At 45.1% G+C, this 57,671-nt stretch carries 51 protein-coding genes and 1 riboswitch (1 of these 52 only partly in view); of the genes, 20 read left to right on the forward strand and 31 right to left on the reverse strand.

Annotation, left to right across the window (positions count from 1 at the left end):
• From ACHUFM_RS06545 to ACHUFM_RS06555, 3 genes are all read right to left on the reverse strand, one after another.
• Nucleotides 1-756: the 5' portion of an amino acid ABC transporter permease gene (locus tag ACHUFM_RS06545; RefSeq protein ID WP_394180718.1), read on the reverse strand. 345 nt of this gene lie to the left of the window's left edge; the window shows 756 of its 1,101 coding nt (coding positions 1-756); the start codon lies at nucleotides 754-756; its stop codon lies off the left edge, out of view.
• Between the two features lie 10 nt (nucleotides 757-766).
• Nucleotides 767-1,942, reverse strand: coding sequence for an amino acid ABC transporter permease (locus ACHUFM_RS06550; protein ID WP_394180719.1), 1,176 nt, complete (start codon nucleotides 1,940-1,942; stop codon nucleotides 767-769).
• Nucleotides 1,943-2,050: 108 nt separating this feature from the next.
• Nucleotides 2,051-3,073, reverse strand: coding sequence for an amino acid ABC transporter substrate-binding protein (locus ACHUFM_RS06555; RefSeq protein ID WP_394180721.1), 1,023 nt, complete (start codon nucleotides 3,071-3,073; stop codon nucleotides 2,051-2,053).
• A 539-nt stretch (nucleotides 3,074-3,612) separates the two neighbouring features.
• On the opposite strand from ACHUFM_RS06555, the gene lrp reads away from it, so the two are divergent.
• On the forward strand, nucleotides 3,613-4,089 hold the full coding sequence (lrp, locus tag ACHUFM_RS06560; RefSeq protein ID WP_013797955.1) for a leucine-responsive transcriptional regulator Lrp: 477 nt from the start codon (nucleotides 3,613-3,615) through the stop codon (nucleotides 4,087-4,089).
• Nucleotides 4,090-4,092: 3 nt separating this feature from the next.
• Here lrp and recG read toward each other — a convergent pair whose 3' ends face one another.
• Nucleotides 4,093-6,174 (reverse strand): ATP-dependent DNA helicase RecG, encoded by a 2,082-nt coding sequence (gene recG, locus ACHUFM_RS06565; RefSeq protein WP_394180723.1) that lies wholly within the window; start codon nucleotides 6,172-6,174, stop codon nucleotides 4,093-4,095.
• Between the two features lie 13 nt (nucleotides 6,175-6,187).
• Complete coding sequence (locus tag ACHUFM_RS06570; RefSeq protein WP_113873172.1) at nucleotides 6,188-7,093, reverse strand: hydrogen peroxide-inducible genes activator; 906 nt, start codon at nucleotides 7,091-7,093, stop codon at nucleotides 6,188-6,190.
• Between the two features lie 187 nt (nucleotides 7,094-7,280).
• On the opposite strand from ACHUFM_RS06570, the gene ACHUFM_RS06575 reads away from it, so the two are divergent.
• Nucleotides 7,281-8,129: an NAD-dependent epimerase/dehydratase family protein gene (locus tag ACHUFM_RS06575; protein ID WP_394180725.1), complete on the forward strand. Its 849-nt coding sequence runs from the start codon at nucleotides 7,281-7,283 to the stop codon at nucleotides 8,127-8,129.
• A gap of 63 nt (nucleotides 8,130-8,192) precedes the next feature.
• Here ACHUFM_RS06575 and ACHUFM_RS06580 read toward each other — a convergent pair whose 3' ends face one another.
• From ACHUFM_RS06580 to gmk, 4 genes are all read right to left on the reverse strand, one after another.
• Nucleotides 8,193-8,579, reverse strand: a complete 387-nt coding sequence (locus tag ACHUFM_RS06580) for a RidA family protein (RefSeq protein WP_394180727.1) — start codon at nucleotides 8,577-8,579, stop codon at nucleotides 8,193-8,195.
• 40 nt (nucleotides 8,580-8,619) lie between these two features.
• A complete protein-coding gene (locus ACHUFM_RS06585; protein WP_394180729.1) occupies nucleotides 8,620-10,737 on the reverse strand; it encodes a RelA/SpoT family protein in 2,118 nt (705 codons plus the stop codon).
• Between the two features lie 66 nt (nucleotides 10,738-10,803).
• On the reverse strand, nucleotides 10,804-11,028 hold the full coding sequence (rpoZ, locus tag ACHUFM_RS06590) for a DNA-directed RNA polymerase subunit omega (RefSeq protein WP_013797949.1): 225 nt from the start codon (nucleotides 11,026-11,028) through the stop codon (nucleotides 10,804-10,806).
• Nucleotides 11,029-11,086: 58 nt separating this feature from the next.
• On the reverse strand, nucleotides 11,087-11,710 hold the full coding sequence (gmk, locus tag ACHUFM_RS06595) for a guanylate kinase (protein WP_394180731.1): 624 nt from the start codon (nucleotides 11,708-11,710) through the stop codon (nucleotides 11,087-11,089).
• Between the two features lie 251 nt (nucleotides 11,711-11,961).
• Between gmk and ACHUFM_RS06600 the strand changes: the two genes are divergently transcribed.
• On the forward strand, nucleotides 11,962-14,157 hold the full coding sequence (locus tag ACHUFM_RS06600; protein ID WP_394180733.1) for a GGDEF/EAL domain-containing response regulator: 2,196 nt from the start codon (nucleotides 11,962-11,964) through the stop codon (nucleotides 14,155-14,157).
• Complete coding sequence (locus ACHUFM_RS06605; RefSeq protein ID WP_394180735.1) at nucleotides 14,154-16,034, forward strand: sensor histidine kinase; 1,881 nt, start codon at nucleotides 14,154-14,156, stop codon at nucleotides 16,032-16,034. Before ACHUFM_RS06600 ends, ACHUFM_RS06605 begins: the two co-directional genes overlap by 4 nt.
• Before the next feature lie 25 nt (nucleotides 16,035-16,059).
• On the opposite strand, the gene ACHUFM_RS06610 is transcribed toward ACHUFM_RS06605, so the two are convergent.
• On the reverse strand, nucleotides 16,060-17,271 hold the full coding sequence (locus ACHUFM_RS06610) for an MFS transporter (RefSeq protein WP_394180737.1): 1,212 nt from the start codon (nucleotides 17,269-17,271) through the stop codon (nucleotides 16,060-16,062).
• 49 nt (nucleotides 17,272-17,320) lie between these two features.
• Nucleotides 17,321-17,638 carry a DMT family transporter gene (locus tag ACHUFM_RS06615; protein WP_394180739.1) on the reverse strand — a complete coding sequence of 106 codons (318 nt, stop codon included), beginning with the start codon at nucleotides 17,636-17,638 and terminating at the stop codon, nucleotides 17,321-17,323.
• Nucleotides 17,639-17,728: 90 nt separating this feature from the next.
• On the opposite strand from ACHUFM_RS06615, the gene ACHUFM_RS06620 reads away from it, so the two are divergent.
• Both ACHUFM_RS06620 and ACHUFM_RS06625 read left to right on the forward strand, forming a co-directional pair.
• Nucleotides 17,729-18,610 carry a LysR family transcriptional regulator gene (locus ACHUFM_RS06620; RefSeq protein ID WP_394180741.1) on the forward strand — a complete coding sequence of 294 codons (882 nt, stop codon included), beginning with the start codon at nucleotides 17,729-17,731 and terminating at the stop codon, nucleotides 18,608-18,610.
• An 80-nt stretch (nucleotides 18,611-18,690) separates the two neighbouring features.
• On the forward strand, nucleotides 18,691-19,092 hold the full coding sequence (locus ACHUFM_RS06625) for a winged helix-turn-helix transcriptional regulator (RefSeq protein WP_394180743.1): 402 nt from the start codon (nucleotides 18,691-18,693) through the stop codon (nucleotides 19,090-19,092).
• A gap of 96 nt (nucleotides 19,093-19,188) precedes the next feature.
• On the opposite strand, the gene ACHUFM_RS06630 is transcribed toward ACHUFM_RS06625, so the two are convergent.
• Both ACHUFM_RS06630 and ACHUFM_RS06635 read right to left on the reverse strand, forming a co-directional pair.
• Nucleotides 19,189-19,491, reverse strand: coding sequence for a hypothetical protein (locus tag ACHUFM_RS06630; protein ID WP_394180745.1), 303 nt, complete (start codon nucleotides 19,489-19,491; stop codon nucleotides 19,189-19,191).
• A gap of 107 nt (nucleotides 19,492-19,598) precedes the next feature.
• On the reverse strand, nucleotides 19,599-20,174 hold the full coding sequence (locus ACHUFM_RS06635; protein WP_394180747.1) for a histidine phosphatase family protein: 576 nt from the start codon (nucleotides 20,172-20,174) through the stop codon (nucleotides 19,599-19,601).
• Between the two features lie 604 nt (nucleotides 20,175-20,778).
• Between ACHUFM_RS06635 and ACHUFM_RS06640 the strand changes: the two genes are divergently transcribed.
• From ACHUFM_RS06640 to ACHUFM_RS06660, 5 genes are all read left to right on the forward strand, one after another.
• Nucleotides 20,779-21,066 (forward strand): hypothetical protein, encoded by a 288-nt coding sequence (locus tag ACHUFM_RS06640; protein ID WP_394180749.1) that lies wholly within the window; start codon nucleotides 20,779-20,781, stop codon nucleotides 21,064-21,066.
• Between the two features lie 633 nt (nucleotides 21,067-21,699).
• Entirely contained in the window at nucleotides 21,700-22,521 is an 822-nt protein-coding gene (locus ACHUFM_RS06645) for a GNAT family N-acetyltransferase (RefSeq protein ID WP_394180750.1), read from the forward strand.
• 105 nt (nucleotides 22,522-22,626) lie between these two features.
• On the forward strand, nucleotides 22,627-23,466 hold the full coding sequence (locus ACHUFM_RS06650; protein ID WP_394180752.1) for a helix-turn-helix domain-containing protein: 840 nt from the start codon (nucleotides 22,627-22,629) through the stop codon (nucleotides 23,464-23,466).
• Nucleotides 23,467-23,539: 73 nt separating this feature from the next.
• The gene (gene rsgA / locus ACHUFM_RS06655; RefSeq protein ID WP_033905377.1) at nucleotides 23,540-24,586 is read left to right on the forward strand and encodes a ribosome small subunit-dependent GTPase A; all 1,047 of its coding nucleotides are present in this window, start codon (nucleotides 23,540-23,542) and stop codon (nucleotides 24,584-24,586) included.
• 126 nt (nucleotides 24,587-24,712) lie between these two features.
• Nucleotides 24,713-25,150 carry an N-acetyltransferase gene (locus ACHUFM_RS06660; protein ID WP_170894077.1) on the forward strand — a complete coding sequence of 146 codons (438 nt, stop codon included), beginning with the start codon at nucleotides 24,713-24,715 and terminating at the stop codon, nucleotides 25,148-25,150.
• 550 nt (nucleotides 25,151-25,700) lie between these two features.
• Here the strand turns inward: ACHUFM_RS06660 and hepT are convergent.
• Nucleotides 25,701-26,108 carry a type VII toxin-antitoxin system HepT family RNase toxin gene (gene hepT / locus ACHUFM_RS06665; protein WP_394180755.1) on the reverse strand — a complete coding sequence of 136 codons (408 nt, stop codon included), beginning with the start codon at nucleotides 26,106-26,108 and terminating at the stop codon, nucleotides 25,701-25,703.
• Between the two features lie 48 nt (nucleotides 26,109-26,156).
• Nucleotides 26,157-27,023: a YicC/YloC family endoribonuclease gene (locus ACHUFM_RS06670; RefSeq protein WP_394180757.1), complete on the reverse strand. Its 867-nt coding sequence runs from the start codon at nucleotides 27,021-27,023 to the stop codon at nucleotides 26,157-26,159.
• Nucleotides 27,024-27,170: 147 nt separating this feature from the next.
• Between ACHUFM_RS06670 and rph the strand changes: the two genes are divergently transcribed.
• Together rph and ACHUFM_RS06680 are read left to right on the forward strand one after the other, a co-directional pair.
• Complete coding sequence (gene rph / locus ACHUFM_RS06675) at nucleotides 27,171-27,890, forward strand: ribonuclease PH (protein WP_394180759.1); 720 nt, start codon at nucleotides 27,171-27,173, stop codon at nucleotides 27,888-27,890.
• 247 nt (nucleotides 27,891-28,137) lie between these two features.
• Entirely contained in the window at nucleotides 28,138-28,635 is a 498-nt protein-coding gene (locus ACHUFM_RS06680; protein ID WP_394180810.1) for a hypothetical protein, read from the forward strand.
• Nucleotides 28,636-28,729: 94 nt separating this feature from the next.
• Here the strand turns inward: ACHUFM_RS06680 and ushA are convergent, their stop codons facing one another.
• The 7 genes from ushA to ACHUFM_RS06715 all read right to left on the reverse strand — a co-directional run bounded on the left by ushA (nucleotide 28,730) and on the right by ACHUFM_RS06715 (nucleotide 37,317).
• Nucleotides 28,730-30,337: a bifunctional UDP-sugar hydrolase/5'-nucleotidase UshA gene (gene ushA, locus ACHUFM_RS06685; protein ID WP_394180761.1), complete on the reverse strand. Its 1,608-nt coding sequence runs from the start codon at nucleotides 30,335-30,337 to the stop codon at nucleotides 28,730-28,732.
• 247 nt (nucleotides 30,338-30,584) lie between these two features.
• Nucleotides 30,585-31,694 (reverse strand): ABC transporter ATP-binding protein, encoded by a 1,110-nt coding sequence (locus tag ACHUFM_RS06690; protein ID WP_394180763.1) that lies wholly within the window; start codon nucleotides 31,692-31,694, stop codon nucleotides 30,585-30,587.
• A 69-nt stretch (nucleotides 31,695-31,763) separates the two neighbouring features.
• Nucleotides 31,764-32,648: a carbohydrate ABC transporter permease gene (locus tag ACHUFM_RS06695; protein ID WP_113873197.1), complete on the reverse strand. Its 885-nt coding sequence runs from the start codon at nucleotides 32,646-32,648 to the stop codon at nucleotides 31,764-31,766.
• The gene (locus ACHUFM_RS06700; RefSeq protein WP_113873198.1) at nucleotides 32,641-33,570 is read right to left on the reverse strand and encodes a carbohydrate ABC transporter permease; all 930 of its coding nucleotides are present in this window, start codon (nucleotides 33,568-33,570) and stop codon (nucleotides 32,641-32,643) included. Before ACHUFM_RS06700 ends, ACHUFM_RS06695 begins: the two co-directional genes overlap by 8 nt.
• A gap of 91 nt (nucleotides 33,571-33,661) precedes the next feature.
• Nucleotides 33,662-34,909, reverse strand: coding sequence for an ABC transporter substrate-binding protein (locus ACHUFM_RS06705; protein WP_113873199.1), 1,248 nt, complete (start codon nucleotides 34,907-34,909; stop codon nucleotides 33,662-33,664).
• Between the two features lie 211 nt (nucleotides 34,910-35,120).
• Nucleotides 35,121-36,587 carry an ATP-binding protein gene (locus ACHUFM_RS06710; RefSeq protein WP_394180766.1) on the reverse strand — a complete coding sequence of 489 codons (1,467 nt, stop codon included), beginning with the start codon at nucleotides 36,585-36,587 and terminating at the stop codon, nucleotides 35,121-35,123.
• The gene (locus ACHUFM_RS06715; protein ID WP_394180768.1) at nucleotides 36,577-37,317 is read right to left on the reverse strand and encodes a response regulator; all 741 of its coding nucleotides are present in this window, start codon (nucleotides 37,315-37,317) and stop codon (nucleotides 36,577-36,579) included. Before ACHUFM_RS06715 ends, ACHUFM_RS06710 begins: the two co-directional genes overlap by 11 nt.
• A 201-nt stretch (nucleotides 37,318-37,518) precedes the next feature.
• On the opposite strand from ACHUFM_RS06715, the gene ACHUFM_RS06720 reads away from it, so the two are divergent.
• The 7 genes from ACHUFM_RS06720 to ACHUFM_RS06750 all read left to right on the forward strand — a co-directional run bounded on the left by ACHUFM_RS06720 (nucleotide 37,519) and on the right by ACHUFM_RS06750 (nucleotide 46,633).
• The gene (locus tag ACHUFM_RS06720) at nucleotides 37,519-38,490 is read left to right on the forward strand and encodes a carbohydrate kinase family protein (RefSeq protein WP_394180770.1); all 972 of its coding nucleotides are present in this window, start codon (nucleotides 37,519-37,521) and stop codon (nucleotides 38,488-38,490) included.
• 453 nt (nucleotides 38,491-38,943) lie between these two features.
• Complete coding sequence (locus ACHUFM_RS06725; protein WP_394180812.1) at nucleotides 38,944-40,296, forward strand: ABC transporter substrate-binding protein; 1,353 nt, start codon at nucleotides 38,944-38,946, stop codon at nucleotides 40,294-40,296.
• 118 nt (nucleotides 40,297-40,414) lie between these two features.
• Nucleotides 40,415-41,425 carry a carbohydrate ABC transporter permease gene (locus ACHUFM_RS06730; protein WP_113873204.1) on the forward strand — a complete coding sequence of 337 codons (1,011 nt, stop codon included), beginning with the start codon at nucleotides 40,415-40,417 and terminating at the stop codon, nucleotides 41,423-41,425.
• A 1-nt stretch (nucleotide 41,426) separates the two neighbouring features.
• Entirely contained in the window at nucleotides 41,427-42,569 is a 1,143-nt protein-coding gene (locus ACHUFM_RS06735; RefSeq protein WP_394180772.1) for a carbohydrate ABC transporter permease, read from the forward strand.
• Nucleotides 42,570-42,640: 71 nt separating this feature from the next.
• Complete coding sequence (locus ACHUFM_RS06740) at nucleotides 42,641-43,735, forward strand: ABC transporter ATP-binding protein (RefSeq protein ID WP_394180774.1); 1,095 nt, start codon at nucleotides 42,641-42,643, stop codon at nucleotides 43,733-43,735.
• 72 nt (nucleotides 43,736-43,807) lie between these two features.
• Nucleotides 43,808-45,427 carry an alpha-glucosidase family protein gene (locus ACHUFM_RS06745; RefSeq protein ID WP_394180776.1) on the forward strand — a complete coding sequence of 540 codons (1,620 nt, stop codon included), beginning with the start codon at nucleotides 43,808-43,810 and terminating at the stop codon, nucleotides 45,425-45,427.
• A gap of 147 nt (nucleotides 45,428-45,574) precedes the next feature.
• The gene (locus tag ACHUFM_RS06750; RefSeq protein ID WP_113873208.1) at nucleotides 45,575-46,633 is read left to right on the forward strand and encodes a LacI family DNA-binding transcriptional regulator; all 1,059 of its coding nucleotides are present in this window, start codon (nucleotides 45,575-45,577) and stop codon (nucleotides 46,631-46,633) included.
• Nucleotides 46,634-46,639: 6 nt separating this feature from the next.
• Here the strand turns inward: ACHUFM_RS06750 and ACHUFM_RS06755 are convergent, their stop codons facing one another.
• The 9 genes from ACHUFM_RS06755 to ACHUFM_RS06795 form a co-directional block, all read right to left on the reverse strand.
• Nucleotides 46,640-47,350, reverse strand: coding sequence for a 3'-5' exonuclease (locus ACHUFM_RS06755; RefSeq protein WP_394180779.1), 711 nt, complete (start codon nucleotides 47,348-47,350; stop codon nucleotides 46,640-46,642).
• A 3-nt stretch (nucleotides 47,351-47,353) separates the two neighbouring features.
• On the reverse strand, nucleotides 47,354-49,210 hold the full coding sequence (locus ACHUFM_RS06760; protein WP_394180781.1) for a DUF294 nucleotidyltransferase-like domain-containing protein: 1,857 nt from the start codon (nucleotides 49,208-49,210) through the stop codon (nucleotides 47,354-47,356).
• An 11-nt stretch (nucleotides 49,211-49,221) separates the two neighbouring features.
• Nucleotides 49,222-49,788, reverse strand: coding sequence for a TMEM165/GDT1 family protein (locus ACHUFM_RS06765; protein WP_394180783.1), 567 nt, complete (start codon nucleotides 49,786-49,788; stop codon nucleotides 49,222-49,224).
• Nucleotides 49,789-49,872: 84 nt separating this feature from the next.
• Nucleotides 49,873-49,980, reverse strand: a riboswitch (yybP-ykoY riboswitch).
• A 69-nt stretch (nucleotides 49,981-50,049) separates the two neighbouring features.
• Entirely contained in the window at nucleotides 50,050-51,633 is a 1,584-nt protein-coding gene (locus ACHUFM_RS06770; RefSeq protein ID WP_063334183.1) for a BCCT family transporter, read from the reverse strand.
• 374 nt (nucleotides 51,634-52,007) lie between these two features.
• Nucleotides 52,008-53,177 (reverse strand): radical SAM family heme chaperone HemW, encoded by a 1,170-nt coding sequence (hemW, locus tag ACHUFM_RS06775; RefSeq protein WP_394180785.1) that lies wholly within the window; start codon nucleotides 53,175-53,177, stop codon nucleotides 52,008-52,010.
• A complete protein-coding gene (gene rdgB / locus ACHUFM_RS06780) occupies nucleotides 53,174-53,779 on the reverse strand; it encodes an RdgB/HAM1 family non-canonical purine NTP pyrophosphatase (protein WP_394180787.1) in 606 nt (201 codons plus the stop codon). The genes hemW and rdgB overlap by 4 nt, the downstream gene beginning before the upstream one ends.
• Nucleotides 53,780-53,830: 51 nt before the next feature.
• Entirely contained in the window at nucleotides 53,831-54,427 is a 597-nt protein-coding gene (metW, locus tag ACHUFM_RS06785) for a methionine biosynthesis protein MetW (RefSeq protein WP_394180789.1), read from the reverse strand.
• A complete protein-coding gene (gene metX, locus ACHUFM_RS06790; protein WP_394180791.1) occupies nucleotides 54,417-55,598 on the reverse strand; it encodes a homoserine O-succinyltransferase MetX in 1,182 nt (393 codons plus the stop codon). Before metX ends, metW begins: the two co-directional genes overlap by 11 nt.
• A 159-nt stretch (nucleotides 55,599-55,757) precedes the next feature.
• A complete protein-coding gene (locus tag ACHUFM_RS06795) occupies nucleotides 55,758-57,644 on the reverse strand; it encodes a methyl-accepting chemotaxis protein (protein ID WP_394180793.1) in 1,887 nt (628 codons plus the stop codon).
• Between the last annotated feature and the right edge of the window lie 27 nt (nucleotides 57,645-57,671).

Genomic DNA, 57,671 nt, shown 5'->3' on the forward strand with positions numbered 1-57,671 from the left:
GCCACCACGAATGACCTCGGCCATATAGGCAGCAGAGAACAAAGTAATACCGATCAGAACTCGTAATAACTTGTTGAAGTTCATACCTTCAGGTAAGAACAAAGGAATCATTACGGATGCCATGAACAAGATGGTGATCAGTGGTACCGCTCGAATCGTTTCAATGAAGACGATACAAACGGACTTTGCTATTGGCATGTTAGATTGACGACCAAGCGCCAACAAAACCCCAAGAGGGAAGGACGCCACAATACCGACAACCCCTAACAGAGTGGTCAAGAATAAGCCGCCCCACAAAGACGTCTCAACGACTTCTAGACCGAATACACCACCTGCAAATAGGAAGTAAGCAATAACAGGATAAACCACCAAAATCACTAGGGATAAGTAAAGCTTATTCACTGTTTTAACAGCGTATGTACCTAATAAAAGCACCAATAGAATCAAGGCCAGATTAATGCGCCATGTTTCTTCTGATGGATACAGTCCATACATAAACTGTTCAAAATAGACCCCTATGAATGCCCAGCAGGCGCCATCACCAGTACAGTCAGCTTTTGACGCACCAGTAAAAGTTGCTCCGACAAAGCCCCATTCAATCACGGGTGGGACCAGCAAATATAAAATATAAAAGCTAAATAGGGTTAAAAATACGTTTAATGGGGACGACAATAAATTTTGACGAATCCAGGCCACCGCACCAACAGAATTCACTGGTGGTGGAAGGCTTGGTGATGGTTTGAATTCAATAGCCATGTTCTTCCTCCTAGCGCTCTATTAGTGACATTTTTTTGTTATACCAGTTCATAAACATTGAGATAGATAAGCTCAATGTACCGTAAACCAACATACACAGACCGATGTTCTCAATGGCCTGACCGGTTTGGTTCAGCGTTGTACCCATAACAACAGCAACCAATTCTGGGTAAGCGATAGCCGCACCCAATGACGAGTTTTTCGCTAAGTTTAGGAATTGACTAGTAAGGGGCGGAATAATGACTCGTAACGCTTGCGGTAAGACAATTAAACGCTGCGTTAGACTGTCTTTCAGGCCCAAAGAGCGCGCGGCCTCTGTTTGCCCCCAGTTGACGGACAAGATACCTGCACGAACGATCTCCGCAATGAATGCGCCAGTATAAGTAGACAATGCCACTAATACCGCCACAAATTCTGGAGGCAGAACCATACCACCAGTGACGTTAAAACGACTTTTTTGTGGAAGGTCAAACTCGATAGGGAACCCAGAAACCACCAAAGCTAAAAAGGTAATGACGATGATAGTACCGAAAGACGCCCAGTAGGCTGGAAACCAAAGACCTGTTCTCGTTTGGCGTTTTTTGGCCCAAACAATCAGAGCAATGGATGCGATGATGGACAGGATAAAACCTGCAATCACAATACCAAAACCATCTTGGGCAATTGGGTTAGGGGAATAGACGCCACGTTTGTTTAAGAAAAAATCACCAAAAATGATGCTGTTCTTAGGGATAGGTAAGGTTGCTAGAACCGCAAAATACCAGAAAAACATTTGTAGCAATAACGGGATATTACGCAATGTCTCGACATAAACCGTGGCTAATCGTGCAACCAACCAGTTATTAGAAAGACGAGCTAAGCCCATCACAACGCCAATAACAGTGGCTAACGCGATCCCCAATAAAGAGATAACAATGGTATTAATTAGAGCAACAACAAACGCTCTTCCGTAGGTGTTGGCCTCAGTATACTCAATAAGGTGAATAAGGACGGGAAATCCAGCTGGTTGGTTTAAAAATTCAAAGCCAGTGGAAATACCTTGGTCTGCCAGGTTGGCTTGTAAGTTACTAAACAAGTAATAACCTACGAAAACTACCACGGCCAGAAGTAAAGCTTGAAAAATGAGGGCTCGGTTGCCTGCATCATTCAAAAAATTTTTTATACTTGAACTATTTTGATCGCTCATCTTGTTTCAGGCAGTTGAAATGCTCGTCAGATGTGTAAGGAAGGGGGGAGAAATCCAGCGACTCAGTGGAGTCGCTGGATAAATACCCGAAGCAGGTCGCTTTAGGTATTAACGTACTGGCGGCGCGTACATAACACCACCTTCTGTCCATAGATTGTTAATACCGCGTGGCAGACCAACTGGTGTGTTTGGTCCAACGTTACGCTCAAACACTTCACCGTAGTTACCTACTTCAGCGATGATGTTGTAAGCCCAATCAGCACCAAGTCCTAGAGACTCACCCATGTTACCTTCAGCGCCTAGTAGACGACGGATGCCTGGATCGTTTGACTCAGATTTGATTTTAGCAACGTTTTTAGAGCTGATGCCCATTTCTTCAGCGTTAACCTGAACGAACATAGCCCAAGTTACGATGTCTTTCCACTGGTTGTCGCCGTGACGAACGACAGGGCCTAGAGGCTCTTTAGAGATCGTTTCTGGAAGAATTACGTGAGCGTTTGGATCAGACAATTTTGAACGGTGAGCAGCAAGACCTGATTTATCGGTTGTGAAAACGTCACAACGACCAGAAGCGTAAGCGGCTAGTGCTTCGTCTGCTTTCTGTACGATAACAGGTACATAGTTCATTTTATGCTTACGGAAGAAATCCGCCATGTTTAATTCTGTTGTTGTACCTTGCTCAGTACAAACAGTGGCACCATCAAGATCTAGAGCAGATTCAACACCTAGGTCTTTACGAGCCATGAAGCCTTGACCGTCATAGAAGTTAACCGCCGTAAAATCTAGACCTAGAGACGTATCACGAGTGTAAGTCCAAGTCGTATTACGAGACAACATGTCGATCTCGCCAGACTGAAGGGCTGTGAAACGTTCTTTTGCAGAAAGAGGAGTGAATTTAACGGCTTGTGCATCACCAAAGATAGCCGCAGCCGTTGCACGACAAGCGTCAACGTCGATACCTGACCAGTTGCCGTTTACATCCGCATTAGAGAAACCAGGAACGCCTTGGCTAACACCACATTGGATGAAGCCTTTTGCTTTTACGTCATCTAGGGTAGCAGCGGCTGCACCCGTGCTGATTGTTGCAGCAATGGCAGCAGTAGACAGTAATTTACCTACATTGGATTTCATTATATTGAGCCTCCCAGGCGATTTTATATGTATGTTGTAATTTTGCAGAATTTCAATAGATTTAATTTGAAACCTATGTTTTGAAAGCAAAGTTGATGCCAACATTTAATTATTCTTGTTGTCTTACATATGCAGACGATTCCTCTAGAGGATCATCACATACCCCTATAGAATTACTCTTTTGCGTCATAGTCAAGAATAAAATATTAAAAACACGCCTCAAAGTACTTATTTTTTGCACTTTATTTGACGATAAGTGGTCTACCAGAAGAATGAGGTTTAACGCAGCTGGGTAATATTTAACTTAGATAAAACAATGGGTTAGATTTAAATTATTTTACGTCTCTGCTCCTTTTTGGGGCGTTTGTTTGTTTTGTTAGTCCATATTTGTGCGCGCACATTCTGCACGCTTTATTTTGGTGCTTTTTTGTAAAGGTAAAGTCCATACAAAATATAATGAATAAAGCACTTTCCCAAAATTACCCTCTACATGGTAAACTTAGTCATTCTTAGATGTTTAGTAAGGAGATCCATATCAAATGGATAACTCAACAAAACCACTTGATCGATTGGACAAAAAAATTCTACGAGAGTTGCAAATAAACGGTCGTTTATCCAATGTGGAGTTGGCGAGTCGTGTTGGTTTGAGTGCAACTCCTTGCTTGGAACGTGTGCGTCGACTAGAGCGGAACGGCTACATTACGGGCTATTGTGCTCTGGTGAATCCCAAAAAAGTGGATGCCGGCCTGTTAGTGTTTGTTGAGATTAGGTTAAAAACCACTTCACCTGAAGGTTTTAATGAATTCAAAACCGCGGTGTCTGAAATTCCGGAAATTTTAGAGTGTCATTTGATCGCAGGGGATTTTGAATACCTACTAAAAGCACGTGTATCGAATATGGACTCTTATCGGCTGTTATTAGGTGAAACCTTGCTGACCCTACCTCATGTACGTGAGTCTCGTACTTATGTGGCTATGGAAGAAGTGAAGAGCACCACGGTCGTCAATATTCCTTAAACGTCAGACATTCAAATACTGATCATGATTCGGCAGCCAGCGGCTTAGTAATGGAGGAATGTGATCAGGAAAGTTCAGGTGTAGTAGTCCTGCGGCACGTTGTACATCGTCTAGCAAGGCTTTATCTCTCTGTAAGTCCGCTACTTTAAATTCCCACAAGCCAGTTTGTCGCGTACCTAAAAGCTCTCCAGGCCCTCTTAGCTCTAAATCCTTCTCGGCGATTTTGAAACCATCACTGGTTTCTCTCATGGTCGACAACCGTGCTTTACCTTGTTGCCCAAGAGGGGCTTTGTAGAGTAGGACACAATGACTGGCTGCTTGTCCTCGCCCAACACGGCCTCGCAACTGGTGCAGTTGAGCCAAACCGAGGCGTTCAGGGTTTTCAATGACCATCAAACTGGCATTCGGTACATCCACGCCGACCTCAATCACGGTGGTAGCAACAAGCAGCTGAATTTCTCCTGCTTTAAATTGCGCCATAATGTCAGCTTTTTCTTGTGCTTTTAAACGTCCGTGAACCAAACCAATGCGCAGACCAAGTAACTGTTCTTGCAAGAGCAGCGCAGTATCTTCTGCGGCTTGGCATTGCAGGGCTTCGGACTCTTCAATGAGAGTGCACACCCAGTAAGCCTGCTTACCTTCTTGGCAGGCGCTTTTGACTCGCTCAATGACTTCTTGGCGACGTTGATCTGACACGACGATGGTGTTGACGGGCGTGCGACCTGGTGGAAGCTCATCGATAATGGAACAATCCAAATCCGCATAAGCAGACATGGCCAACGTTCGAGGAATGGGGGTCGCTGTCATGATGAGCTGGTGTGGCTGAAGACCCTGTTTCATACCTTTTTCTCGTAAGGCCATCCGTTGATGCACACCGAATCTATGTTGTTCATCTATGATGGCCAGCGCCAAACGATCAAATTCGACGCTTTCTTGAAATAACGCATGGGTGCCGACCACAATCTGTGCTTGCCCTGAGGCAATGAGTTTGAGTTCTTGTTCTCGGGTTTTGCCTTTGAGTTTGCCTGTCATCCAAGCGACCTGTAAACCGAGTGGCTGGAACCACTGGGTGAAGTTCGCATAGTGTTGCTCGGCAAGAATTTCAGTAGGTGCCATCACAGCAACCTGATAACCAGCTTGCACAACGGCTGCAGCGGACAAGGCGGCGACCAGCGTTTTGCCCGAGCCAACATCGCCTTGTACAAGGCGTAGCATAGGATGCCCCGTCGCTAAATCTTTGAGAATTTCTCCGAAGACGCGTTGTTGGGCTTGAGTTGGCGAGAACGGCAATTGGGCTAACAGTTGTTCACTAAGCGCCCCAGCTTCAGCCACCTTGATGCTTTTATCTTGTTTGGCCTTGATTCGCTTACCAATTAAAGATAACTGATGCGCCATTAATTCCTCAAACGACAATCGATATTGTGCAGGGTGACATCCTTGTTTGAGGGATTCTAGATCGGCATCTCGAGATGGATGGTGAAGAAACTGAATAGCGTCATTCAGTGAAGATAAACTGAACTGGTGGCGCAATTCATCGGGCAACCACTCTTGTAAATTGTAAGGCGTGAGTCGCTCCAATGCTTGTTCGCATAATTGTCGAATTTTGGTTTGGGTTAAGCCTTCGGTCAGTGGGTAAATCGGCGTCAGTTGAGACGACTCTAAAGGCGCTTCATCGTCTTCAATCAGTTTGTATTCTGGGTGGTACATTTCAAATCCGGCACTACCACGACGAATTTCACCAAAGCAACGCACGCGTTTGCCGGATTCCAGCTGCTTCTTTTGGGCTGCTGAGAAGTGAAAGAAGCGCAGGCACAGACTGCCAGAATGATCTTTAAGGCGACACAATAAGCTGCGGCGTTTGCCCATTTTGACTTCGCAGCTCATGACTTGACCTTCTATTACGGCTTCGTCACCAAAGCCAAGCAGCCCAATGGGCACGACGCGAGTTCTATCTTGGTAGCGAATAGGAAGATGGAAAAGCAAATCCTGTACGGTATGGAGGTGCATCTTGGCGAGTTTCTCTGCCATGGCTTCTCCCACACCTTTTAATTCTCGGACATCCTGTGTGTCTAATCCATCTATCATCTTAATACACTACTTATAATTCGAGTTGTTTACAGGCGTCGCGAATAGACTGGCTGACAGACTCAATGGCTTTAGGGCGAGGGAAGCTGGCGCGCCAAGCCAAGGCAACGGTACGTTTTGGAACTGGGTCGGCAAAGGGACGTACTGCCAGCATTGAGTGATCAATGTTGGTTACGGCGGATTTTGGTAGTACGGTTACCCCAAGTCCAGAAGACACCATATAACGAATGGTTTCCAATGAACTGCCATTCACGACAGTGCGACCATTATTGACTTCATTGTCAGTTAACAGAGGACAGGCTTCTAATACTTGCTCGCTGAAGCAATGACCTTTACCCAATAGGAGTAGATTGTCGGTCGATAGTTGGTCGGTATTAATGTTGTCTAACTGAGTCCAAGGGTGATTTTTCGGCATAAGGACAACGAACTCTTCCTCATAAATCGGTTGCGTCACCACATCAGGCTCTTGGAAAGGCAGGGCAACAATAATCGCATCCAAATCACCATTGCGAAGTTTAGGGCGCAGATTCTCGGTCAGGTCCTCTTCTATGATAAGCGGCATGCCAGACGTTATTTGACTCAAGGAAGGGATCATCACTGGAAATAAATAGGGGGCGATGGTGTAAATGGCGCCCACTTTAAGAGGTCCGGTCAGCTGGTTTTTACCGGCATTGGCGAGCTCTTTGATCATGTTTGCTTGATCCAGTACCCGCTTGGCTTGAGTAATGATCTGCTCGCCCACGGGCGTGATGTATACTGAGCTTTTACTGCGTTCAAAGATGGCCGTTCCAAGCTCTTCTTCCAGTTTCTTGACGGCGACGCTTAGAGTGGGTTGTGAGACATAACAACGATCAGCCGCTCGACCGAAGTGCTTTTCTTCCGCCAGCATTACAATGTACTTTAGTTCGGTTAATGTCATGGTGCACCTTGCCTGATAGGCTATTATTACTAATAACTATGATAATACATAATTTAATAAAGTATACTCGTTGATTTTTGTTACAGACATTTTGTGGTGACCAATTCCTTACTATCACCACCTTTGTAAAGTAGGGCCGTTTGTTGTTAGATCCATACATTCATCGAGTACATTGTTAGGGGGTTCAATGGCAAACATACTGATTGCTGGTTGCGGAGATCTAGGATCAAGCTTAGCCAAGGATTTAGTGGCAAAAGGCCATCAAGTTACGGGCATTCGTCGCAGCGGTATTCTTTTTCCTGAAGGTGTTGAAGGCATCACTGGAGATTTAAGAGAACTACCGAATGAACTTCTACCAGACGTGTCGTTGATCTTTTTAATTATGACGCCAAATGAGCGAAGTGAAGCGGGTTATAAGCAAGCCTACTATGACACTGCGCAAGTATTAGTACGTCGTTATCAACATTCTATCAACCCAGTAAAAATGGTGTTTGTCTCCAGTACCAGTGTTTATGGTCAAAACCAAGGTGAATGGGTCGATGAACAAAGCCCTGCTCAGCCAAATTCAGTGACCGCCAAGGTTTTAATAGAAACAGAAGCCTTGTTACAGCAGGCATTTACCTGTGTATCTGCAAGGTGTTCTGGTATTTATGGGCCTGGTCGTTTTGCGCTCATGAAAAAGGTGGTGGCAGAGCAAGCATGGGGAGCCAATAGTTGGACGAACCGTGTGCATCGTGATGATGTGGTCGCGGCCTTATTGTTGCTGGCAGAGCTGATGTTAAAAGATCAAGAGGTGCCTGCTCATGTAATTGTGACGGATCAAACGCCCGTCTCTATGTGGGAAGTAAAGCTCTGGCTGGCGACCAGTTTAAAGGCTGCGATCAAAGCGAACTTAGAAGAAGGTTTAGCACCGCAGTCGGGTAAACGTATTTTGGCCGACTATTTACGCCAGCGTGGTTGGCAATTGAGGTATCCAAGTTATGTGGCAGGATATAGAAATTTACTGGTTGATTATAAACAAAGTCTTGCAGTATAAGGCGTTATGTATTGATCAAAAAAAGAGGCAAAGCGCCTCTTTTTTTAGGTTCTAAAGAAGCGTTTAGTCTTCCAATACCATGATGCCTTCAATTTCCACTTGTACGCCTTTTGGTAGAGCGCGAACTCCCATCGCTGCGCGAGCTGGGTAAGGTTCTTTAACAAATTGCATCATCACTTCATTGACGGTGGCGAAGTTATTCAAATCGGTCATGAATATATTGAATTTCACTACGTTTTCCAAAGAGCCGCCAGCGGCTTCACATACAGCGGTTAGATTTTTAAAAACCTGAGTCGTTTGCTCAACGATGTCTTCGCTGATCACTTCCATCGTCTCAGGAACCAAAGGAATCTGGCCAGACAGATACACTGTGTTGCCAGCGCGAACAGCCTGTGAGTATGGGCCAATTGCAGCAGGCGCGTTTTCAGTGTGAATAACGTGTTTTGACATAGTAGTAATCCTTGTATAACTAAAGAAAGATTAGACGTACTTAACGTCCAACAATGGTCTCTCGTGACACTTTTTCAACACAACGAACGGCTTTGATTCGACGCATCACATCGGCCAATCCAACACGACTTGAAATGGTAATGTTAAGGCGTAATCGGCTAACTCGACCTCTTTCTATGATGTCTAAGTTTGATACTTGGAAGTCGGTATCACTAATGGAGCTGGCAATCTTAGCAACGGCGCCCCGTTCATTGATGTAAGTGACAATTAAACTGATGTGCAGTTCTTCTTCGATCTCTTTACCCCAAGACATATGAATAAAGCGTTCAGGACTGGACAAATGATCTTGTACATTGGGGCAATTGAGATGGTGAATGACAATGCCTTTATCTACTTGCACATAGCCCACAATCGGGTCTCCCGGTATGGGGGCGCAACATTTTGCGTAGGAAATCAGCATGCCTTCTGAGCCGTTGACCTTAAAGGATTTTGGCGTAATTAGAGACTCTTCATCAATGTTGGGAAAGAGCTCTCGTGCGACAAGGTAACCGACATGTCGACCTTTACCAATGGATTCTAATAGGTCATCCATGCTGTCGAGTTGATGATTTTGAAGTACTAGCCCAATTTGCTCTGGTGTTAATTCTTCAATATTGGTTTGGAAAGCGTTCAAGGAACGAGTCAATAAACGGTGTCCAATTGAGATGGCGTTTTCTCTTTGCTTGTCTTTCAAGTAATGGCGGATATTGGTGCGTGCTTTACCTGTGATCGCAAAACTTAACCAAGCCACGTTTGGTTGGGCGTTTTTCGCGGTGATGATTTCTACGGTTTGGCCGCTTTCTAGCTGAGTGCTGAGTGGCGCCAAACGACGATTAATGCGACATGATATACAAGAGTTACCAATCTCTGTGTGTACACCATAAGCAAAATCAACAGGTGTCGCACCAGAAGGCAGCTCAATGATCTGGCCATTTGGTGTGAATACGTACACTTCGTCTGGGAACAGGTCGCTTTTAACATTGTCAACGAACTCGACAGGGTTACGCGCTTTCTGTTGAATTTCCAACAGACTTTTTACCCATTTGGTTGCTCTATCATGATTGCTTGGTGCTGAAGAAGCGCCATTGACTTTATAAGCCCAATGGGCCGCGATACCATTATTTGCTACCAAATCCATTTCTTCAGTACGAATTTGGATTTCCATAGGAATGCCATTGGTGCCCAATACGGTGGTATGCAAAGACTGATAGCCATTGGACTTAGGGACCGCAATGTAGTCTTTAAAACGACCTTCGATTGGCTTAAATAACGCGTGAATGACCCCTAAAATGCGATAGCAGCTGTCATGACGATCAGTAACAATACGCACCCCCATGACGTCCATAATCTCATCGAGAGAGCGACGCTTTTTATCCATTTTCTGATAAATGCTGTAAATGTGCTTCTCACGCACGCTGATCTTGGCTTCAATGTAATCTGCCGCCAGTTCAGAGCGAATGGTGTCTTCCAGTTTTTGCGTATCTTTAATGCGCTGTTGACCGTACTTTTTGTGGATAGCACGTTGCAGCATTTGCGCCCGCATGGGGTAATACGCCTGAAACGCCAAAGACTCAAGGTCGACTCGGACATTATACATACCCAGTCGATTTGCGATAGGCGCATAAATGTCTAGGGTTTCTTTGGCTATGCGGCGTTTCTTATGAGCTGGCATGGCATCAAGAGTGCGCATGTTATGCAGGCGATCGGCAAGCTTGACGAGAATGACGCGAATGTCATCTGCCATAGCCATGGCCATCTTCTGAAAATTATGAGCTTGTTTTTCGATCTGATTGTTGAACTCAAGGTGAGTTAATTTACTCACTCCGTCCACCAAACTAGCGACTTCTTCACCAAATTGCGCGGCCAGCGCTTCTCGGCTAATGCCTGTGTCTTCAATCACATCATGCAAAAGTGCCGCAGATAAACCATCACAGTCCATCCGCAATTCAGACAATATTTTGGCTACCGCGAGCGGATGGGTGACATAAGGCTCGCCACTTTTTCGCTTTTGGCCATCGTGGGCTTGCTCTGCGTAATAGTAGGCGCGTTTAACTTTAGCAACTTGTTCGTAGGGTAAGTATTGGCTTAACCCTTGCGCTAATTCTTCAATGGTATACATCGCTCACCTCACAAAGGCAAACACGAGGTGCGACGGTTGTGTTATGAGCGATACCATTCATAGAGCTTAAAACTCGTGAACTGGACGTTGTTGCAAGTCTACATTTTTGGCGTTGATTAGGTCTTCAGCGATTTCACGTAACGCCACAACCGTAAACTTGTCGCCTTCTAGCGCAACTTGAGCGTCTTCGCCGCCTGTTGCTAGCTGACGGGCACGTTTTGACGCCACCATCACTAGTTCAAAGCGGTTATCAACATTTTCTAAGCAATCTTCTACGGTAACTCGAGCCATTTTGACCTCTGTGTTTAATTTATCTGTTTATCCAAGGGTGATTTTACTTAACGGCTTCTCATAAAGACAAGAGATCATTGATGAGATTGCCATATTTTTCTTGTATTTTCGGGGTTTTAGCACGCATGGCGGTAAAAATAGCCGCCATTTCAGTTAAGGCGTTGTCAAAATCATCATTGATGATGACAAAATCATATTCATGGTAGTGAGACATTTCATTGGCGGCCTTTGCCATACGGCGCTGGATGACCTCTTCTGAGTCGGTTGCACGACCTTTTAATCGCTCTTCCAAAGATGCCAGCGACGGCGGCAAAATAAAGATGCCGATGGCATTTGGGTACAAGTGGCGAACTTGTCGAGCGCCTTGCCAGTCGATCTCTAGAATAACGTCAAGACCTTGTTCTAGCATGCTAAAAATCGATGCTTTCGACGTGCCATAATAGTTATCGAAGACTTGGGCGTGCTCAAAAAAGGCGTCTTCAGCAATCATGTCTAAAAAATTTTCAACATCGGTGAAATAGTATTCACGCCCATGTTCTTCGCCTTCTCGAGCGGCACGCGTGGTATGAGAGATTGAAATCCGCACCTTATCATCTTGTTTTAACAAGGCTTTGTATAAGGATGATTTGCCCGCTCCCGACGGCGCCGATAAGATAAATAAATTGCCTTTGTGTTCGCCCATGAGATCTCTTTAAATCCGCCAACAATAATCAAATGTAAGCCGTTTAGTGTACCACAGTTTTGCAAAAGGATAGCTAGCCGATTTGTTCGCAAAGAGACGGTAATAAGCTGTCAGATGTGATCGCTAGTCTTGCCGATATTCTGTGTACGATGGCGAGAAACGAAGGAATTATAAGGAAAAAAATAAAAAGACGACTAAGCTTCAGAAAAGTATTGTTGCGAAGTTTAATCAAGTTGTAAGGAAGCAAGTCAATGGATTCAACCTCCCATTTCGATTCGTCAATGTTAATGTCTGCTCCAAAAAAAGTTTGCAAAGTGTTATCTGTTGAAGACGATGCGGGCTATCAAATGGCGCTAATGAACAGTCTAAGTGCCCTCCAATACGATGGTAAAAAGGTCGAATTTTTGAAGGCATCTTCCGCCAGTGAGGCGGCCGTCGTCATTGCAGAAAATCCTGACATTGCTGTCATTTTCTTAGATGTTGTGATGGAAACTGATCGTGCTGGTTTGGGGTTAATTGGCACCATCCGAGAAGTGATCGGTAATGATCTAGTGCGCATAGTGCTATTAACAGGGCAACCCGGCATGATGCCAACGGATAATCTGGTTGGCCAATACGACATAGATGATTATTGGTGTAAATCTGACCTGACTCAGGCGCATTTACAAACCATAGTACTCAGTAATATTCGTACCTGGGAACACTTGCTAGCCATGCAAGAAGCGCGTCATAGCATGCAGTTGTTGCTGTTTTCCAGCCAACGTTTGTCTTCAAAAAAAGACATGTTGGAATATACCCATTCGATATTAGAAGAAATTAGCCATCTATTAAAAATTGAGCAGGGTGGCATTGTGTGTTTTTTTAATTCAGAGCAAGAAAAGCTTGAAGATGCGCTTATAGTGGCCGCCAGTGGCGAGTACTTACCTTATGTTCATCAATTTGCGTCGATGGTCATTAAAGATGAGGTTCTAAATGAAGCTGCACGACAGACCAGTTTAAGTAAGAGGCATACGTTCCTAGAAGGCTTTTCGGTATTGTATTTTTCGAACAAAGAGTTGGAGGGGCGAGATTACATCGTTGTCGTTAAACTCAATCGAAATTTAACCAGTAACGAAGTGAATCTGCTACAAGTTTTTTGTGAAAATATCAGCGCTGGTTTTCGCAATGTGGCCTTAAACAACAAGTTGTCTGAGCTCGCTTATATTGAGCCTACTTCGGGTATACACAATAAAAATTGGCTGGTTCGTGAGATTCGTCACATGTTTTCTTGGGAGCGAGAAAAAGCCAAATTGCTTATGTTACATGTAGAGGATTTAGCTTACACCGAATCGGTATTGGGGACAAAATATTGCGACCAACTGACCTTGTCGTTGTACGAATATTTATGTGATTTCTTTGATAACACAGTGGATGTGGCGTTGTTTGAACGAGACACTATTGTGATGGTCATTTATGACAATAAAGAGTATCACGAGGCCAATCTAGAGAGAGTGATCCACCCTAATGTGACGGTGGAAGATGCCATTCACTCCTTGGATTTAACCATCAGCTTGGTGAACTTTGCCGATTTCCCGAATTACGAAGCAGAACAGTTGGTCAGTGTCGGCAAAAGTACATTGGAACGTGCCAAGTATGAAGGGGTGTCTTTTTTAGCCTTTTCAGAAGAATTAGCCTCTGCCATGTTCAGTCGATATGAGCTCTTGAAAGAGCTTCGAGACGTGATTTTACAGGATGAAATGGAGGTCTATTTTCAGCCTAAAGTGTCATTGATTGATGATACGTTAATTGGCTTTGAAGCCTTGGCTCGTTGGAAAAACCGAAGTGGTAATTTTGTTTCACCAGAACAGTTTATCGCATTGGCGGAAAGCAGTGGTTTAGTCGACAAATTGGATCGACAAATTTTGCGTAAAACCTGTAAAGCGATTAATGACCTAAAGGCCATTGGTGTGAGTGTGCCTATCTCCGTGAACGTGGCGGGTAATGAAATTGCTCGTCCGAGTTATTTTGAACAATTTACCACTATCTTAAGAGAGGAAAATATTGATAATAATTTGATCGAGTTGGAAATTACCGAATCGCAATTTATTGAAGAAAAAACCACGATCAATCGCCACCTTGATACCTTGAAAGAGATTGGAGTCCGAGTGAATATCGATGATTTTGGCACCGGCTATTCATCATTGACTTATTTGTCGACCTTATCTGTTTCCACCATCAAAATTGATCAAAGTTTTGTTTGGCGAATGGAAAACTCGGCAAAAGATTGGAAAATATTAAAAATGATTATCGAGCTAGGTCGCTCTCTAGGGTTAGATGTGATTGCAGAAGGCATTGAGACAGAACAGCAAAAAGCGCATTTACGATCATTGGGGTGTGAACAAGGTCAAGGGTACTTGTTTGCTAAGCCTATGCCGCTGACTGAGGTAATGGCTTGGGTGAAATCATGACAGACTCTCCCTCGTCATTTTGGCAAAAACGGTTGCCGGATAAGCGACAATTGATCTTGGCTTTAGCTTTGCTACTGCTCGTAGTGGTTTCTATCAGTGTGGCCAGTTATCGATTTTTTTGGCAACAGAAAGAAAGCCAGTTAGCCTGGAGCGAAACAGAGCTGTTGACTAGAAGCAGTAGCGCTTTCAGTCGCCAAGTGGGGTACATCAAAAAGAACACATTGTTGCTGCGTAACAGTGTTAAGGATCGTTTGAAGTTATACGCTGAACTGTCAGATGATTACGATTGGAAGAGCGCGATTGCTGATGAGTTTCGATTATTTGCGGCCACATCGGAGTTAATCTCACAAGTTCGTTGGATGTCTGCAGATGGTATGGAATTGGTGCGGGTAAACTCACAAGGTGGCGTCGTCTATCGTGTGCCCGAAGCGCAATTGCAGAATAAACAAAATCGACCTTACATTAAGCAAGCTTCGATTAGACCGGATGATGTCTACGTTTCCCCTCTGGATCTCAATGTTGACAATGGTGAAGTCGTTTGGCCTTTCCAGCCGACCGTGCGTGGTGTATTGCGTATTTCTGGTCGTGATTCAGGGTTTTTAGTGGTGAATTACAATTTAGCGGACATGTTTGATCAGCTTAAACAGCTGAATAATGACCTTGTTCACCTAGAAGTACTCGACAAACAAGGTGGCTGGATCATGTCAGATGACCAATCATTGGAGTGGGGTCATGTGTTACGCCCTACCGAAGAGGGGGTGCGGATGTCCAGCCGATTTCCGGATGTATGGCAAAGTATTCTATCGGATGGAATGGATCTGAAGCGGCATTGGGGGCAAGGACGCTTATGGAGCTTCATGCGTTTTTATTTAGACGAAGAAGACAGTTTACAGCCGAGAGAAGTCCCTTTTATTTACCTTGTGGCCCATTCCGAACCGACCGCATTTGCTCGCTGGCATCTTACGCTAATACTCAGTATTGCTCTGTCAGCAGGCATTGTTTATCTGTTATTGGCTTGGTGGTGTTGGCGCCATTTGCAAGCTCAATTTACCAGTAAGCGATTGTTAAAGCACCTCAAACGTGAAAAACGTCAAACCGATCAGGCCAATCAAAAATTGCATGAGATGAATAAAAGGCTAGTAGAGCTTCAAGATGAACTGGTTGAAACCAGTAAATTGTCTTCGCTGGGGATGATGGTATCCGGCTTAGCTCATGATATTTATACACCGTTAGGTGGCGTTAAGTTGGCGCTTTCGTCAGGAAGGCAGCTCATCGATAAACCAGAGTTGACCCCTGAAAATATCGAACGAGTCAGCGTCTCATTAAGCATTGCTGAGAAAAATTTGAACCGGGCGTTGGCGGTTGTATCGGGTTTTAAGCGGATAGCATCGGATCGCGCCATTCAAGACATCCAATCTTTTTTCTTTAAGGATGTTCTGGATGATTTACTTTTTACTTATCAGCCACGTTTTAAAAAACGTCCGAAAGTGATCGTCATGTCTGAGTGCCCTGAACGAATTGAAATGCAGGGATACCCTGGTGTGATGTCGCAAATCGTTCAGAATCTTCTCGACAATGCATTGGAATATGCCTTCCATGAAAATGAAGCGGGTCAGATTCGCATTACGGCTAATCAAGTCGGAAGCGATTTAGAGCTGGTGGTACAAGACGATGGTTTTGGTATCGCATCGGAGATTATAGGCACGGTGTTTGATCCTTTTAAAACCACTGGACGAGACAGACAACACAATGGTTTAGGCTTGTACTTGGTTCACCAATGGGTTTATAAGCTGATGAAAGGGCGATTGAACCTAGAATCGGAATTGGGTGTGGGGACCCGTTTCCAAATAAGCATTCCTTTATATATCGAAAAATAACCTTTATTTAAATGGCTCGTATACATCAGACCTGTGGCTTGCTGGACAGAGGTTTCGGGCTAGCAAACCACCCTAAGGTCATCCAGATCACACCAATCGACAAGAGCACATACAGTGGCGGCTGCCATGACTGCTGCCAGTCATACAAGGCACCAATCAGTACCGGCCCTAATGCGGCCAAGGTGTAACCAAAAAGTTGCGACATGCCGGATAAACTGGCCGCTTGTTTTGGCGTATCGGTTCGCATACCGATAAAAGACAGTCCCAAAATAAAGCCCATACTGATGCCAAAACCATAGCTTAATGACCAAAAGCCAGACAAAGTCGGCACATACAGCCAGCCTAAAATACTGAGAATAGTCAGACTGGTAGCAAACAAGCATAAACGTCTATGACTACCTAAGTATTGAATAAAGGGCGCTAGAATAAGTGAAGGCAGTGCGCCCGCCAGTTGCAAATAACCTTGATACAATCCTGCTGTGGTATCTGTATAGCCGTGACTCACTAAAATAGCTGGAATCCATGCCACTACTATGTAATTAAATAGAGAGTTAACCGCCAAAAAACCAGCCACTTGCCATGACGATAAGCGTCGCCACAATCCGCCATTGGTTTCACCACGCGTATTCTTAGGTTGATGATGTTGTGTGATACGGCAGCAAAACCACACTACAATCGCAGGCAAAATAATCACCGCCTGACAAGCCAAAGCAAATGACCAACCACTGATAGGAAGTTGCGCCTGATTGGCGAAGTCGCTTAAGGGCACCGCAAAACTTGACATCATAAAGCCGCCAACGCCCATCATTAATACGTAAATGGCGGTGAGCTGTACAACAAACTGGGGAAACTCGCGCTTTAATAAACTGGGTAGCAATACATTGCCAATGGCAATGCCTGCACCGATTAAAAGTGCGCCCAAGTAAAGGCTGCCAATAGAGCCTGTAGCGCGAATCAACATCCCTATGGCGATCAGAATCACACCGCAGGCGAGAATTTTTTCGATACGAAAAAAGCGTGTTAGCCAAGACGCTACAGGGGCAAATATTGCAAAGGCCAATAAAGGAATACTGACCAACAAGCCGGATTGTGAGCTATTTAATTGCAACTCCTGACTGATACGATCCAGCAAGGGCGGCAATCCTGTTATTGGACCGCGTAAACATAGGGCTATCAGGAAAATAAAGACCAGCAAGAACCAAGCATCATGCTTCATTAATTGTTTTATTGTTTTCATGGATGTCCTTAATATTGCAGATTACGTGTGCAAGGTCGCCATTATACGCTCAAGCAGCGAACTTAAGTAAGGCTACACCAAGGATGATCAAAAGCACGCCCATGTAGCGCATTAATGAGGTCGGGTCACCGTAAAACCAGACACCAACTAAAAAGGTGCCCGCGGCACCAATACCTGTCCAGACAGCGTAAGCCGTTCCCATAGGAATGTCTTTTTGCGCCATCCATAACAAACTTCCACTGATCATCATAAAGCTAATAGCGATGACAATACCTAATACGCGAGACTCACTAGATTGCGCCATTTTTAGGCCAATTGGCCAACCGATTTCGGTGAACCCCGCTAACAACAAATACAACCAACTCATGGCAACGCCCTCCCAATGCAGAGACTATTTGCCGTGCATACTATCAACAACTAAGATGATTAAAAGTTAGTAACTATCGAAATTATTCATATGTTGAATTTAGAACAAATAAATATGTTGGTGTTGTCTGCTGAGCTTGGCTCCTTTTCCGCGTGTGCGAGGAAGTTGGGCAAGGTGCAGTCTGCGGTCAGTCATGGCATCAATAACTTAGAATTGGATTTGGGCGTCACCTTGTTTGATCGTTCGTCGCGAAGCCCACAATTAACACTAGAGGGCGAGCGCCTAGTGCGCAGTGCGAAAGCGTTGCTGACGCAATCGTTGGAATTTGAAAAAATTGCCGAATCCATCCTTCGTAAAGAAGAAAGTGCGCTCAGTTTGGTGTTGGATGATGCTTTATTGGAAGCGCCGGTGGCTAAGGTGCTAGCCGATTTTGCTCAGCAATTTCCTCACTTACAATTGGATGTCTTGTCCATGGCATCCGTAGATGTGACCGCCGCAGTGGCTGAAGGGCGGTGTGATTTAGGTGTGATGTTTTCCGAAGTGGACATCAATAAGCAAGTGGACTTTTGCTACGTCGGCGGTGTGGATTTTATTGCGGTCTGTCACCCGTCCTTTGCTTTGGCAACGAAGAAAGTGGTGACAGAGTCTGATCTTGCGCCGTATCGTCAAATTTCTGTCCGCGGTCGTACCAAGCAAGAATCGCAAATCCTCATCAGTATGACACCGTCGGTATGGTGGTGTTCCAGCTATTATTCCGTGCTGGAATTGGTAGAACGTCAGATTGGCTGGGCTTACGTGCCAGTGACTTTAGCGCAACCGAAAATAGCACATGGACGTTTGGTGAAAATGGATGCGGCGTTTGATCATAAGCCTTGGTCAGTACCTGTGGATTTGGTGTTTAAAAAAGGTGGTGCGCGCGGACCGGCTTTGCAATGGTTATTTGATGCGCTTAAAAATGCTTTTTCGATCTAGGGGCGGAATGTATTTGGACTGTGTGCGAAATACCATTAGAATACAACAAACAAACTTTTAGTAAGTGTGAGTAGGTAAGTATGAGTGGCGTTAAAGGACAAACAGAGGGTGGCAAAGTCATTGAGTTTACCCGTGGCAATGTTTTATCTGACCAGTGCCCATCGCGTGAAATTTTAAAGCACGTTACCAGTCGCTGGGCCGTGCTGATCTTCATGGTATTAAAAGATGGTGAGCGTCACCGTTTTAGCGATTTACGTCGGACCATTGAAGGGGTGAGTGAGAAGATGCTGGCACAGACACTGCAAACCCTTGAGCAGGATAACTTTGTGCAACGTACATCTTATCCTGTGGTGCCGCCGAAAGTGGAGTACAACCTAACGCCAACAGGGCTTAAAGTAGCCGATCATGTTATTGATCTGGTGAGTTGGTTAGAAGACAATATTTTCGACATATTACCTGCTGACAACATTAATCCATCATAGACGTTGAATTGACGTCTGTGATGCGGCTTTCCTAACCTTCGTTTACTGTGTTGGATCATGCCTATCAGGCCGTGTCGAAAAATCAGTGAGAGTGGATTATTGCTTGGTGACAGCATCGCACCAAAACTCGGCGTAGGTGTCACAAAACAGTTCGACTTTTATGGTACTGAAATCGCGCTCGGCATGGCTTTCTTCACTGACCACAACTTGCTGAAAATCCATCAGTTCCATGATATTTTGCGGATCATCAATGCATTCGAATACCAAGGTGATGCTTTGCTCAGCTTGAGCAAACGTCACCTGCAATCCACTTTGTACTTGGTCTAAATTGCGTGTAACCATCAGCTGAGTCACTTTCCAACTCGCATCAAATTCATAGAGGGTGTTGTATTCCGACACAGTTTTTCCTTTTCATCGACAACCAAAGCCATTATGTGTGATCCATAGTAATGGATACATCCGTCAGAGGAAATGAGTCACTTCATTGAAACGACAAAAATGGCTCATTAAGTGCTCGGTAAGAAGCGTCCTATGACTTCTAATGGTCGCTTTTTATCGGAAACCGCGACCAGAATTATCTCACCAGAGCGAGGAAAAATACCCGTCAGTGCTGTGATATTGACCTGATGTGTGACGAATAAGGCTTTGTCCTGTGGCAACAGCTGGATCAACTCTTGGTGTAGCGCTTGAGTTTGCGACTCTGCGGTACTGCGATCACGGAAAAACGAATTCAGCATAGGCTCGGGTTGCACATTACCCATTGCCATTAATTGTGCGGTTTCTAGGCATCGACACCACTGACTGCTGAACACATAATCAAATCGGACCCCCTTGTCTCGCAGTACTTGACCAATGCGTCTGGCTTGCTCTCGTCCCGCCTCATTCAAAAGGCGCTGAGTGGAACAGTCCTCGACACGAAAATGACTAGGATCACCTGTACCTGGCGCGAGGGCATGACGCATCAACACATGCACACCTGGCTTTAACAGCATCTTTCCAATGCTTTGCTCTGCTTGTAAGACAGAACAAAAACACGCCAACATCACCAGCACCAAATGGCGAAACCGAATTGAGCTTTGCATCCTGACTTTCTCCTAGTAACCGACAGTATTGGTTAAGTGTATACGAAGGAAAATGACATGTTGGGTTAGAAAGAGATGACTGAAAATACAGACCCGTTTTCGTGATGGTAATGGCTGTCTTGAAAGGCTTTATCGAGCAGGATTTCCCCATCAACTAGTTTGTCCATTTTCATGAAAATAAGCTCAATATGGATACTATGGTATCTAAATGGTGATAAGGCTGAGTGTCGAATATCAGGTATCAAGGTCTACAGATTGTTACCTTTTAAGTCACTTTGTGTAGGCTTCAAACCGCTGCATTTCCCCGTTCAGTAAAATACACTGATGAGTGCTCCACTTGCATTTCACACTTTTACGCGCAGAAAAGTGCGAGTTTTTACATTTTTATGCGCATAAAAGTGTAAGTTGGTTCTGATTGAGTATAAATCAGCCCCTTAATAGCCATCTTTCTTCTCTGAAACTGCCCTTGTTGGCCAAGTTTTAGTCATGAGGATATAGGCTACTGCTGTACGATTCAGAGAAAGCTTTGGATAACCTCTTACTCTTGAATGACAAGCAGCTATCTGTAGTAGTGTCTGTTTACCAATTCAGAGTAGAGCCTGAAATGACAGAGTATTATTGGGCTATTTTGAAGAGAGAACGCTATGAGCTTGAGGCTGTATCTGGATGCGAAAATGAACGGAGAGAATATGCTAAGCATTTTCTTGATAAGGCTGATGCTTTTTACCAAATACTTTATGGGCTTGTAAAATTGAAGCGTAAAGACCTATCTGATTGGTTGCTCAATAAATATGATATGCAGGGAGTTTTTGCCAGTTATGAAGACTGGATTCAAGATATGAACAGCAACTATTCGGAGCATGGTTGGCTGTTTGAACGCTTTGAGCGTTAGATATTAAAGTGCTTGTTCTTCACATCAGAGTAAGTGGATAGCATTCCTATCCACTTACTCATTGAACCTATTCTATATTCTGGATCTGAATATTGATTGTTTAATATAAATTAAACAAAAACATTAACTTAATAATATTTTGATTGTGCGTTTTTGATTTTTGTCACCAGTTGGCTGGTGGCAATGGGAAAAGTGTCTAAAAGTTGATTTCGTTGGCACTAACGATTTCTTGTAATAGTAACATACTTGCTTGCTCATCATCGAGGCTAGCATTGAGCTGACTCATTTCTGCCCCATTCCGCCTTAGTGCGATTACTCAGCAACGAGTTACGTTGCGGAGTTTGCAATATGTGAAGTTATGGCAGACACCAGAACGGCGCTGCACGGGAACTCCCAATTTCTTTCGTTGCGCAACAAAACACATCTTCCTTAAATTTGCATAACTATATAGCTACGGTATTCATCGATAAGCAAGATTTTGGAAATCGGTTTACCTACTAGTAACTGTCGTTTTTGTTCAATCTTTTAAATCACCCATCACCTACTATTTTCGGCATAGAAAGCGGCACTTCATCTCTGATGTAGTTCCTTCATTCGTAATAACACTACATCCGTAGTTAGGAAAAAATAGCCATGTTAGAAATCAAACCAATCGAAACACTAGAAGTAATTAATGAACTAAAAAAACAGTATTTCGAACAATCGACAGCGCCACTTGATGGTATGTGGCACTTTGGTTTTGTTCCTATGTCCTCTCATTACGGATTTTATGAGGACGATACTTTAGTTGGATTCTGCTGCATTAACGGTGATGGCTATATGTTGCAGTTCTATTTGTCACGGGCAGCCCACATTCAGGCGAGAGAGCTGTTTACCTTGATTGCAGAGCAAAACAGCTCAGTAGTCGGTTCCATTAAAGGTGCATTTGTGAGTACAGCCGAACCTCACTATCTATCGCTTTGCTTAGATAACTCCTCTTCATTTAAAGTAAATGCGTTAATGTATCAGCAAGTTGCTCCATTTATTTCTGAAAGCGCAACAGGTTTAGATTTAACGCTCGCAAGTCAGGAGCAACTGGATGAGTTCGTTGAATTTGCGGTTAGTAATATTGGTGCTCCAGCACAATGGTTGTCTGAGTACTTCGGTAATCTAATTAAACGAGAAGAGCTTTGGGGGTATTGGAAGGACGGTAGGTTATTAGCCACGGGTGAGTGTCGCCTATTTGATGAGCATCAGACTAAATATGCAGACTTAGGGATGATTGTAGCCGAGTCAGAACGAGGTCAGGGGATTGCCACTTGTGTACTAAACCATTTAGTAAGCTTAGCCAATGAACGTGGTTTAATTCCTGTCTGTTCAACTGAAAGTGGTAACTTGGGTGCTCAAAAAGCGATTCACCGAGCAGGACTAGAGCCTTTAAACCGCATTATCCAGATGGAATTTGACCACCAATAGACAGTTAATGGATAAGCCCTTGCCCCAATCTGGTCAGGGCTTATTTGTGAAAATGCTAACCTGGCATATAGTGATAGTAGATGCCGCGAACTGATTGAGAGTATTATGATCCACTGGCTAAGGCCTTCAAAGATACCCGAAGTTGCAAAATACATAGAGTGTTATTGGCTAATTGAAAAGCGTCCCGATGCCAAGAGCTTCGATTACCCGAAATTAAACCCTGATCCATCCGCTCACCTGATCATTTCTCCCGCCAAACAGACCTACCACTACGATATGAACCCTGGCGCGGCTAATGGTAAAGGGAGCCACTGGTTGTTTCCCCATCATCAGACACTTCAACTCGATCACTCAAAACCTTTTGTCCACCTTGGAGTCAAGTTTCATATTGGAGCTTTCTATTCACTGAAACTATTCTCAGGTCAACCGCCACTACTTGATTGCGTTGAAGAAGTTCAGCTAAGTACACTGTTTACCGATCTATTTGAGGGAGAGTTGCAACTGATTGAACTGGCACGAAGTAATCCAGATCTGTGTTGTAAAAAATTGGATAGTCTGTTTTTTCCGTTGGCTTTGAACAGCCATGAGGATCAACATAGCCAGATTACACGCAAAGCCCTTCAGGCGCTGGACTCAGGATCAATTTCTGAATTGGGTAACCAGCTATACTGCTCACAACGTACATTAGAAAGAAGCTTCAACAGGGTGACAGGTTTAACGCTAAAACAGTGTCAGTCTATGAATAAGCTTGAGGCTATGCTGGAGTACCTTCACCAACGCGATTCAGATGATATCGATTGGGTCGAGATTGCATTTCGATTTGGTTTCAGCGATCAACCTCACCTCATCCGCTACTTAAAGAAACAAATTGGCTTAACACCTAAAACATACGAAAAAGAGCGTGGTTTAACTATTGATGTTTATGGCGGTGTTAGCTCTACGTAATCTGTCGGAAATGTTCAATCAAGTCGGTTGTCGTTCAACTATTATGTCCTGAACGTTTTGATGAGACAGCAATATGAACAACTTAGCTCCTACACTTCAACAGCTTGGGTGGAAGTCTTTTTTTCAGCAGCAAGTAAACCTGGAAGAGTTAAGCAACCTAACCATTGGTAGGGTTGTTGAACAGCACAGAGACCGCATTGTAGTAGTGTCCCCGAAGGGGCAATCAAGTCTAAGCCCTATGCCTTTTGAAAAAAGAGTCTGCGTAGGCGATTGGGTACTATTTGATGACGCATTGAGAATATGCCGAAGCCTGGAACGACAGTCGATATTCAAACGAAAAGCTCCAGGCTCAAAAGTGTCAGCACAGCTCATAGCTGCCAATATTGATACCGTCATGATTGTCTGCTCTCTCAATCATGATTTTAGCCTTAACAGAATAGAGCGGTATTTAGCCATCGCACGAGAAGCTATGGTTGAGCCTGTTGTCATCCTTACTAAAGCTGATTTATGTGAAGACACTGATATCAAACGACTACAGGTTCAAGAACTCGATCCAATGCTTGTCGTTTACGCCATAAATGCGTTGGATAACCACGATATCAAGCAGCTTGAAAGCTACTGCTATGACGGTAGTACTCTGGCGTTCTTAGGTTCGTCTGGAGTAGGAAAATCGACTCTGGTTAACGCCTTAATCGGTTATGAGTCTCAGCAGACAGGAGAAATTAGGGAAGAAGATAGTAAAGGAAGGCATACCACTACTCACAGATCATTAAAAGTTCTTCCTCAAGGGGGGATTCTTATGGACACTCCTGGAATGCGCGAACTACAACTCAGTAGTTGCGAACAGGGGGTGAACGAGACTTTCAGCGAGATAACTGAATTTGCAGATAAATGCCGTTTCTCTGATTGTACGCATACGTCTGAACCTGGCTGTGCGATCCAACAAGCAATCAAAGGTGGACTCCTGTCAGAACGACGCCTACTTAATTACCAGAAACTGATGCGAGAGCAAGCTCTGAACGGATCATCGTTGGCAGAAAAAAGAGCTAAAGATAAAGCGTTAGGGAAGTTAATAAATAGTACCCAGAACGCATCTCGACGATACAAAAAAGGCCATTAACAGTAATTCGCTTCATTACAGAGTATTGAAGCGTCAAACAATGAGGTTGGGTTCATTTAACTGCGTGTATATATATCACTTAGGAAACAATCTCGCCTCCCTAAGACGTTAATTATTGAGGAAAATATGATTCGATCATTACGCTCAGAAGATCTAGATAATGCTGTATCTATTTGGTTTTCGGCATCAATTAAAGCGCACAACTTCATTTCGGAAGAGTACTGGTCTTCCCAGAAGAAGAACATGCGTGATATGTATCTACCCAATTGTGAATCATGGGTTTATGAATCGGCTGGCAATGTTCTTGGCTTTGTTTCTTATTACGAAGGGAGCATACCTGCTATTTTCGTGGATCCTGAGTCACAATCTTGTGGTATTGGGACACAGTTACTAAATCATTTAAAGGATAAGTACAGTGAACTAACGTTGACCGTCTACTCAGAGAATGAAAAAACACATCAGTTTTATCTTCATCATGGTTTCATTGATGTCGGTAAATGCATCTGTGAACATACAGGAAAAGAGCAGTTTGAGATGTGTTGGGCAAAAAATAGTAATGCATAATTAATGCAACAAAATGCAAGCAAGTGGGTAGTGCGACCACTTGCTGAATGAAAGAATTTGTCCATTTCCTTGCATCTCAGGCACTGCATTCAGCGGTGCCTGATTGCGTTTTGGGATACCAAAAGTTATTCATCGGTAGCTAAATTAGTAAAGTCACTGACATGCCTTTGTCCAGCTTCGTGCTGGCGACAGGTGTAACTAAGAAATGCCCCAACCACATGGACTCCCTCTTTTGTCAACATGTAGTTACAGCTGACAACATTGGATCTGACAGCAGCTCTACATTCGGTGTTTCGTCGGATTCTATCCGTCACCCTGATGTGATCAGTCCGTTGAAATTCTATTTCTCCATTTTTTCAAACTTCTTCTCTAGCTTCCTAATTTCCCTTTCGGCGAAATCGTGCTTATCCAACCATTGCTCTGCATAAGCCGTCTGGGCTTTGCTTTAATAAAATGGATCAGAGTAAATTTAAACCATGGACGAGTACTAAAAAATAAAGGACCAAGGCTCTTCAACTAGACCAGAGCAAGTTGATGTCAGAAAAAAAAGCTATGAAATATCTTTAACTTCGCTGATAAAGTGTTGAAATTCGCAAAGCCTGTTTTCAATTAACTGCGCTAAAACGTTTGCATCTAAGTGCTGTGGATCACGTACCGCGATCGTTTTGATGCTGTTTAGCTGTTGTAAATTACATTTAGTCGTTTTAGAAATAAGTCCTGCTTCACTCATTAATTCAAAGCTTTCATCTGCACTATATGGAAGACTCATTTGGTAATGCTTGTTAGTAGCATTGGCGATATCAATACAGGCTTGGCAAGCTCGCTGTAGATTGAAAATGACGGACTCTTGGCTGGTTAAGTCATTTTTGAAGTGAAAAGAAGTGCGATAGACCTCTTCGATGCGTTTTACGGCACGCTCAATAGAAGCGCATTTATGAATAATCGTGTCAGGTATCATAAATGCCCCTCTTGAGCTTAGAAGATGGGTTGGCAAGCAGTAAATGTCTTACTCAATATTCTGAATCTGTTCTCTCATTTGTTCAATCAACACCTTCAATTCCACCGCACTTTGCGTTGTCTCGACCACAATCGACTTAGATGAAAGGGTATTGGCTTCGCGGTTGAGTTCTTGCATGAGGAAGTCGAGGCGGCGGCCGATGGGGCCTTTTTGTTTCAGTTGACGACGAACTTCTTTGGTGTGGGTGACAAGGCGGTCCAGTTCTTCCGCTACATCGGCTTTTTGTGCCAAGAGGACGATTTCCGCTTCCACGCGCATTGGGTCGAGTTCGACTTTGGCGGCTTCCAGTTTGTCGGTCAGGTTTTGTTTTTGCGCAGCAATGATGCCAGGCAGTTTGTCTTGCACTTCGGCCACAATGGCGTCAATGCTATCAAGACGTTGTTCTATGATGGCGACCAGTTGTTCGCCTTCGCGCAAACGCATTTGGATGAGTTCGTCTACCGCCTTGGCGAAGAGTTCCTCTACGGCTTTTTTGATGGTCTCGGCGTCGTCGCTGGTGTCGCTTAAGATGCCCGGCCATTGAAGGATTTGCAGTGGTGATGGGGTTTTGATGCCATCAAACCAGGTGCCGAGTTCTTTTACTGCGTTAGCCAGTGCTTGGGCGTTGTCTGGGTTAATCGTTAAGCTGGTGGCCGCTTTGTCGACGGCTTGGAAGCGCAGTTGGCATTCTAGTTTGCCGCGGTTGAGTTTTTTTCTTAGCTGGTCGCGGAAGGAAAATTCCAATTCACGAAAGGCTTCCGGTAAGCGGAAGTTAGGTTCTAAATAGCGTTGGTTTACTGAGCGAACTTCCCAACTGATGGTGCCCCAATCGTAGCTGGCTTCTTGGCGTGAGAAGGCGGTCATGCTTGCTGTCATTTTGAATACCCAAGTTAAGAAAAATGTGGCGTTATTGTAGCTTATGCCATTGCAAGACGACAGTTTCCCCATTGTAAGGGGGGCAATTTTATGAGGGTTCGTTATAATTGCGGCTTTAGTGAAGATTAACCAATAGAGAGAGCTAGTATGCGTCCAAGTGGAAGAGCCGTTGATCAGTTACGTCCCCTTAAAATCACTCGAAATTTTACCAAACACGCCGAAGGTTCTGTATTAATTGAATGCGGTGACACCAAAGTCATTTGTACGGCGACGGTTGTGCCGGGTGTGCCGCGCTTTTTGAAAGGTAAAGGTCAAGGATGGATCACGGCAGAGTACGGCATGTTGCCGCGTTCTACTGGCAGTCGTATGGATCGTGAGGCGGCGCGTGGTAAGCAAGGCGGCCGTACGGTTGAGATTCAACGTTTGATTGGTCGTTCATTGCGTGCGGCAGTGGATTTGAAGAAACTAGGCGAAAACACCATCACCATCGACTGTGATGTGATTCAGGCCGATGGCGGCACACGTACAGCGTCTATTACAGGTGGTTTCGTGGCGTTGGCAGATGCAATGCGTTATCTGGTGGAAAATAAGAAAGTTAAAGAAAATCCAATTGTGTCGCAGATTGCGGCGATTTCTGTCGGTGTGTACAAGGGTACGCCGGTGTTGGATTTGGATTACCCAGAAGATTCTAATGCCGAAACCGATATGAATGTGATCATGAATGACAAAGGCGGTTTCATTGAAATCCAAGGCACCGCAGAAGGCGAGGCTTTTGGCGATGAACACATGATGGGGATGTTGGCCGTGGCGCGTAAGGGCATTGCCGAAATCATTGAGATTCAGCGTGCAGCTCTCTTTGAAAAATAACAGTTGAAAACTAAGAGCTGATAAACAAGAAACGAAAACAAGGCTGTGATAAATAAGCCTTTGTTAACGCTGAAAAACCTGATCATCGAACTGGATGGTCGGGTTTTTTTGGGTCTAAAATTTGTATGAAAAAGAGGCTTTTGGCGTTAATTGTCAGTTATTGTGGGTGTTTTTGCACCTTACATCATGAAACTTCTCTGCGATGATCAGATGACAATAACAATAAAGGAGAAGGCAAGTGAAGAAGATGTTAATCATGGGTATGTCGGCTATGTTGCTGAGCGGTGCTTTGCAGGCGGCCAATCTAGAAGGTGAGTGGCAGTTGCAAGATGCGGCCAATACGCAAGCTAAGCTGGATGAAGCGGTTGAAAATGTGGTGCAAGAAATGAATTTTTTCATCCGAGCGTTGGCAAGACCGGTATTGAAAAAGCAGACGCAAATTTGTCAGCAGTGGCTGTTAGCCAAACAAGCAGGCGAGTTTTCTTGGCAGTGTGATCAAGAAGAGGCCGACGTCATTCCTCTGACCGCCAAAGGCGAAGTCTTTAAGACGGATGAAGAAGACATCGAGATTTCCGGCAGTTTTACCGAGAGCGCCCAAGCTATTGTGGTGGTTGTGGAGTCAGAGCGAGGTAAACGTACCAATACTTGGCAGCAAGTGTCTGATAACGAGCTAACCTACACGGTAAAATTAGAATCTGAAAAACTGCCAACACCATTAACTTGGACATTAACTTACCAACGTTAAATTCATAAGATTTTATGACTCACAGAACAAAAAATGCCCCGCAAGCTCAGCTTGCGGGGCATTTTATTTTACGGCTCGTTAATTAGCTGTTTGATTAGCGCTTAACCGCACCGTTTGGTGCGAAGTCTGCAATATCAAGTGGTGCGTTGTTTTGCACGTATTCCACTAAGACATCCGCGTCAACGTAACCTGAGTTCACGTAGTTGGCGTGGTCGATGACTTTAGGGTAACCGTCGCCGCCTGTCGCAACATAGCTGTTGATGGCAATACGGTAGCTCTTAGCGGTGTCTAATGGTTGACCGTTCACCATGATGTTAGTCGCTTTACCGTCTTTCAATGTCAGTGCAACACCGTCAAATTGACCGAAAGCACCTGTGCCAGCTTGTTTGCTTGCAACAGCAGACAAGTAGTCAGTCAATTCGGCTGCCGTAAGGTCAACATAAGAAACAGCATTACCGAAAGGCTGTACTTTTAGGACGCTCTTGTAAGTAATGACGCCAGCTTCCATGTTGTCACGGATACCACCAGAGTTCATGATACCGATGTCAGCGTTTACTTTTTCTTTCATGGCACGTGAAATCAAGTTGCCTAGGTTGGTTTCTTGGTTACGTACTACGCCACGTTCACCGATGAAATCACCATTAGAGAAACCAATCTCAACGTTTAGCTCTTCCTGACCTTTTTCTTGGAAAGGCGTCAACATGGCTAACATGTCTGGGTCTTGAGCAATTTCTTCTTCGATGAAGACGCGTTCTGTTTTACCTTCCGCGTTTTTCACTTTTTTCTTCAAGTTAACCGGGATTAGGCGGTATTCAGACCATACGATGTCACCGTTTTTGAAGACAAAGTCTAGACGGCCAACGTATTTACCCCATTCGTGGGCTTGTAGGATCAATGTGCCGTTTTGCTCATCTGGTTCGAACAGTGGGTTTTGAGAGTGACCACCCACAACCACGTCAATGCCTGGTACGGTACGAGCAAGTGTCACATCACCTGGTGCGTTGCCACCGTAGTTACCATTGTTGTAGTGACCCATGTGCGTCACTGCAATGACGATGTCGGCTTTTTTGCGCAGTTCAGGAACCAATTTTGCAGCCACTTTGATAGGCGATTCGATCTTGATGCCTTCTAGGTATTCTGGATTACCCAATTTTACGGTGTCGTCTGTGGTAAGACCCATGACCGCTACTTTTAGGTCATTTACTTGGAAAATTTTGTAAGCGTCGAATAAAGGCTCACCGGTTTCAGCGTCTGTGATGTTCGCCGATAGGAATGGGAAACCAGCCCATTCTTGTTGTTGCTTCAGTACGGAAAGTGGGTTATCAAATTCGTGGTTACCCAATGCCATAGCATCGTACTTCAGCATGTTCATGCCGCGGAAATCTGGCTCAGCGTCTTGTAGGTCAGACTCAGGAACACCGGTGTTAATGTCACCGCCAGATAACAATAGAGAATTGCCATCGTCCAGTGCCACTTCTTCACGAATGTTATCGATCAGAGTTTTACGAGCAGCCATACCGTATTCGCCACGGCTACTTTGCCAGAAACGACCGTGATGGTCATTGGTGTGCAAAATGGTCACTCGATATTCTTTATCTTCCTGCCAATCGGGTTGTGTTGGGCCCATCATTGAACAGCCGGCAATGGCTAGTACAACACTGGAGACCGCAAGATGCGTAACAAAACGCTTCGTTGATTTCATGCTGTGATTCCTTGAATGTGATACTTGGATTGGTTGAACAAACACATTAATCGAGTGCATTTTTGTAATAGCACTTCTGATCAATTATTACAGAAATGTATCTCATATTTGTGACAAGTTCGAGGGATTAAGGAAAAAAACTGACCATTTGTGCAAAATTTAATCATGAGTGTAAAAAAGCCCATACAAAACGTTGCGGTTCTGTATGGGCTTAAACGTTTAATATTGTATCGTTAATGACGCAATATTATTTGTCTAGACGTTGACCTGTGGCTTGATCAAAGACCACGGCTTTGGATGTATCGAACATCATTTCGATCACCGACCCTGGTGCTGCAGGATAAGCAGGGTTAGAGCGGCAGTTGATCTCAGCGTCGTTGACGCGTGTGATGATCATGGTGTCAGCACCCATAGGCTCGGTGACTTCTACCTTAATGTCTGTGGTTGTAACGAAGTCTTGACCCACTTTGTGAGGCTGAGGCTCGGTAATCATTTCAGGACGCAACCCCAGTAATACGGTTTGGCCAACGTGATTTGCTAGGGCTTCAGGTTTCGGGAACGGTAAGGTTGCTGTCGAATTGGTTGCCAATTCCAACATAGGATTGCCATCTTGAGAAACCACTTTGGCTGGAATGAAGTTCATTGCTGGAGAGCCCATGAAGCCTGCTACAAATAGGTTTGCTGGGTTGTCATAGATTTCCTGCGGTGTGCCCAGTTGTTGTACTTCGCCATCTTTCATCACCGCAATACGGTCAGCCAAAGTCATGGCTTCGATCTGATCGTGAGTTACGTAAACGATGGTGGTCCCCAGTTTTTGGTGCAGCTTTTTAATTTCCGTACGCATTTCCACACGTAGCTTAGCGTCCAAGTTGGATAACGGCTCATCAAACAAGTAAAGCTGAGGACGACGTGCTAACGCGCGCCCCATGGCAACACGTTGACGCTGTCCACCTGATAGTTGCGCTGGCTTACGGTTTAACAGATGGCTGATCTGTAGTAGTTCTGCCACTCGTTGTACTTCTACTTCGCGCTCTTCTTTTGGCACTTTGCGCATTTCCAAACCGAAGGAAATGTTTTGTGCAACGGTCATATTTGGGTACAAAGCGTAGGATTGGAACACCATGGCGATGTCACGATCTTTCGGACTGGTGTAGGTAACGTCGTTGTCGGCGATTAAAATACGACCTTCCGATACGTCTTCTAGACCAGCAATGGAATTCATCAGCGTGGATTTACCACAGCCCGATGGTCCAACTAGGATCAGAAACTCACCGGCTTCGATGGCGATATTGATGCCTTTCAATACTTCCGTTGTGCCGTAGCGCTTTTTAACATTATCAATGACTAAGTTTGCCATGTTATTACTCCAAAATTTTGTATTCCCTAAGCGGTTTGTTGCGCTTAGGAAGTGCGGAACGGTATAGGCTTAGCCTTTTACCGCCCCGGCTGTTAAACCACGGACGAAGTATTTGCCTGCTAGCACGTACACAGCCAGAGTTGGTAGGGCTGCGATAATGGCGGCGGCCATGTCCACGTTATATTCTTTACCACCGAAACTGGTATTGACTAGGTTGTTCAAGGCCACGGTTACTGGCTGAGTATCAAAGCCAGAGAAAGCCACGCCAAATAGGAAGTCGTTCCAGATTTGTGTGAACTGCCAAATGACCGTTACCACAATGATGGGGGTCGATAATGGCAAGATGATGCGGTAGAAAATGGTAAAGAAACCTGCGCCATCAAGACGAGCTGCTTTCACCAATTCGCCTGGAATCGCTTGGTAGAAGTTACGGAAGAACAAGGTCGTGAAGGCGACACCGTAAACCACGTGAACGAACACCAAACCTGTGGTGGTATTGGCAATGCCTAACCAACCAAGAGTACGAGCCATCGGTAGTAGGATTACTTGGAAAGGAATGAAACAACCGACCAACAGTGCCGCGAAGAATAAATCACTGCCGCGGAACTTCCATAAGGAAATAACATAGCCATTGATGGCACCCAGTAAGGTTGAAATCAATACCGCTGGAATAACGATTTGGAAAGAGTTTAAGAAGTAAGGTGAAATCCCGCCACAGTTATTGCCGGTGCAGGCTTCGCCCCATGCTTTGCTCCAAGCGCTTAAATCTAATGTGCTTGGTAAAGACAACAAGGTGCCAGTACGAATCTCTTCTACGTCTTTAAGTGAGGTTAACAACATCACTAAGAACGGCATTAGATAAACCGCTGCCATGATCAGTAGAACCGTATACAGGGCAACACGCAGCGCCTTTTCTACCCAGGTAGTTTGGCGGCCAATAGATGCTTTACTCATGGCGTTCACCTCGTAATTCTGAGTACAGGTATGGAATCAAAATGGCTAATACACAGCCGAGCATGACCATGGCAGAGGCCGAACCTAGACCAATTTGGCTACGGGTAAAGGTGTGGGCGTACATGAAGTTAGCCGGTAGGTCTGAAGAATAGCCCGGACCACCGTTGGTTAAAGCGGCAACCAAGTCGAAACTCTTGATAGCAATGTGAGACAAGATCACCATGGCACTGAAGAAAACAGGCTTCAATGACGGCAAAATAATACGACGGTAAGTGGTAAAGGTGCTGGCTCCGTCTAGGTGTGCGGCTTTAATTAAATCGCCATCCACGCCACGTAAACCGGCTAGGAATAAGGCCATTACAAAACCTGACGCTTGCCATACGGCGGCAATGACCAAACAATAAACCACCATGTCTGGGTTGATGAGCCAGTCGAATTTAAAGTTCTCAAAGCCTAAATCGACCATGAGTTTTTCAAAACCGTTGGTTGGGTTAAGCAACCACTTCCAAGCGGTACCTGTGACGATGAATGAAATCGCCATAGGGTATAGGTAGATGGTACGAATCGCCCCTTCGGCACGAATTTTTTGATCTAAGAAAATCGCTAATACCACACCAAGGAACAGGCAGATCAGGATGAAAAGTCCGCCAAAAATACCCAGGTTGGTCAGTGCAACGATCCAGCGGTCGTTGTTGAATAAACGCTCATATTGATCCACGCCAACAAATTTATAGCTGGGTAACATACGAGAGTTGGTAAAAGACAGAACGGCTGTCCAAATCATATAGCCGTAAATGCACACTAGTGTCACGACTACGGTTGGTGCCATAACAATTTTTGGCATCCAATCAGCCAAGCTAAGGCGTGCAGGACGTCCTGACTGAGTCTTTTGGGACCCAGAATTGGCAGCTTTTGTATTCATAATTGATGCTTCACTACAGAGAAGAAACGAAGAGGCTGGCTTGAGGGCCAGCCTCGTTTACTTATTGCAAGACAGGCTTGCGAATAGGTGCTTACATGCTGGCTTTGATGGCACGAGCTAGCTTGTCTACGGCTTCTTCAGATGTCATAGAGTCATCGTTGAAGAAGTTCGTCACGACGTCAAAGATAGCGCCCTGAACCATAGAGTTTACTGCCATGCCATGCGCCATACTTGGTACTAGGTTGCCTGTTGTTGAACTGGCTAGGAAAGAATCCATTGCAGAGTGCGCGCAAGTATCAAACTTATCACGAGGCATGTTCAAGCGTGTTGGGATAGAACCCTTGTTCAAGTTAAAGGTTTCTTGGAACTTAGGCTCAAGAATCAAACGAGCAAGGTCTTTTTGTGCGACTTGCTGTTCTTTACCGTCAACTTTAAACATCGCTAGAGAGTCGATGTTGAAGGTGAACGCATCGCTTGTACCTGGTGCAGGGTAGCAAACATAGTCGATACCAGCTTTTTTGCCCGCCGCAGTGAATTCACCTTTGGCCCAGTCACCCATGATTTGCATGGCCGCTTCACCATTGATCACCATAGACGTAGCGATGTTCCAGTCGCGACCAGAGAAACCTGTGTCAACGAATTCACGCATTTGTTTGAATGTGCTGAATACGTCGATCATGTCTTGGCTGCGTAGGGTTTTGTCAGATAGACCAATGAACGCGCTGTTGTAGAACTTAGAGCCTTTAGACAGTGCAATGGCTTCGAACAAAGTCGCGTCTTGCCAAGCTTGACCACCGTGAGCTAATGGCGTGAAACCAGCGGCTTTGATTTTTTTCGCTTCGGTGATGAATTGATCCCAAGTCGTTGGGATAGAAGCGCCGGCTTTACGGAATACTTCTGGGTTCGCCCACATCCAGTTTACACGGTGAACGTTTACTGGTGCGGCAACGTAGTGACCATCGTACTTCATGACTTCGCTGACCACACCAGGCAGGATGACATCCCAATCGCCTGCTTCAGCAACATCGTCAAGGTTGGTTAGGAAACCTAGATCACCCCATTCTTGAATAGTAGGGCCTTTGATTTGAGCGGCAGAAGGTGGGTTGCCAGCAATGGCGCGAGATTTTAGAACTGTCATGGCCGACTCACCGCCACCACCTGCGACTGCAAAGTCTTTCCAAGTGTGACCAGCGTCAACCATTTCGTCTTTAAGAACGTTGATGGCTGCGGCTTCACCGCCTGATGTCCACCAGTGAAGAACTTCCACTTCACCAGCTTGGCTTTGTGCCGCCGCTAATGAAAGTGCAACAGATGTTAATCCTAAGGCAATTTTTTTCATGATAGAAACCTTTGTTATTGTTATTTCATCTTGTCAAATGCGCGTTGGCTTTGACTATGTTTGATTATTCTTATTTCGTACAAATTTACTGAAAGTCAGCTTAAGCCTTTATACGAGTTAGTGAATTTAGCAAAGTAAGTCAAGGGAAGGGGTAAAGTAGAGCAACCTAATGTAACAAAGTCTTGCAAAACTGTGGATTAACTATGGTTTTCTAGTGGCGAGGCAGCCAAACTCTGGCTTCTAAACCTTGCACTGGTTGGTTGCTCAAGGTGACTTCACCGCCGTGAGCGCGTGCGATATTTCGCGCAATACTCAAGCCTAAGCCCATACCGGTGGGGTGACCATTGTGCTCATCAATAAGACGAGTATAGGGTTGAAAGACCTTGTCGATCTTGTCGATTGGAATGCCTGGGCCTTGGTCGCAAATACGAATGCAAACGCCTTCTTCATCGTCTTCTATGTGAATAGTGGCTCGTTTACCATAGTACAAAGCGTTATCGACCAAGTTGCCTAAGCAACGTTTAATGGCTAAAGGTTTGCCAATATATGGGTGTTTTAATTCCCCTTTGAGAATGATTTTAATGCTGTGTAAATTGGCCGTTACCTGCATGTCTTTGAGCATGCGGCTAATGTCGACTTCGACACGATTTTCATGAATATCTGTCTCTTTTACGCTTTGTAATGCGCCTTTTACCAGCATGTCCAAATCTTCTAGGTCACGGATCATGGCATCGCGAATGTCATCTTCGTCGAGCATTTCTGCCCGTAATCGTAATCGAGTAATGGGGGTTTTTAAATCGTGGGAAATGGCAGCGAACAGCCTTTCTCTGTCATTTAAATAACGTTGAATTCGACGTTGCATATCATTAAAGGCTTTGGCGGTATTACGGACTTCGACGCTGCCATTTTCTTTCATCGGGCGCCAATCACCTTGCCCGAAACGCTCTGCCGCTCTGGCCAGTGTCGCCAACGGTCTGGTCACACGTCTTAGAATAACAATGCTCAATAACAGCACGGTAATGACCGACATGGCCATGGAGAAGAGTCGGTCACCACTGACTGCTGTGGTGTCATCTAAAAAGTAAGGGTCAGGCATTAAGCTGGCAAGATAGAGCCAATCTTTCTCATTGATGGGGATCTGAATCACAATAATCGGTGGGGTGAGTGGTTTCACAAGCAAACTATGGTGGCCCCAACGTTCAGGCAAGTCCATCAAACGGGTTTGGTTGTTGATGACGTGTAAGTCGCTGGGACTGGAAAAGGCGATTTTGGCATTGTGAATACCAAGTTGCTTCACCAGAGTGTCATTCACTTCCTGTTTTACAACGTTTTTTAACGGAGAGGCTTCCAAAGGGTTGATAAGGATCTCTTCTTTGTTGAGGGTAACAAAAAAGCGGGTGCCGCCCATGTCTTGTAATTGGTCTATGACAATGTGGCGATAGTTGGTTGGCAATGAGGTGAAATAGCTGACTGTCGCCGCAATACGAAACGCCATGTGTTTAGAGACTTCGCGTACGTTTTGTTCGGTATCTGATTCCAACTGTCGTAGCCAGAAAGTCGAGCTAATAAATTGCGCACTCGCGACCCCTAACGCCATGATGATAAGGATCTGTCCTGTTAAAGACTGAGACCAGCGCTTTAGACGTTTGGATAAGAGAGGAGAGGCGTTAGTTGACATGATCGAGGGCGTTGACCGAAGCGGTTAATATATAGCCCTGGCCGCGAACGGTTTTGATTAATTGTGGGTGACGAGCGTCTTCTCTTAGTCTATGACGTAAGCGACTAACATGCACATCGATAAAACGATCAAGAGGCGTACTGTCTCGTCCGCGGGTATTTTCGGCAATGTGCTCTCGGGTAAGTACTTCGCCTGGGTTTTTCAAAAACAACATAAGTAGGTTGTAGTCGGCCCCCGAGAGAGATTCTTTTTCATCGGCGTAATGAAGCTCGCGGGATAAAGTGTCGAGGGTGAAATCAGCAAAATGATAAAAGCGATGCGCTTCGTTCGCATGATGGTGTTCACTGACTTCGATTTGCTCCATGCGACGTAAAATAGCTTTCATTCTCGCCAGTAGCTCACGAGGATTAAAAGGTTTAGCCAGATAATCGTCCGCACCAATTTCGAGACCAATAATACGGTCCATTTCATCGGAATTGGCCGTCAACATAATGACAGGGACTTGTGATTGCTCTCGTAGTCCGCGACAGACAGAAAAGCCGTCTTGGCCTGGTAGCATGATGTCTAGAATGACCAAATCTATGTGTTGGTTTGGATCAAAGTTCGTTAAAAAGGCTTCACCCGACTCGGCGGTGAAAACCGTAAACTGATGCTTTTCTAAATAGGATTTGAGCAGGGTGCGAATCTCGTCATCATCGTCTACCACATAGATACGTTTGGCTTTGGTCATACTTTTGCTCAATGTTTTGGGCTGGTGTTGTTGTGTTTGTTGTTGATTCCGAGTCTAGCAAGAAAGTGTCATTGAACCAATTGACTAAGGAGAGATTGCTCTATTGGTATTTAAATAAATTAAATTGATTTAATTTCTTACCGCCTGCATAATTTTTCGACTAATCTTACCCTTTGTTATGAAATTTAAGAGATAAAGACGATGACAACTAAAGTGATGGCGTTCGGTGAAGCCCTGATTGACTTCCTATCTAATGGTGCAACTAAAGCCGGTGAATTAGAGTCTTTCACCAAATTTCCAGGCGGCGCTCCAGCCAATGTGGCGGTTGCTGTCGCGCGTTTAGGTGGTAACAGTCACTTTGTTGGTCAAGTTGGTGATGACGCCTTCGGTCACTTTTTAAAGGCGTCATTAGAAGATTACGGTGTTGAAACCAGTAAAATGCTGATGACCAAAGAAGCGAAAACCGCCTTAGCCTTTGTGAGTTTGGATGACACTGGGGAGCGCAGTTTTGAATTCTATCGCAGCCCGTCAGCGGACATCTTGTTCCGTGAGAAAGACTTTGATGCAAGTTGGTTTGCCGATGCTAAAGGGGTGTTCCATACCTGTTCAAACACCTTAACCGATGCTGATATTACTAAAGCTACCTTGGCAGGTATCAAGATGGCGAAACAGGCTAATTGGATTGTCAGCATCGATGTGAACTTGCGTACTAACTTATGGCCGAATGGTCAGGTTGATACGCAACGAGTGATCGATTGGATGCAGTCGGCGGATGTCGTCAAAGCCAGTTTGGAAGAACTGGCGGTTATGGCTGAAGATCCTTTTGCGTTAATTGATGAGTCTTTAAACGCTGGAGTCACCTTGTTTGTATTAACAGATGGTGGCAACCCAATTCGCTTCTACACTAAAGGCCAAGCAGAAGGCGCCGTCATCACGCCTAAAGTGGAGGTGAAAGACACGACGGCGGCGGGTGATGCATTTGTTGGCGGCTTGTTGTACCAATTGGCTGAGCAGGGTGGGGATCGTCAAGCTTTGGCGAATTTGTCGCAACAAGACCTGCACAACGTGATCCGTTTTGCGGCAGCCTGTGGTGCAGATTCTGTGACGAAGTTGGGTGCGTACCCATCGTTGCCCAACTTGGCGCAAGCGGAAGCGCAACTGAAGCAGTTCTAATGCCACTGTTTGACCGTGCGATTCGCTTTTTGAGTTAAACGGTTAAGAATAAATTCAGCGTATTCAGAATTCTATTAAGAGCGTGGCTTGGCCACGCTTTTTTTGTGCCTGTTGGACGGCGTACTGAAATCAATAAATGTTAGAAAAAATGACCACTTATTCGATTTTACAAGCCGATGAGTGTCTAAAATATCCCCAAAAAAACCACTCTGTTGTATTTTTGTACAAAAATTGAAATGAAATATTGCTCGCTTTTTTACCAAAACATACTAAATTGAAAATAGAATTAAGATAATATTAAGGATATCGGAAGCTTGAAGCTGGGGCTTTGATTGTTAATAATCAAAAACCTTCTTAATCCTTATAGAAGAAGTGAGAACCTTGTTTCGACTCATGATAATAACAAACAAAGGCAAGCTTAGGGTTTCCTTAGCGAGTCTGTAAGGAGCAATGATGAAAAAATCCATTCTGTCTATGGCGGTTGCCATGACTCTTTCTGCGACCTCTGCATCGGCAGCCGATCTTGTTTTCAAGCCTGGCGAAGACTCTCGTTTCCATTGGGAAAATTACGAAGCGTTGAAATCGACAGATTTGTCCGGTGAAACCATTTCTGTATTCGGCCCTTGGATGGGCGATGAGAAAGCCAACTTCGATCGCGTAATTGCGTATTTTGAAGAAGCAACAGGCGCCAAAGTAAGTTATGCCGGTTCCGATTCTTTCGAGCAGCAGATTGTTATTGATGCTCAAGCGGGCAGTGCACCAAACGTTTCCGTCTTTCCTCAGCCAGGTTTAGCGGCTGATTTAGCGGCAAAAGGCTTTCTGACGCCACTAAACGATAACGTTAAAGAGGCCGTAGCGAAAGATTACGCTGCGGGTCAATCTTGGGTTGATTTGGCGACCTTTGAAAATGGTCAAGGCAAAGATGAATTCTACGGTGTTTTCTACCGTGCGGATTTGAAATCTTTGGTTTGGTATTCGCCTGATAACTTCGCGGACGCGGGTTATGACATCCCAGAAACCATGGAAGAATTAAAAGCACTGACTAAAGAAATCGTTGCGGACGGTGGTACGCCTTGGTGTATTGGTCTGGGTTCTGGTGCGGCGACAGGTTGGCCAGCAACAGACTGGGTAGAAGATTTGTTACTTCGTACTCAACCAGCGTCTGTGTATGACCAATGGGTCACCAATGAAGTGAAATTTGATGATCCGCGTATTGTGGGTGCCATCGAAGAGTTTGGTTGGTTCGCGCGTAATGACGAATACGTTGATGGTGGCGCCGGTGCGGTGTCTTCGACTGACTTCCGTGACAGCCCAAAAGGTTTGTTCCAGTCGCCGCCAAAATGTTACATGCATCGTCAAGCGTCTTTCATTCCAGCGTTCTTCCCAGAAGGAACAGAGCTTGGTTTGGATGCTGACTTCTTTTACTTTCCATCTTATGAGTCGAAAGGCCTAGGCAATCCTGTATTGGGTGCCGGTACTTTGGTGAGTATTACCAATGACTCTAAAGGTGCTCGTGCGTTTATTGATTTCATCCGTTCGCCTATTGCCCACGAGTTGTGGATGGCACAAACCGGTTTCTTGTCGGCTCACTTGGGTGCTAACCCAGAGCTGTACTCAAGCGACGCGGCGCGTAAGCAGGGTGAAATTTTGCGTTACGCTACCACTTTCCGTTTTGATGGCTCTGATTTGATGCCAGGTAAGATCGGTGCGGGTTCTTTCTGGACTGGCATGGTCGATTATACTGGCGGTAAAGAGGCTGAAGACGTTGCGAAAGACATTCAGAAAACCTGGGATGCGTTGAAGTAATCCCTTTTGTTAAGCCCCCAAGTAATCTTGTTTGCTTGGGGGCTTTTTGTAATTTATTTGCCAGATAAAAGATGAAGGACGTGAGTCCTGATCATCGTAAATGTACCTTGGAGATGTTATGGCCCAGCTCGCTTCTGCACTAGCGATTATGATAATGGGTGTATTGGGATGCGCTGCCTATTTTTACGGATCTAATTTTTTATTAGATAAACTATTTCCGACTAAAGACCGACCTTATGAGCAGATTGCGCGAAATTTGCGTACTGCGAATATGGTTCGCCCTTGGTTGTTTTTAGGCCCTGCTGTTCTACTGCTAACCTTTTATTTATTCTATCCTGTGATCGATTCTTTCCGTCTGTCTTTCTTTGACAGAACAGGCGATGAGTTCGTTGGCCTTTCCAATTACGTTTGGTTGTTTGGCAGTGATGAGTTCTTTGAGTCGTTCCGCAATAACATGTTGTGGTTGATTGTTGTGCCGACGGCGGCGACCTTTTTTGGTTTGATTATCGCCACCATGACCGACCGAATTTGGTGGGGCAATATCGCCAAAAGTCTGATCTTTATGCCGATGGCCATTTCTTTCATTGGTGCGTCGGTGATCTGGAAATTTATTTACGATTTCCGCAGCGGTGATGATGCGCAGATTGGTTTATTAAATGCCATTGTGGTGTTTTTTGGTGGTGAGCCGCAAAACTGGATTACCATTCCTTTCTGGAACAACTTTTTCTTAATGATCATCCTCGTTTGGATTCAAACCGGTTTTGCTATGGTGATCTTGTCCGCTGCGTTACGTGGTATTCCTGATGAAACCATTGAAGCCGCGGTATTGGACGGTGCCAACGGCTTGCAAATTTTCTTCAAAATCATGGTGCCGCAGATTTGGGGAACCATTGCCGTGGTTTGGACCACCATTACCATTCTGGTACTAAAAGTATTCGATATCGTGTTGGCCATGACGAATGGTCAGTGGGATACACAAGTATTAGCCAATCAAATGTTTGATTGGATGTTCCGTGGCGGCGGCGATTTCGGCCGTGGCGCGGTTGTTGCAATTGTTATTATGGTGTTGGTAATTCCTATCATGATTTGGAACATTAAGCGTGCAAACGCAGAAATGGAGGGACGTTAATATGGTTGCCTCTTCAAAGCGTACGCCGCTGACTTTTTTAGTACATGCCACTGTGTTGTTTTTGGTGGTACTGTGGACCATCCCAACAGCCGGTTTGTTTATTTCATCGATTCGCGATAAGGATCAACTTTCGGTATCTGGCTGGTGGACGGCCTTATCAACCTCTGAACAGCGTCTTGTGGCAAGGGCTTATGAGCCTAAATCACAAGTACAACAAGGTGATCGCTTTGTGATTCGCGGTAACTTGTTGGAAGGTGGTAACGGTGAGATCGCGCGATTTGGTTTTAGCTCACTAAAGCCTGAAGCTTATGCTGCTGGTGACGTAGCCGAAATGAAAAAAGGCCGCACTTTGCAGGTTAATGCGAATGGCGATTATGTTTTGTCTTCACCGGCTGAATGGAAAGGCTCTCGTGGCCAGCGAATCTTCTACACCGCCGAAATCCCACCGCGTTTCACTTTAGATAACTATCGCGAAGTGTTGAGTGCGGAAGGTCTAGGCCAATCTTTCATTAACTCTCTGACGGTGACCATCCCAGCGACCATTATTCCTATTTTGGTGGCGGCGTTTGCGGCTTATGCCTTGGCGTGGATGCGTTTTCCTGGACGTGCCTTGCTGATTGCTGGCGTCGTAGGTTTACTGGTTGTGCCGTTACAGATGTCATTGATTCCGTTGCTGAAGAGTTACAACTTGATTGGCGAGTTTTTTGGGGTAGGTTCAAAAACCTATGTGGGGATTTGGCTTGCACATACTGGTTTTGGCTTACCGCTGGCGATTTATCTATTGCGTAATTATATCTCAGGTTTGCCGGGCGAAATTATTGAATCGGCACGTGTCGATGGGGCCTCTGATTTTGATATTTTCCGCAAAATTATTTTGCCTTTGTCTTTCCCTGCGTTGGCGTCTTTTGCCATCTTCCAATTCCTTTGGGTATGGAATGATTTGCTCATTGCTATGGTGTTCTTGGGCAATAATCAGGAGCATTTGGTACTGACTGGGCAGTTACGTGAACTCTTGGGTTCTCGTGGCGGTAACTGGGAGATTCTGACGGCGTCTGCCTTTATCACCATTATTATTCCGTTATTGGTCTTCTTTAGCTTACAGCGCTATTTAGTGCGCGGTTTGCTGGCAGGCTCTGTGAAATAAAACCACCTAGGCGAGTGGGTTGAGCCAAGCTCCCCACTCAAGGTAAGCATTTAGATTGAGGCATTTAAATCATGGCTGATGTTAAGTTAACCCATGTAAAGAAAATTTATTCAAATAAAGTTGAAGTCCTAAAAGACATCAACTTGGACATCAAGCAAGGTGAGTTCATTGTGTTTGTTGGTCCATCAGGCTGTGGTAAGTCGACCCTATTGCGCATGATCTCTGGTCTGGAAGATATTTCGGCTGGTACGTTGGAGATCGACGGTCAGGTAGTGAACGACATTCCACCTGCTTTGCGTGGCATTGCCATGGTATTCCAGAGCTACGCTTTGTACCCGCACATGACGGTGTATGACAACATGGCGTTCAGCTTGCAAATTGCTAAAACCAGCAAGGAAGACATTGACCAGCAAGTACGTAAAGCGGCTGATATGCTGCAATTGACCCCTTACCTTGACCGTCTGCCAAAAGCTTTGTCAGGTGGCCAACGCCAGCGTGTGGCCATTGGTCGTGCGATTGTTCGTCGTCCAAAAGTGTTCTTGTTTGACGAGCCTTTATCTAACTTGGATGCAGCACTTCGTGTAGCAACACGTATGGAAATAGCCAACCTGAAAGAAAGCATGCCGGATTCTACCATGATCTATGTTACCCATGATCAGGTAGAAGCCATGACATTGGCAGATCGAATCGTGCTGTTGTCAGCCGGTAATATCGAACAAGTCGGTTCACCGCTTGAGCTTTATGAACACCCTGCAAACGTTTTTGTAGCGAAATTTATCGGTTCTCCGGCAATGAACATTTTGCCGTGTCGAATCGAAAAAACGGGCGAGCAAACAGAAGTGTCTTTGTCGGCGAAAATGTCCGTGACAGCGCCAATTAACACGGAAGCAAGCGAGCAATCCAAAGCGGCGTTCTTTGGTATTCGTCCTGAAGATCTGAGTGTGGTGGCGAGCGAAGAAGAAGGCATCTTGTCTGGAACCGTGTCTTTTATCGAATCTCTTGGTGAAGCGACCCTATTGTACGTGCAAGTGCCAGGTTGTGAAGACATGGTGATTGCGAAAGAGTCGGGTACGTTGAGTATTCAACGTGGTGAACAGGTTCATTTGTCGACTTCACCAGAGAAAATGCATTTATTTGACGATAACGAACTGTCTTATCGTCGTTAATTTTATAGGTCTTATTGTTGATTGGGATAAGGCGCTGCCTTATCCCAAATTTTTTGTTTTTGGAGAGTCAGTATGACAACCAACTTGAACTGGTGGAAAGGCGGGATTATTTATCAAATTTACCCGCGTAGTTTTATGGATGCGAATGGCGACGGTGTAGGCGACTTGGTGGGTATCACTAGCAAGTTAGACTATGTTGCTTCGTTGGGTGTGGATGCCATTTGGTTATCGCCTATCTTTACTTCACCAATGAAAGATTTTGGTTACGACGTATCGGATTACTGTGACATTGATCCTATGTTTGGTAGCTTGGACGATTTCAAAAAACTAGTGAATCGTGCTCATGAACTGGGTTTAAAGGTCATGATTGATCAGGTAATCAGTCATTCCTCTGACGTACACCCTTGGTTTGAAGAAAGCCGTCAAGATAAGACCAATCCCAAAGCAGATTGGTATGTTTGGGCTGATCCTAAGCCAGACGGTTCTCCACCAAATAACTGGTTATCCATCTTTGGTGGCAGCGCTTGGAAATGGGACAGTCGTCGTTTGCAATATTACTTGCACAACTTCCTAGAGTCTCAGCCAGACATGAACTTCCATCATCCAGAAGTACGCAAGGCCCATCTGGATAACATGCGTTTCTGGCTAGAGTTAGGGGTCGACGGCTTCCGTTTAGATACGGTGAACTTCTACTTCCATAGTGAAGGTTTGGAAGACAATCCACCTGTACCGCCAGGCGAGCCAAAAACCAAAGGTGCGCCTGAAGACAACCCATACACTTACCAGCGTCACGTGTATGATTTGAGCCGTCCAGAAAACTTGGCGTTCCTCAAAGAGTTGCGCGCGCTGATGGACGAGTTCCCTGGCAGTACGACTGTGGGTGAAATCGGTGACGACTTCCCTCTAAATCGCATGGCAGAGTACACGTCTGGTGGCGATAAATTGCACATGGCGTACACGTTTGATTTATTGAACAAACCACACTCACCAGCTTACATCCGCGATGTACTAAAAAACATGCAAGATATTGTTGGCGATGGTTGGCCATGTTGGGCTGTGTCAAATCATGATGTGGTGCGTGCCCGTACTCGTTGGGGCGCAGATGAAGATGGTGAAGCTTACCCATTAATTACCACAGCGTTGATTGCCTCTATTCGTGGTAGCGTTTGTTTGTATCAAGGTGAAGAGCTTGGTTTGCCTGAGGCAGAAGTACCGTATGAGCGTATTCAGGACCCATACGGTTTTCCTTTGTGGCCAGTTTTTAAAGGCCGTGATGGTTGCCGTACGCCTATGGTGTGGGAAAACAAAGCTCAGGGTGGTTTCTCAACGATTGAGCCTTGGCTGCCAGTGGATAAAGACCACTTGCCATTGAGTGTGGCAGAGCAAGAAGCGAATTCTGACTCTTTGTTACATAAGATGCGTCAGTTCATAAAATGGCGTCAACAGCAACCAGCATTGGTGAACGGTGAACTAACACAGATCGACGTTGCTAACGGTGAATTGATTGCTTTTGTTCGTGATTACCAAGAAGAGTCTTTGCTCGTGGTATTGAATATGACAGGTGAAGAGCAAGTTGCCACGCTGAGTTCAGGTGGCGTGGAACTTCTTGACGGTCACGGTTTCCAATGCCAGTTGTCGGGTCAAACTTTGACCTTACCTGCTTATCAAGCTTGCTACGCGCGTCTGCGCTAAGAAAAATTCACGAAAGCCGCATCAAGTCCTTAAAATGAATGTGGCTATTCGTACTTTTCAGAAAGCTTGATAGAATGTTTGGGTCTTCTCCAGAGCGTCAAATGGACTCTTGGCTGGATAAGACTCTTAATTCTAGTGAGTGCTTGTATGAAAAAAAGTATAAAAAAACTGACCTTAAAAGACGTTGCAGAACGTTTAGAGGTATCAACGGCAACCATATCTAATGCCTTTAATCGCCCCGATCAACTGTCAGCCAGTTTGCGCGAAAATATTCTTAGTGAATGTGAAAAAATGGGCTATTTTGGTCCAAATGCCGCAGCACGAAGTTTGCGAACTGGGCGTACAGGGATTGTCGGTATCGTATTGTCGGATGATTTAAGTTATAGCTTAACAGACCCGGTTGCGAATCAGTTCCTGAAAGGCATGGCAGAGGTGTTTGAGGCCAATGAATATAACATGCTGTTGTTGTCTTCAGATGAAGTGGAGCAGGATGCTCAAAGTCGCATGCAATCTTCGATGGTGGACGGTTTTATTGTATACGGCCATAAACCTCAGCAGTGCATTAATGCACCTTGGTTAATGCCGAACAAAAATATCATTACCGTTGACAGTTTTATTCCCGGTACGACCTCGGTGAACGTGGAAAATCACAGTGGTGCTTATACCATTGCGAAACATGCTTTGCAGCACAATCCAGAAACCGTGGCTATTCTGGGGTTGAGTCTATTGGATACTGACAGGGTTTGTCGGATTCGTGAGGACGAGTTGTTTGATCGTGCTGCTTCTATTTCGATTCAGCGATTGTACGGTTACTTTGAAGCGTTAAAAGAACATCAAATCACAGTGCCATCTGAGTGCATTTGGAACATTCCTGAGAACAATCACAAATTGGCTTATCAAGCGGCTCGTGAAGCGCTCACCATGGCCAGTCGTCCTAAGTTATTGCTTTGTATGAGTGACTGCATTGCCATTGCGGCGGTTCAAGCGGCATTGCAATTGGGTATTCGCGTTCCTGAAGACCTACAAGTAGTGGGCTTTGATGGTATTGCTGAAAGTGAGAATTTTCATCCATCCATTACTACGATTCACCAGCAAACCGTGGAGAAAGGTCGAGTTGCAGCGGAAGTTTTCTTAGGCCTACGTGAAGCCAAAGACGTGGTACTGGAAACTGAATTAGTGATTCGCGAGAGCTGTCCAGCCCTATAAGGGCTGTTAAAGCCAATAGTCGCTAATGTCGGTCTCTAGGTTCATGTGATAGGCAATTTGAGCCTGCAGTAACTCAGCAGATGACAGCGCGTCCGTCAGAGCATGGTGCGCTTTATACCTAGGCAAATGATAGCGTTGTCGACAAGCATCCAAACGTAATGATGTTGGCTTGCCAAAGCGTTTCCACCAAGGTTTATGTTGTACCTGTCGCTCGATGTCCATGGTGTCTAGCACGGGAAAATATAATGGGTAGCCGTAGCGTTTAAGCGAGGCTTCTAGTAAGAACTGACGCTCAATCGAGACACAATGTACGACAACGACTTGTTGAATTAGAGCGTCCAAAATCTCATCTAAAATGCTGTCCAATCTTGGCGCTTCCGCCAATTCAGCGTGAGTAATTTCATGAATGGTAACGGATTCGGCATGTAAATCACGCTTGGGTTTGGCCATCCAATAACGTGCGCCCTGACAACGAATAGCATTATGGGTCATGGGGATTAATCCCAAACTGATGATCTCATCGGTTTTTGGGTCTAATCCTGTGGTTTCTAAATCCAGTGCGAGCAAGGGGGTGTCTTTGAGTGGCGTTGTGGCCTTGATCATCCCCGCTTGATAGTAACGTTTTAGGGCGCCTTCAGGTGCTTCCTCAGCCCATTGTTCAAAGTTAGCTTGCCAATCTTGGAAGGAAACGCCTTTGTTGAAATCAATGTTAGCCATAATTTAACTGCGTTTACCGGCATAGCGGAATTTGATGAACTCTTGTTGACGCGACACTATGTCAAAAGCATCCCTGAGGTGGCGTTTTTCGAAAGAGGATAAGTTAGCTGGGTTCACATGATTATTGGGTGTTTCGCCGGCATCAATTTGGTCTTTCTGATGACGAATGCGCACCATACCAATCATTTCTAAGGCGAGGGCCAAATCTTTTGCTCGTCCATCAGGAAGAAGCCCTTCCGCTTCAATGTCTTCGAGTCGTTCTAAGGTATTGAGTTTATCACTACCAATCGCCAAGGCATGCACTCGTACTATGTCGATAATTGGCGCAATGCCTCTTTCTTTCAAGTTAAAGGTGCGTGATTGTTTGCCTTCGCCGTCCAAGACAAACTGCCGGAAGAAGCCTAATGGCGGCTTTCTTTGGTTTGCATTGCGGGCCATAAAGGTCAAGAAGCCCGAGTGTGCTTTGGCTTCTGCGCGAATGTGACGATTGAGTTTGGTGGCTAGGGTTTTGTCCCCATAAATACCGCGTAAATCGAAGAAGATAGACAAACGCAGTAATGCTTCTGCTTTGGGCTCACGTATCCAATCCGTAAAGTACTGTTTCCATACAGAGATCGGCTGACGCCAGCGAGGGTTTGACGCCATAATGTCACCGCTACATAAATCATAGCCACATTTATCCAGATTTTGACACACCCATTCACTGAGTTTCTCGAAATACTCACCGTGAAGGCTTTCATCGTACTTATCGCTGAGAATCAAAGCATTATCTTGGTCCGTCTTTATGATTTGTTCTTCGCGAGCCTGTGACCCTAGAGCGACAAAACAATAGGGCACGGGAGGTTTACCAAATTGATCTTCGGCCAATTGTAATAAACGCTTCACAAAAGCGGTGCCGATGTGTGACATGGCATTGCCGATCATCTGTGTATTGGCATCTGCGACGACTAATTGAGTGAAGGTATGTGTCATCTTACGACTAATGGCTTGTAAACCTTCTATGTTGGATTGTTTGAAAATGTCGCTGATTAAATACACACTGCCGTGACTTTCTTTTTGGACAATATCACCTGTACTAACCACCCCAATGGGACGATTGTCTTTAATGACTGGTAAGTGGTGAACATTGCGTTCCATCATCTTGAGTACGGCTTCAGAAGCGTAGTCACGACTGTCCATGACGATAGGTTTTGGCGTCATAATGTCTGAAATTGGTGTGTCAAAAGGAAGCCCTTTGGCTAAGGCTCGAGTACGAAGATCACGATCGGTGACAATGCCAATTAACTCATCCTGTTCGGTTATTAATAAACTGGAAACACGCTTGTCGGTCATGATTTGCGCGGCAGTGAGTATGTCTGAATCGGCTGTTGTGCTGACTGGCTGGCGTCTTAATAAGCTCATGACAGGACAAGTCATTAAAGAGACATCGGAGCTTTGTGAGTCCATGGCGAGACGCAGACGAACTTCTCGCGCGAGTTCAAAGAAGTCAGAGAAGGTATCGTTTTCTTCGTATAGCTTGAGAAACCAGCGAGCAGGAATACGGTATAACAAACTGTCTTCGATGGCTCGCATGGATTGTGAGGATTTGCCGCCGCGTAATAAAGAAGCATAACCAAACAATTCACCTTCGTTCATACGACGAATGAGTTTGTCTTTTCTGCTCAAGGCTTCAATGGCGCCGCTACGAATAAAAAACAAGGTGTTGTTGAGTGTGCCAGGGGAAATAACCCATTCGCCTGCACGAACGTATTGGATTTCGATTTCCTTTGTCATCTCACTCAGCTGGGCTTCTTCTGCAATATCATTGAAGGGCGCGTGCTGACAAATGGCTTCCAAAATTTCAGTTAACTCAACGTCCATAACTAGGCCTTTTAAGTGAGTTGCGGAGTCACAATGGTAATGATGCCGATGATGATAAAGAGTATACAAGCCAGTTTTCGTGTGTAGTTGGCGTCGACTTTATCCATCAACCAGCGTCCAGCAAAGACCACAGGAACGTTGGCCATCATCATGCCCAAGGTAGAGCCTATCAAGACCGCCCATACACTGCCATAGTGAGCGCCTAATAAAACCGTGGCAATTTGTGTTTTATCGCCAATTTCAGCTAGGAAAAACAGTATGAAAGTGGCGCAGAAAGCCCCGTATTTTAATAATTGATTTTCCTCACTATCGTCTTTATCTGGGATCAATAGCCAAAAACCGACCGCGATGAAGCTGAATCCCACAATCCAGCTAGCAAAATAGGTTGGAATCCATGCGGCAATGGCTGAACCAAACCACGCCGACACAGCGTGATTCAATAACGTGGCAATGAGAATGCCGAGTACAATTGGGGTTTTTGAGGCAAATCGTGTTGCTAGAAAGAGTGCTAATAATTGGGTTTTATCGCCCATTTCAGCCAAGGCAACCGTTGAAGTAGAAGTAAACAGCGCTTCCATTTTGATATGTTCCTAGGTGGGCGATAATACAAAAGACAAACAACTTGAGCCCACCTGAGTCAAGTTCTTGTCTTAAGTCTCATCAATCCTGCGAATGGCGTCAGGACTTCTTTGCCATGAGCATGTGGCTCAATTATGTTGACAAAGAATCTTTGCAGATAGCAAAGAAGATTACTCCCCTAAGATGGGGTGATAATAGTGTATTTTACGTACTGAAACAAGAAGGGCGGCCGAAGCCGCCCTTTGTATATCTGTTAAGTTTTACTTATACAGGTGCATGTCACTGCTTAAACCTTTCCACAAACTGACACACATAACCAGCATCAATAGGGTGAAAGGTAAGCCAATGGTGATCGCAGCTGCTTGAATTGCGCCCAGCGCTTCAGAACCACCACCGACTAGTAAGGCAATCGCAATGATGCCTTCCAATACCGCCCAGAACACACGCTGAATCATCGGAGCGTCGGTTTTACCGCCCGCAGTAATGCCATCAATAACCAAGGAGCCTGAGTCAGAAGAGGTAACAAAGAACACCAAGACGAGAATGATGCCTACGAAAGAAGTGATCGCCGTTAGTGGTAAGTGCTCAAACATTTGGAACATAGCCAAAGAAGAGTCACTGATACCGTTTGCTAATTCGCCAACACCATTTTGAACTTGTTCCAGTGCTGATCCACCGAACACAGACATCCAAACCAGTGTGACCAAAGTTGGTACAAGTAATACGGCGATAATGAATTCACGTACGGTACGACCGCGAGAAACGCGTGCAATAAACATCCCGACGAAAGGTGACCAGGAGATCCACCAAGCCCAGTAGAATACAGTCCAGCCATGGTAGAAGGTTTCATCTTCACGGCCAATCCAGTTACTTAGAGGGATAATGTGTTCGACATAGTTCAGTAAGAACGACCCCATTGCGGCGAAGATAGCACCAGTATGGCCAACAATCACGATGAAGATAGCCAAGGCAGCAGCGATGATCATGTTGACATTGGAAAGCAGCTTCACACCGCCTTCAAGCCCGCGAGCAACAGAGATAATGGCAATTGCGGTCACACCACAGATCACAACAATTTGTGTCGTGAGGGTGTTTGGAATATCGAACAAGAAATTCAAACCACTGGTGGCTTGTTGCGCACCAAAACCAAGAGAGGTTGCCAAGCCAAAAATCGTCGCAATCACGGAAATGATGTCGATAAAGTGACCAATAACGCCCCATACTTTTTCACCAAATAGTGGGTAAAAAGCAGAGCGGATTGTTAGCGGTAACCCTTTGTTGTATGCAAAGAAAGCCAATGAAAGTGCGACAACCGCATAAATAGCCCAAGGGTGAAGACCCCAGTGGAACATAGTGGCGCCCATGGCTAGATCTTTTGCTTCAGGGGTGTTTTTCATGACTTCGAATGGTGTGCCGTACCAGCCTGTGTAGTACGCAACAGGTTCTGCCACACTCCAGAACATCAGACCAATACCCATACCAGCAGCGAACAGCATGGAGAACCAAGTGATGGTTGAGTGCTCTGCTTTCGCTTCGGTGCCACCAAGACGGATGCGACCAAAAGGCAACAGAATCAAAGCCAAACAAAATAGAACAAAGATGTTACCAGCGACCATGAAGAACCAGTCAAAGTTATTAATTGACCAGCTTTTGGCTCCGGAAAGAACGGCACTTGCATCGGCAGGGAACAAGATACTACCAAGAATGAAGGCCAAGATGATCAAGGCGCTGGTGGTGAAGACTGGGTTTAGGACGTCCAAACCAAGGAATTGGATATTGTCCTGTCCAACCTTGTAAGACGTGTTGTACTCCGCCCGACCACTGTCAGGTGCTTTATTGCTCATAATATTCTCCTGATGAAGTGAAACTTTTCCAATCTCTCAATGTGCAACAACATGCGTGAATATCACGGCTTATCACTTAACCCTATAAGAATAATGCTTCTTAAATTGTTCTTTAAGCGACGTATTTTGTTCTGTTTTGGATCATCGGAATGCTTAGTATCGCACTCGGCTCACAAGGAAACTCATGGTTCAAAACAGAACGCAATCATATGCTTAACATTGAGATTGTTGTTGGAAACATCACTAATTTGATATTCCAATTAAGCCAAAAAAGGCCATCGAAGACGGCCTTTTTTGAATTATCGGGGCAAGAGTTACATCAATTTAGTTAGATGTCAAATTATAGTAAATGCGATGCACCCTTGTTGCAGGAATTAATGGAGAAAGAGTTCAAGCAGTTCATTGAGAAAGAGTTTGCCTTTTTCTGTGGTTTTAATGTGTTCTTTTTGCCACGCGTCTTCGTCGAGTAAACCTCTCTGTAGACCGGTTTTACAGGCTTGAATCAGTGATTTTGGTAACTCACTCTGTGCATATCTTCGATATTCCTGTAAATCAAAGGATTCAAACAAACGTAAGCGATTCATCATAAACTCCAGTGGCATGTCCTCTGGGTTAATGGCTTCTTTAATAACGAGTGCCTCTGGTAGGTTGTTCAGATAGTGATTTGGGTGGCGAGTCTTTCGAGTACGAAATATTTGACCATTAACTAATGTAATCTTGCCGTGTGCCCCTGCACCGATGCCAATGTAGTCACCGAATCGCCAATAATTCAAATTGTGCGCGGCTTGGCGTCCTTGTTTGGCATTAGCCGATACTTCATATTGCGCATAACCTTGCGCAGCCAATAAAGCTTGCCCTGCATCTTGAATTTCCCATAGGGTATTGTCTTCTGGTAAGGCTGGAGGACGACGATAGAACTCAGTATTGGGTTCTATGGTGAGTTGATACCAAGAAAGATGCTCAGGGTTTAGGGTCATGGCCAATGTTAAATCCGCCATTGCCATGTCTAGGCTTTGGTCAGGCAAACCGTGCATTAAATCTAGGTTAATATTATCGAAGCCTGCAGCTCTGGACTTATCCACAGCGTGAATGGCTTCTTCGCGGTTGTGGATTCTTCCTAGGGTTTTCAACAGCTTTGGCTGAAAACTTTGGATGCCAATGGAGAGGCGATTGATGCCTGCTTGTCGAAAATGACGAAACTTTTCTTGTTCAAAGGTACCTGGGTTGGCTTCCATGGTGATTTCTGCATCGTCGGCCCAAGTCAGTTTGTCACGCAGGGTGTCCATTAGCCGGTAATAAAAATCTTCGCTCATTAAGCTGGGTGTACCACCACCAATAAAGGCGGTTTGTATTGGTCGCCCAGCGACGTAAGGTAAATCGACCTCAAGATCGGCCAGTAGTTGTGCGAGATAAGCTTCCTCTGGCAGTTGATTGTCTTGGGTAAAACGATCTGCTTGATGGGAGTTGAAATCACAATAAGGACATTTTTTGACGCACCAAGGTAGGTGGATGTATAGGCTGAGCGGTGGCAGTAATCGACTCACAAGGTGTTATCCTGCTGAAACGCAGTTAACAGTTGTTGCAGCGCTTTGGCTCTGTGACTGATCTGATTTTTGACTTCTTTCGGCAAACTGGCGGCGCTGCAATCGCATTCAGGTACGAAGAACAGCGGATCATAACCAAACCCTTCTTGGCCTTCTGTTGACGTTAGAATGCGACCTTCCCAAACGCCGTGAAAGACTTTAGGTGTCGGGTCATTCTGGTGGCGCATATAGGCCAGCACACAATGGAAACGAGCCGTTCTTTGCTCCGTTGGAACACCGTCTAATTTTTCCAATAGCAAGTCATTATTAGCTTGGTTATTACCGTGTTCGCCGGCAAAACGAGCGGAGTAAATCCCGGGAGCACCCTTTAGATAGTCGACTTCAATGCCTGAGTCGTCTGCCAGAGCAGGTAGACCTGTCTTTGCACAAGCATGGCGGGCTTTCAAAATGGCATTCTCGATGAAGCTGAGCCCGGTTTCATCGGCGTCTTCTACCTGGAATTCTTTTTGAGGTTTGACATCAAAGCCTATATCGCTCAGCAAAGCATTGAATTCTTTGATTTTTCCGGCGTTATTACTGGCCAACACGATGGTTTTTTTCACGTTTTTGTCCTCTTGCAACGGCGTCCTAAAATGGCGACGATGTCTGCTGATTTAGGCGTTTCGGCTGATATGAAAAATAGCCGTTTCACTGAATAGATTAGGCATAGAGCGAATCCACCAATGGTCTTTTAGGTGGCCATCTACCGCTGCCCAACGTAATACCTTAATGTCTTTTTCGTGGCACAAGCGCTCAAAGTCTTGAAAGGTGAAAAAGTGAATGTTGGGTGTGTCGTACCAGTTGTACGGCATAAACTCTGATACAGGCATACGACCTTTTAGTGCCAGATGTAAGCGGCTGCGCCAATGACCAAAGTTAGGGAAGGTTATAATGCACTCTTTGCCGATGCGTAGCATTTCATCGATCAGCAAATCTGGGCGACGAAATTGCTGCAAAGCATGGGTCATTAGTACGAGATCAAAACTCTGATCTTCAAAGTTCTGTAGACCTTCATCAATGTTTTGCTCCAACACTGGAATGCCTTTTTGAATACAGGTGTTCAGATCTTCTGGGCCAATTTCTAAACCATAACCACGGATTTGCTTGTGATTGATTAGATGATAGAGCAGTTCACCGGGACCACAGGCCAAATCGAGTACGCGAATATTGGGTTGAATCCATTCGTCTATGATTTCTAAATCAGCGCGCATGTTCAGACTCTCCTTGGCGAGCAGGTAGCGTTACTTGATCCGCGATGCGTGTTAAAAAACTGTTTACCGCCTGCATGTAGCGAGGAATGGGAAATAGGAAAGCATCATGACCTTCAGTGGCTTCAATTTTTGCATAAGAAACCGCTTTGCCTGCTTTAATCAGCGCATTGACGATTTCTTCACTTCGCTCTGGTGAAAAACGCCAATCGGTCGTAAAGGACACTAAAAGGAACTCGCATTGAGCACGGCTTAAAACGGCCGCCAAGTCACCATTGGTTTGCGCGGCGGGGTCGAAATAGTCCAGTGCTTTGGTCATTAGCATGTAGGTATTGGCATCGAAACGTTTGGTGAAAGCCTCGCCTTGATAACGTAGGTAGCTTTCGACCTCAAACTCTATGCCGTAGTTGTATTGATACTGCTCATGGCGCATCTGACGACCAAACTTCTCCCCCATGGCATCATCGGACAAATACGTTATGTGGCCTAGCATGCGTGCCAAACCAAGACCATTGGTCGGTACCGATTCATTGTCTAGGTAGCGACCATCAAAGAAATCGGGATCACGTCGAATTGACTGACGAGCGACTTCATTGAAAGCGATATTTTGGGTTGATAGTTTTGGTGCTGAGGCGACAATCACGGCAGATTTGAGACGCTCTGGAAAACGAATGCTCCACTCAAGAGCCTGCATTCCCCCTAAGCTACCACCAACTATCGCGGCAAAGGTGTGAATGCCTAGCAAGTCAGCTAAGCGGACTTGGCTTTCGACCCAATCTTCTACGGTCACAATCGGGAAGTCCGCTCCCCAAACTTGATTGGTCTCAGGGTTGATGCTGGTCGGCCCCGTTGAACCGCAACACCCTCCAAGGTTATTCAGGGCAATGACAAAGTAACGATTGGTGTCGATGGCTTTGCCTGGTCCAATGGCCGAATCCCACCACCCCGGCTTTTTATCAGCCATATCATGGTAGCCCGCTGCGTGATGGTCGCCACTTAATGCGTGGCAAATTAAGATGGCATTGGAAGCATCCTGGTTCAGCGTGCCATATGTCTCATAGATGAGTTGGTACGATGCCAAGGTTTGCCCGCAGGTAAGCGTCAACGGCTTGTCGAAGTGCGCAATCTGTGGTGTGACTAGGCCCACAGAATCGACTGGAATGGCGTCTGGCATGGGTGTTGGTAATCCTAATGAAATACTCGTGTTCCCGTGAAGATAAGTGGGGAACTAGACCAAAAAATGAATCCACACAGTCTAGCGGCTGCATGGTTTGCCATCAAGGGATAGAGAAGGAAATCCCCTTTATTTGGTGGTAATAAAGGGGATTCTATATTAGGCCAGAGTGAAGATGTTGGTTTTTTGCGCCAATTGTTCAGAAAGTCGCTGAATTTGTTGGGTTTTGTCCGCCAAAATATCAATCGAACTGGTGTCTTGGCTAAGTTGTTGTGCGATTTGCTCCATTTCGGTGCTCATTTCAACAGCGGTGCTGGCAACGTCTTGGATGGCGTTTGCCATGGAATCTGTTGATTGCGTGCCTGTCATGGCGAACTGCTCAATGTTGCGCATGGCTTCTTCCGCTTTGCTGCCATTCTCACTAATGATACTGAGGTTTGATTTGCCGCTTTCCATCGTAGTGATGGCCGAATGAGTTGAACGCTGAATGGTATTGACGATTTCAGTGATTTTCGCCGTGGCATCTACAGTTTTTTCAGCGAGAGCACGGACTTCGTCGGCGACCACGGAAAAACCGCGTCCAGCTTCACCCGCTCGAGCGGCTTCAATTGCGGCATTGAGTGCTAATAAATTCGTTTGGTTGGCAAGATCATTAATCATGGCGATGACGTTATCAATGTCTTTTGATAATTGTCCGAGTTGATTTAATTGATCGCTGGTAACTTGGACGATGCTCACCGTATCGTTAATGCTGGTCAATACAAGGTTAATTGTATCGGCACCAGACTTAGCGGATTGGTAAGTATCATTAGACTGGTTTTTAAGTGTGTCCGTGGTGTTCGATAATTCCGTTAAGCGATTTGAGATATCATCTGTTGCCGTGGCCAAAGAATGAGTACGCTGGTTCACTAAATGGTTACTGGTGGTGATGTCTCTAATACTGCTGTTTAGGTCACTGGACATGGTATTAAAGGTATCCGTTGTCGTGACCACATCTTTGAGAACATCACCTAACCCCTCGGTCATTTCGTTTAGTGATTGACCTAACTGATCAAACTCATCCAAACGTTTTAGATTAACGCTGGCTTTAGAGGACATGTCTCCTTGCTTCACTTTATTTAAATCACTGATGATGTTTTTGAGTGATTCATTAACACTACGCCCTATGGTTATCATTAATAATGTGGCAAAAACGATCACAGCAAAGCTAACCGTTAGCAGTGTCGCATTGGCTTGAGTAGAGCGACTTTCGGCTTCCTGTTCCGCGGCTGTCATCAGTTGTTCAATGACTTGACTGGCGTTGGTTTGACTGTCTCGAAAGGCCAGTTTTTGCTGGTTAAATAGGTTTTCCGTTGTCAGCAGTTTTTGGTACTCCTGACCATACTTAAGTATGGCATCACGATAAGCATTGGCGGTGACACCGTGACTACTTTGGAAGCCAAAATTAGAAATACGACGATCAAATTTTTCAAAATTACCGGTGAATTTTTCTAAATTGTCTGCAGTCGGGTCTGAAAGGTAGCTGGCTTCTGCTTGGCGTACGCTAGAAAATTCACGCTTGAGCAAGCTTAGGTTGCTGATGTCGTCGGTTATTTTATTGCCAAGCTGATCGATCTGGCCACGCATCCCTGATGTTGAGTCGAATCCGATAATGTTTTGTTCGCGAGCGAGGTCTAATAAAATCGCGCTGTATTGACGGATGATCTCAAGATTACCTTGTAAAGTCGTGCTTAAATTGACGTCATTGCTTCTTTCTATGTTGGTCTGTGTGATGTTGGCATTTTGCTGTTCTTGGTTTTCGACCAGCTGAATATAGTCTTCGACGTTATCGCTTGAAATTGACCGAAAACGATCGGCTATGGCCAATAAATTGATGCTAATTTGATCATTGGATGTTTGGATTTTAGACAGTGTTCGAACGTCGCCATTGGCGTTTTGTTGAGCAGACAGTCCTTCAATGGCCACAAAGGTGACAATGATAAAGCCGATAATGGCGGACACGAGCAAGAGCATGAGTTTGATTTTGAACGAAAGGTTTTTCAGCATTATTAGACCTACCTGCCTTGTGAGCGG

This window comes from Marinomonas posidonica (genome assembly GCF_043643765.1).
Classification (GTDB): Bacteria; Pseudomonadota; Gammaproteobacteria; order Pseudomonadales; family Marinomonadaceae; genus Marinomonas; species Marinomonas posidonica_A.

Excerpts from the sequence above, each read along its gene's own strand:
- ACHUFM_RS06550 (WP_394180719.1), bottom strand. The coding sequence starts at position 1,942 with ATGAGCGATCAAAATAGTTCAAGTATAAAAAATTTTTTGAATGATGCA.
- ACHUFM_RS06555 (WP_394180721.1), bottom strand. The coding sequence starts at position 3,073 with ATGAAATCCAATGTAGGTAAATTACTGTCTACTGCTGCCATTGCTGCA.
- lrp (WP_013797955.1), top strand. The coding sequence starts at position 3,613 with ATGGATAACTCAACAAAACCACTTGATCGATTGGACAAAAAAATTCTA.
- recG (WP_394180723.1), bottom strand. The coding sequence starts at position 6,174 with ATGATAGATGGATTAGACACACAGGATGTCCGAGAATTAAAAGGTGTG.
- ACHUFM_RS06570 (WP_113873172.1), bottom strand. The coding sequence starts at position 7,093 with ATGACATTAACCGAACTAAAGTACATTGTAATGCTGGCGGAAGAAAAG.
- ACHUFM_RS06575 (WP_394180725.1), top strand. The coding sequence starts at position 7,281 with ATGGCAAACATACTGATTGCTGGTTGCGGAGATCTAGGATCAAGCTTA.
- ACHUFM_RS06580 (WP_394180727.1), bottom strand. The coding sequence starts at position 8,579 with ATGTCAAAACACGTTATTCACACTGAAAACGCGCCTGCTGCAATTGGC.
- ACHUFM_RS06585 (WP_394180729.1), bottom strand. The coding sequence starts at position 10,737 with ATGTATACCATTGAAGAATTAGCGCAAGGGTTAAGCCAATACTTACCC.
- rpoZ (WP_013797949.1), bottom strand. The coding sequence starts at position 11,028 with ATGGCTCGAGTTACCGTAGAAGATTGCTTAGAAAATGTTGATAACCGC.
- gmk (WP_394180731.1), bottom strand. The coding sequence starts at position 11,710 with ATGGGCGAACACAAAGGCAATTTATTTATCTTATCGGCGCCGTCGGGA.
- ACHUFM_RS06600 (WP_394180733.1), top strand. The coding sequence starts at position 11,962 with ATGGATTCAACCTCCCATTTCGATTCGTCAATGTTAATGTCTGCTCCA.
- ACHUFM_RS06605 (WP_394180735.1), top strand. The coding sequence starts at position 14,154 with ATGACAGACTCTCCCTCGTCATTTTGGCAAAAACGGTTGCCGGATAAG.
- ACHUFM_RS06610 (WP_394180737.1), bottom strand. The coding sequence starts at position 17,271 with ATGAAAACAATAAAACAATTAATGAAGCATGATGCTTGGTTCTTGCTG.
- ACHUFM_RS06615 (WP_394180739.1), bottom strand. The coding sequence starts at position 17,638 with ATGAGTTGGTTGTATTTGTTGTTAGCGGGGTTCACCGAAATCGGTTGG.
- ACHUFM_RS06620 (WP_394180741.1), top strand. The coding sequence starts at position 17,729 with ATGTTGAATTTAGAACAAATAAATATGTTGGTGTTGTCTGCTGAGCTT.
- ACHUFM_RS06625 (WP_394180743.1), top strand. The coding sequence starts at position 18,691 with ATGAGTGGCGTTAAAGGACAAACAGAGGGTGGCAAAGTCATTGAGTTT.
- ACHUFM_RS06635 (WP_394180747.1), bottom strand. The coding sequence starts at position 20,174 with ATGCAAAGCTCAATTCGGTTTCGCCATTTGGTGCTGGTGATGTTGGCG.
- ACHUFM_RS06640 (WP_394180749.1), top strand. The coding sequence starts at position 20,779 with ATGACAGAGTATTATTGGGCTATTTTGAAGAGAGAACGCTATGAGCTT.
- ACHUFM_RS06645 (WP_394180750.1), top strand. The coding sequence starts at position 21,700 with ATGTTAGAAATCAAACCAATCGAAACACTAGAAGTAATTAATGAACTA.
- ACHUFM_RS06650 (WP_394180752.1), top strand. The coding sequence starts at position 22,627 with ATGATCCACTGGCTAAGGCCTTCAAAGATACCCGAAGTTGCAAAATAC.
- rsgA (WP_033905377.1), top strand. The coding sequence starts at position 23,540 with ATGAACAACTTAGCTCCTACACTTCAACAGCTTGGGTGGAAGTCTTTT.
- ACHUFM_RS06660 (WP_170894077.1), top strand. The coding sequence starts at position 24,713 with ATGATTCGATCATTACGCTCAGAAGATCTAGATAATGCTGTATCTATT.
- hepT (WP_394180755.1), bottom strand. The coding sequence starts at position 26,108 with ATGATACCTGACACGATTATTCATAAATGCGCTTCTATTGAGCGTGCC.
- ACHUFM_RS06670 (WP_394180757.1), bottom strand. The coding sequence starts at position 27,023 with ATGACAGCAAGCATGACCGCCTTCTCACGCCAAGAAGCCAGCTACGAT.
- rph (WP_394180759.1), top strand. The coding sequence starts at position 27,171 with ATGCGTCCAAGTGGAAGAGCCGTTGATCAGTTACGTCCCCTTAAAATC.
- ACHUFM_RS06680 (WP_394180810.1), top strand. The coding sequence starts at position 28,138 with ATGTTAATCATGGGTATGTCGGCTATGTTGCTGAGCGGTGCTTTGCAG.
- ushA (WP_394180761.1), bottom strand. The coding sequence starts at position 30,337 with ATGAAATCAACGAAGCGTTTTGTTACGCATCTTGCGGTCTCCAGTGTT.
- ACHUFM_RS06690 (WP_394180763.1), bottom strand. The coding sequence starts at position 31,694 with ATGGCAAACTTAGTCATTGATAATGTTAAAAAGCGCTACGGCACAACG.
- ACHUFM_RS06695 (WP_113873197.1), bottom strand. The coding sequence starts at position 32,648 with ATGAGTAAAGCATCTATTGGCCGCCAAACTACCTGGGTAGAAAAGGCG.
- ACHUFM_RS06700 (WP_113873198.1), bottom strand. The coding sequence starts at position 33,570 with ATGAATACAAAAGCTGCCAATTCTGGGTCCCAAAAGACTCAGTCAGGA.
- ACHUFM_RS06705 (WP_113873199.1), bottom strand. The coding sequence starts at position 34,909 with ATGAAAAAAATTGCCTTAGGATTAACATCTGTTGCACTTTCATTAGCG.
- ACHUFM_RS06710 (WP_394180766.1), bottom strand. The coding sequence starts at position 36,587 with ATGTCAACTAACGCCTCTCCTCTCTTATCCAAACGTCTAAAGCGCTGG.
- ACHUFM_RS06715 (WP_394180768.1), bottom strand. The coding sequence starts at position 37,317 with ATGACCAAAGCCAAACGTATCTATGTGGTAGACGATGATGACGAGATT.
- ACHUFM_RS06720 (WP_394180770.1), top strand. The coding sequence starts at position 37,519 with ATGACAACTAAAGTGATGGCGTTCGGTGAAGCCCTGATTGACTTCCTA.
- ACHUFM_RS06725 (WP_394180812.1), top strand. The coding sequence starts at position 38,944 with ATGAAAAAATCCATTCTGTCTATGGCGGTTGCCATGACTCTTTCTGCG.
- ACHUFM_RS06730 (WP_113873204.1), top strand. The coding sequence starts at position 40,415 with ATGGCCCAGCTCGCTTCTGCACTAGCGATTATGATAATGGGTGTATTG.
- ACHUFM_RS06735 (WP_394180772.1), top strand. The coding sequence starts at position 41,427 with ATGGTTGCCTCTTCAAAGCGTACGCCGCTGACTTTTTTAGTACATGCC.
- ACHUFM_RS06740 (WP_394180774.1), top strand. The coding sequence starts at position 42,641 with ATGGCTGATGTTAAGTTAACCCATGTAAAGAAAATTTATTCAAATAAA.
- ACHUFM_RS06745 (WP_394180776.1), top strand. The coding sequence starts at position 43,808 with ATGACAACCAACTTGAACTGGTGGAAAGGCGGGATTATTTATCAAATT.
- ACHUFM_RS06750 (WP_113873208.1), top strand. The coding sequence starts at position 45,575 with ATGAAAAAAAGTATAAAAAAACTGACCTTAAAAGACGTTGCAGAACGT.
- ACHUFM_RS06755 (WP_394180779.1), bottom strand. The coding sequence starts at position 47,350 with ATGGCTAACATTGATTTCAACAAAGGCGTTTCCTTCCAAGATTGGCAA.
- ACHUFM_RS06760 (WP_394180781.1), bottom strand. The coding sequence starts at position 49,210 with ATGGACGTTGAGTTAACTGAAATTTTGGAAGCCATTTGTCAGCACGCG.
- ACHUFM_RS06765 (WP_394180783.1), bottom strand. The coding sequence starts at position 49,788 with ATGGAAGCGCTGTTTACTTCTACTTCAACGGTTGCCTTGGCTGAAATG.
- ACHUFM_RS06770 (WP_063334183.1), bottom strand. The coding sequence starts at position 51,633 with ATGAGCAATAAAGCACCTGACAGTGGTCGGGCGGAGTACAACACGTCT.
- metW (WP_394180789.1), bottom strand. The coding sequence starts at position 54,427 with ATGCGCGCTGATTTAGAAATCATAGACGAATGGATTCAACCCAATATT.
- metX (WP_394180791.1), bottom strand. The coding sequence starts at position 55,598 with ATGCCAGACGCCATTCCAGTCGATTCTGTGGGCCTAGTCACACCACAG.
- ACHUFM_RS06795 (WP_394180793.1), bottom strand. The coding sequence starts at position 57,644 with ATGCTGAAAAACCTTTCGTTCAAAATCAAACTCATGCTCTTGCTCGTG.